The 57,671-nt window shown below is 52.2% G+C and carries 53 protein-coding genes and 3 tRNA genes (2 of these 56 only partly in view); 21 read left to right on the top strand and 35 right to left on the bottom strand.

Annotation, left to right across the window (positions count from 1 at the left end; translation table 11 throughout):
- The 14 genes from G5332_RS03385 to G5332_RS03320 form a co-directional block, all read left to right on the top strand.
- Positions 1 to 281, top strand: partial view of a LacI family DNA-binding transcriptional regulator gene (locus G5332_RS03385; RefSeq protein WP_421171924.1) — the 3' portion only. It extends 733 nt beyond the left edge of the window; 281 of the gene's 1,014 nt are visible here — the last part of the coding sequence; the start codon falls outside the window, past its left edge; it ends in the stop codon at positions 279 to 281.
- A 325-nt stretch (positions 282 to 606) separates the two neighbouring features.
- Positions 607 to 927: a PTS sugar transporter subunit IIB gene (locus G5332_RS03380; RefSeq protein WP_069529424.1), complete on the top strand. Its 321-nt coding sequence runs from the start codon at positions 607 to 609 to the stop codon at positions 925 to 927.
- 185 nt (positions 928 to 1,112) lie between these two features.
- On the top strand, positions 1,113 to 1,481 hold the full coding sequence (gene chbA / locus G5332_RS03375) for a PTS N,N'-diacetylchitobiose transporter subunit IIA (protein WP_421171923.1): 369 nt from the start codon (positions 1,113 to 1,115) through the stop codon (positions 1,479 to 1,481).
- 14 nt (positions 1,482 to 1,495) lie between these two features.
- Complete coding sequence (locus tag G5332_RS03370; protein WP_421171922.1) at positions 1,496 to 2,905, top strand: glycoside hydrolase family 1 protein; 1,410 nt, start codon at positions 1,496 to 1,498, stop codon at positions 2,903 to 2,905.
- Complete coding sequence (locus G5332_RS03365) at positions 2,905 to 4,248, top strand: PTS sugar transporter subunit IIC (protein ID WP_163147472.1); 1,344 nt, start codon at positions 2,905 to 2,907, stop codon at positions 4,246 to 4,248. Before G5332_RS03370 ends, G5332_RS03365 begins: the two co-directional genes overlap by 1 nt.
- Before the next feature lie 226 nt (positions 4,249 to 4,474).
- Positions 4,475 to 5,785 carry a carbohydrate porin gene (locus G5332_RS03360; RefSeq protein ID WP_421171921.1) on the top strand — a complete coding sequence of 437 codons (1,311 nt, stop codon included), beginning with the start codon at positions 4,475 to 4,477 and terminating at the stop codon, positions 5,783 to 5,785.
- A gap of 278 nt (positions 5,786 to 6,063) precedes the next feature.
- Positions 6,064 to 7,410 (top strand): 6-phospho-beta-glucosidase, encoded by a 1,347-nt coding sequence (locus G5332_RS03355; RefSeq protein ID WP_421171920.1) that lies wholly within the window; start codon positions 6,064 to 6,066, stop codon positions 7,408 to 7,410.
- Positions 7,411 to 7,485: 75 nt separating this feature from the next.
- Complete coding sequence (locus G5332_RS03350; RefSeq protein WP_421171919.1) at positions 7,486 to 8,358, top strand: ROK family protein; 873 nt, start codon at positions 7,486 to 7,488, stop codon at positions 8,356 to 8,358.
- A gap of 595 nt (positions 8,359 to 8,953) precedes the next feature.
- Positions 8,954 to 9,448, top strand: a complete 495-nt coding sequence (locus tag G5332_RS03345; protein ID WP_421311110.1) for a hypothetical protein — start codon at positions 8,954 to 8,956, stop codon at positions 9,446 to 9,448.
- A gap of 298 nt (positions 9,449 to 9,746) precedes the next feature.
- A complete protein-coding gene (locus G5332_RS03340; RefSeq protein WP_421249570.1) occupies positions 9,747 to 10,871 on the top strand; it encodes a hypothetical protein in 1,125 nt (374 codons plus the stop codon).
- Between the two features lie 88 nt (positions 10,872 to 10,959).
- On the top strand, positions 10,960 to 12,123 hold the full coding sequence (locus G5332_RS03335; protein ID WP_421249569.1) for a tyrosine-type recombinase/integrase: 1,164 nt from the start codon (positions 10,960 to 10,962) through the stop codon (positions 12,121 to 12,123).
- 349 nt (positions 12,124 to 12,472) lie between these two features.
- Positions 12,473 to 12,925, top strand: a complete 453-nt coding sequence (locus G5332_RS03330) for a hypothetical protein (RefSeq protein ID WP_421171916.1) — start codon at positions 12,473 to 12,475, stop codon at positions 12,923 to 12,925.
- A 68-nt stretch (positions 12,926 to 12,993) separates the two neighbouring features.
- On the top strand, positions 12,994 to 15,864 hold the full coding sequence (locus G5332_RS03325) for a hypothetical protein (protein WP_421311109.1): 2,871 nt from the start codon (positions 12,994 to 12,996) through the stop codon (positions 15,862 to 15,864).
- Positions 15,865 to 16,330: 466 nt separating this feature from the next.
- Positions 16,331 to 16,738 carry a hypothetical protein gene (locus G5332_RS03320; protein ID WP_266136666.1) on the top strand — a complete coding sequence of 136 codons (408 nt, stop codon included), beginning with the start codon at positions 16,331 to 16,333 and terminating at the stop codon, positions 16,736 to 16,738.
- Between the two features lie 98 nt (positions 16,739 to 16,836).
- On the opposite strand, the gene G5332_RS03315 is transcribed toward G5332_RS03320, so the two are convergent.
- From G5332_RS03315 to G5332_RS03200, 24 genes are all read right to left on the bottom strand, one after another.
- The gene (locus G5332_RS03315; protein WP_421249567.1) at positions 16,837 to 17,826 is read right to left on the bottom strand and encodes a DUF4365 domain-containing protein; all 990 of its coding nucleotides are present in this window, start codon (positions 17,824 to 17,826) and stop codon (positions 16,837 to 16,839) included.
- Between the two features lie 111 nt (positions 17,827 to 17,937).
- The gene (locus tag G5332_RS03310) at positions 17,938 to 19,671 is read right to left on the bottom strand and encodes an ATP-binding protein (RefSeq protein WP_421311108.1); all 1,734 of its coding nucleotides are present in this window, start codon (positions 19,669 to 19,671) and stop codon (positions 17,938 to 17,940) included.
- Positions 19,672 to 19,680: 9 nt separating this feature from the next.
- Positions 19,681 to 20,694, bottom strand: a complete 1,014-nt coding sequence (locus tag G5332_RS03305) for an SIR2 family protein (RefSeq protein ID WP_421249566.1) — start codon at positions 20,692 to 20,694, stop codon at positions 19,681 to 19,683.
- A 148-nt stretch (positions 20,695 to 20,842) separates the two neighbouring features.
- Positions 20,843 to 21,742: a hypothetical protein gene (locus tag G5332_RS03300; RefSeq protein ID WP_421249565.1), complete on the bottom strand. Its 900-nt coding sequence runs from the start codon at positions 21,740 to 21,742 to the stop codon at positions 20,843 to 20,845.
- Between the two features lie 295 nt (positions 21,743 to 22,037).
- Positions 22,038 to 22,391, bottom strand: coding sequence for a hypothetical protein (locus tag G5332_RS03295; protein ID WP_266136661.1), 354 nt, complete (start codon positions 22,389 to 22,391; stop codon positions 22,038 to 22,040).
- 122 nt (positions 22,392 to 22,513) lie between these two features.
- Positions 22,514 to 22,891 carry a hypothetical protein gene (locus G5332_RS03290; RefSeq protein WP_421249564.1) on the bottom strand — a complete coding sequence of 126 codons (378 nt, stop codon included), beginning with the start codon at positions 22,889 to 22,891 and terminating at the stop codon, positions 22,514 to 22,516.
- Positions 22,892 to 23,215: 324 nt separating this feature from the next.
- A complete protein-coding gene (locus tag G5332_RS03285; RefSeq protein ID WP_421249563.1) occupies positions 23,216 to 23,689 on the bottom strand; it encodes a hypothetical protein in 474 nt (157 codons plus the stop codon).
- Positions 23,690 to 24,452: 763 nt separating this feature from the next.
- Positions 24,453 to 24,872: a DUF2787 family protein gene (locus tag G5332_RS03280; protein ID WP_421249562.1), complete on the bottom strand. Its 420-nt coding sequence runs from the start codon at positions 24,870 to 24,872 to the stop codon at positions 24,453 to 24,455.
- Between the two features lie 61 nt (positions 24,873 to 24,933).
- On the bottom strand, positions 24,934 to 25,626 hold the full coding sequence (locus tag G5332_RS03275; RefSeq protein ID WP_421249561.1) for a hypothetical protein: 693 nt from the start codon (positions 25,624 to 25,626) through the stop codon (positions 24,934 to 24,936).
- Between the two features lie 123 nt (positions 25,627 to 25,749).
- Entirely contained in the window at positions 25,750 to 26,052 is a 303-nt protein-coding gene (locus G5332_RS03270; protein ID WP_025201450.1) for a YkvA family protein, read from the bottom strand.
- Entirely contained in the window at positions 26,045 to 26,401 is a 357-nt protein-coding gene (locus tag G5332_RS03265) for a hypothetical protein (RefSeq protein WP_421171912.1), read from the bottom strand. The genes G5332_RS03270 and G5332_RS03265 overlap by 8 nt, the downstream gene beginning before the upstream one ends.
- Before the next feature lie 147 nt (positions 26,402 to 26,548).
- Entirely contained in the window at positions 26,549 to 27,325 is a 777-nt protein-coding gene (locus G5332_RS03260; RefSeq protein WP_421311107.1) for a tyrosine-type recombinase/integrase, read from the bottom strand.
- A gap of 15 nt (positions 27,326 to 27,340) precedes the next feature.
- Positions 27,341 to 27,754, bottom strand: coding sequence for an Arm DNA-binding domain-containing protein (locus G5332_RS03255; RefSeq protein ID WP_421311106.1), 414 nt, complete (start codon positions 27,752 to 27,754; stop codon positions 27,341 to 27,343).
- 350 nt (positions 27,755 to 28,104) lie between these two features.
- Positions 28,105 to 28,191: transfer RNA gene (locus tag G5332_RS03250), tRNA-Leu, on the bottom strand.
- A 41-nt stretch (positions 28,192 to 28,232) separates the two neighbouring features.
- Positions 28,233 to 28,306 (bottom strand) — tRNA-Cys (locus G5332_RS03245).
- Between the two features lie 35 nt (positions 28,307 to 28,341).
- Positions 28,342 to 28,417 (bottom strand) — tRNA-Gly (locus tag G5332_RS03240).
- 181 nt (positions 28,418 to 28,598) lie between these two features.
- Positions 28,599 to 29,153, bottom strand: a complete 555-nt coding sequence (gene pgsA / locus G5332_RS03235) for a CDP-diacylglycerol--glycerol-3-phosphate 3-phosphatidyltransferase (protein WP_005337443.1) — start codon at positions 29,151 to 29,153, stop codon at positions 28,599 to 28,601.
- A gap of 199 nt (positions 29,154 to 29,352) precedes the next feature.
- Positions 29,353 to 31,206, bottom strand: a complete 1,854-nt coding sequence (uvrC, locus tag G5332_RS03230) for an excinuclease ABC subunit UvrC (protein ID WP_421249560.1) — start codon at positions 31,204 to 31,206, stop codon at positions 29,353 to 29,355.
- Positions 31,207 to 31,333: 127 nt separating this feature from the next.
- Positions 31,334 to 31,978, bottom strand: coding sequence for a UvrY/SirA/GacA family response regulator transcription factor (gene uvrY, locus G5332_RS03225; RefSeq protein ID WP_005337448.1), 645 nt, complete (start codon positions 31,976 to 31,978; stop codon positions 31,334 to 31,336).
- A 212-nt stretch (positions 31,979 to 32,190) separates the two neighbouring features.
- Positions 32,191 to 32,940: a 3-deoxy-manno-octulosonate cytidylyltransferase gene (gene kdsB / locus G5332_RS03220; RefSeq protein ID WP_128815636.1), complete on the bottom strand. Its 750-nt coding sequence runs from the start codon at positions 32,938 to 32,940 to the stop codon at positions 32,191 to 32,193.
- Positions 32,937 to 33,125 carry a Trm112 family protein gene (locus G5332_RS03215; RefSeq protein ID WP_005347033.1) on the bottom strand — a complete coding sequence of 63 codons (189 nt, stop codon included), beginning with the start codon at positions 33,123 to 33,125 and terminating at the stop codon, positions 32,937 to 32,939. Before G5332_RS03215 ends, kdsB begins: the two co-directional genes overlap by 4 nt.
- Before the next feature lie 123 nt (positions 33,126 to 33,248).
- Positions 33,249 to 34,244, bottom strand: a complete 996-nt coding sequence (lpxK, locus tag G5332_RS03210) for a tetraacyldisaccharide 4'-kinase (RefSeq protein ID WP_421249559.1) — start codon at positions 34,242 to 34,244, stop codon at positions 33,249 to 33,251.
- Positions 34,244 to 36,007 carry a lipid A ABC transporter ATP-binding protein/permease MsbA gene (msbA, locus tag G5332_RS03205; protein WP_157160501.1) on the bottom strand — a complete coding sequence of 588 codons (1,764 nt, stop codon included), beginning with the start codon at positions 36,005 to 36,007 and terminating at the stop codon, positions 34,244 to 34,246. The genes lpxK and msbA overlap by 1 nt, the downstream gene beginning before the upstream one ends.
- Before the next feature lie 104 nt (positions 36,008 to 36,111).
- A complete protein-coding gene (locus G5332_RS03200) occupies positions 36,112 to 38,313 on the bottom strand; it encodes a DNA internalization-related competence protein ComEC/Rec2 (RefSeq protein WP_421249558.1) in 2,202 nt (733 codons plus the stop codon).
- Positions 38,314 to 38,340: 27 nt separating this feature from the next.
- Between G5332_RS03200 and G5332_RS03195 the strand changes: the two genes are divergently transcribed.
- Together G5332_RS03195 and G5332_RS03190 are read left to right on the top strand one after the other, a co-directional pair.
- Positions 38,341 to 38,859, top strand: a complete 519-nt coding sequence (locus G5332_RS03195; protein ID WP_005350890.1) for a DUF2062 domain-containing protein — start codon at positions 38,341 to 38,343, stop codon at positions 38,857 to 38,859.
- The gene (locus G5332_RS03190) at positions 38,853 to 39,356 is read left to right on the top strand and encodes a DUF2062 domain-containing protein (protein ID WP_005359699.1); all 504 of its coding nucleotides are present in this window, start codon (positions 38,853 to 38,855) and stop codon (positions 39,354 to 39,356) included. The genes G5332_RS03195 and G5332_RS03190 overlap by 7 nt, the downstream gene beginning before the upstream one ends.
- A gap of 116 nt (positions 39,357 to 39,472) precedes the next feature.
- Here the strand turns inward: G5332_RS03190 and G5332_RS03185 are convergent, their stop codons facing one another.
- The 9 genes from G5332_RS03185 to glpT all read right to left on the bottom strand — a co-directional run bounded on the left by G5332_RS03185 (position 39,473) and on the right by glpT (position 49,384).
- Positions 39,473 to 40,663, bottom strand: a complete 1,191-nt coding sequence (locus G5332_RS03185) for an amino acid aminotransferase (RefSeq protein ID WP_216978471.1) — start codon at positions 40,661 to 40,663, stop codon at positions 39,473 to 39,475.
- A gap of 145 nt (positions 40,664 to 40,808) precedes the next feature.
- Positions 40,809 to 41,750: a hypothetical protein gene (locus G5332_RS03180; RefSeq protein ID WP_227342417.1), complete on the bottom strand. Its 942-nt coding sequence runs from the start codon at positions 41,748 to 41,750 to the stop codon at positions 40,809 to 40,811.
- Between the two features lie 171 nt (positions 41,751 to 41,921).
- The gene (hdfR, locus tag G5332_RS03175; protein ID WP_005337525.1) at positions 41,922 to 42,794 is read right to left on the bottom strand and encodes an HTH-type transcriptional regulator HdfR; all 873 of its coding nucleotides are present in this window, start codon (positions 42,792 to 42,794) and stop codon (positions 41,922 to 41,924) included.
- On the bottom strand, positions 42,794 to 43,165 hold the full coding sequence (locus G5332_RS03170) for a DUF413 domain-containing protein (protein WP_005350885.1): 372 nt from the start codon (positions 43,163 to 43,165) through the stop codon (positions 42,794 to 42,796). The genes hdfR and G5332_RS03170 overlap by 1 nt, the downstream gene beginning before the upstream one ends.
- Positions 43,166 to 43,463: 298 nt before the next feature.
- The gene (gene eco / locus G5332_RS03165; protein ID WP_005337529.1) at positions 43,464 to 43,946 is read right to left on the bottom strand and encodes a serine protease inhibitor ecotin; all 483 of its coding nucleotides are present in this window, start codon (positions 43,944 to 43,946) and stop codon (positions 43,464 to 43,466) included.
- Positions 43,947 to 44,164: 218 nt separating this feature from the next.
- Positions 44,165 to 45,253, bottom strand: a complete 1,089-nt coding sequence (gene glpQ, locus G5332_RS03160; protein ID WP_005337531.1) for a glycerophosphodiester phosphodiesterase — start codon at positions 45,251 to 45,253, stop codon at positions 44,165 to 44,167.
- A gap of 106 nt (positions 45,254 to 45,359) precedes the next feature.
- The gene (glpD, locus tag G5332_RS03155; protein ID WP_005350869.1) at positions 45,360 to 46,847 is read right to left on the bottom strand and encodes a glycerol-3-phosphate dehydrogenase; all 1,488 of its coding nucleotides are present in this window, start codon (positions 46,845 to 46,847) and stop codon (positions 45,360 to 45,362) included.
- A 317-nt stretch (positions 46,848 to 47,164) separates the two neighbouring features.
- Positions 47,165 to 47,923 carry a DeoR/GlpR family transcriptional regulator gene (locus G5332_RS03150; RefSeq protein ID WP_005347045.1) on the bottom strand — a complete coding sequence of 253 codons (759 nt, stop codon included), beginning with the start codon at positions 47,921 to 47,923 and terminating at the stop codon, positions 47,165 to 47,167.
- A 102-nt stretch (positions 47,924 to 48,025) separates the two neighbouring features.
- Entirely contained in the window at positions 48,026 to 49,384 is a 1,359-nt protein-coding gene (gene glpT, locus G5332_RS03145; RefSeq protein ID WP_005337540.1) for a glycerol-3-phosphate transporter, read from the bottom strand.
- Between the two features lie 489 nt (positions 49,385 to 49,873).
- Between glpT and G5332_RS03140 the strand changes: the two genes are divergently transcribed.
- The 4 genes from G5332_RS03140 (at position 49,874) to G5332_RS03125 (ending at position 54,900) form a co-directional block, all read left to right on the top strand.
- Complete coding sequence (locus tag G5332_RS03140; RefSeq protein WP_005350866.1) at positions 49,874 to 50,722, top strand: MIP/aquaporin family protein; 849 nt, start codon at positions 49,874 to 49,876, stop codon at positions 50,720 to 50,722.
- Between the two features lie 54 nt (positions 50,723 to 50,776).
- The gene (gene glpK / locus G5332_RS03135; RefSeq protein WP_266135069.1) at positions 50,777 to 52,279 is read left to right on the top strand and encodes a glycerol kinase GlpK; all 1,503 of its coding nucleotides are present in this window, start codon (positions 50,777 to 50,779) and stop codon (positions 52,277 to 52,279) included.
- A 217-nt stretch (positions 52,280 to 52,496) separates the two neighbouring features.
- Entirely contained in the window at positions 52,497 to 54,473 is a 1,977-nt protein-coding gene (locus G5332_RS03130) for a methyl-accepting chemotaxis protein (RefSeq protein WP_421236212.1), read from the top strand.
- Positions 54,474 to 54,666: 193 nt separating this feature from the next.
- Complete coding sequence (locus G5332_RS03125) at positions 54,667 to 54,900, top strand: hypothetical protein (protein ID WP_421249557.1); 234 nt, start codon at positions 54,667 to 54,669, stop codon at positions 54,898 to 54,900.
- Positions 54,901 to 55,070: 170 nt separating this feature from the next.
- Here G5332_RS03125 and G5332_RS03120 read toward each other — a convergent pair whose 3' ends face one another.
- Entirely contained in the window at positions 55,071 to 55,973 is a 903-nt protein-coding gene (locus G5332_RS03120; protein ID WP_421249556.1) for a LysR substrate-binding domain-containing protein, read from the bottom strand.
- A 195-nt stretch (positions 55,974 to 56,168) separates the two neighbouring features.
- On the opposite strand from G5332_RS03120, the gene G5332_RS03115 reads away from it, so the two are divergent.
- Positions 56,169 to 56,552 (top strand): DUF6404 family protein, encoded by a 384-nt coding sequence (locus G5332_RS03115; RefSeq protein ID WP_216978466.1) that lies wholly within the window; start codon positions 56,169 to 56,171, stop codon positions 56,550 to 56,552.
- Positions 56,553 to 56,666: 114 nt separating this feature from the next.
- Here the strand turns inward: G5332_RS03115 and G5332_RS03110 are convergent, their stop codons facing one another.
- Positions 56,667 to 57,671, bottom strand: partial view of an AbgT family transporter gene (locus G5332_RS03110; protein ID WP_421249555.1) — the 3' portion only. Its footprint extends 504 nt past the window's final position; the window shows 1,005 of its 1,509 coding nt (coding positions 505-1,509); its start codon lies off the right edge, out of view — the gene reads right to left on this strand; the stop codon is at positions 56,667 to 56,669.

The following is a 57,671-nucleotide window of genomic DNA, read 5'->3' as shown; positions in this document are numbered from 1 at the left end:
CGAGTGACTCGATTGCATTCGGGGCGATGCAGGCATTTCGCGAGGCAGGGCTATTGCTACCTAACGACATGTCCATCGCCAGTATCGACGATGAAGAGATCTCGGCCTATCTATCGCCACCGTTGACCACTTATCGGTTCCCGCTCACTGAGATGGTTCATCATGCCATGGCGATAGCACTCAAGTTGATGGATGGGCAAGAAGTACCTTTCGAGTCTAAAGTGTTTCGGGGGGAATTAAAGATCAGGTCATCCGGGATGACTTGCATCACTTCATCGTGATTCGAATCATACAACATAAAGACCCCATTGGGTCTTTATGTGTACCTCCAACGTCTAAAAACCTCACATGAGTCCGCTCAATCCCTCGCTTATCTATGGCCGCAGTAGACCAGAGTCTTTCGGCGCTAAAGCCAATAATACTAGGCCCTCAGGCGAACTTTTGCCTAGCTTCTGACACGTTCTACGAATGCAGTGAACTGTTATTTCTTGTGAGTTGCAGCACAAAAATGGAACCGGTTTCTGTAACCGGTTCCATTTTTCTTTATAGTCATCATCAAGGTGATTAAACACCACATTCTAACTTAAGTATGTTGAGGACTATGTAATGAATAAAAAAATCTATCTGTTTTGTGCCGCTGGCATGTCTACATCTTTACTAGTCAATAAAATGCGTGAGCAAGCCGCCAAACATTCTGTGCCGGTTGATATTGAAGCTTTTCCTGAATCTCAATCCAATGAAAAAGGTATTGAAGCTGACGTTATTCTACTGGGCCCTCAGGTCGGTTATATGTGTCAAGATATCTCAGCGCGTTTCCCTCATAAGCCAGTCGCTGTGATTGATACTGGTATGTATGGCCGAGTAGATGGCCTAAGCGTATTGAAAGTTGCTATAGCTGAAATTAAAAAAGCAGCCAAGCCTGCCTAAGCTATAGTACTTAGACTTAAACAAAGCTATACCAAATTATTTTATCAATGAACCTGCCAGATATAATTAGGCGGGGTTCATTGGTGCGCGCCACCGTTTTTATTAAGGTGACAAGGTTAACTTTCATAAACTGACTTGGCTATTGGTTAACAAATTTATTTATATTTAAATGATCAGGGGCATCTATGAATTTCGACGATCTAAACCTAGACGATATAAAAGAAGACGGTTCAGAGGTTCAGCAAATGGATCTTGAAGAGCAGGTAATGGGCATCATTATCAATTCTGGTGAAGCTCGTAGCTGTTCTTACAAAGCCTTGGCATTTGCCAAGCAAGGGGATTTTGCTCAGGCCGATGCCAAAATGGAAGAGGCTCGTCACGCAGCGAATGCCGCCCATTTGGTACAGACACAGTTGATTGAAGCTGATATGGGAGAGGGTAAGACCCCGATGACACTGATCATGGTCCATGCCCAAGATCACCTGATGACATCCATGTTGGCCCGTGAGTTGGTCAAAGAGTTGATCGATCTTCACAAGAAAATTTCCAATTAAGCGGAGCATTATCAATGAAGTTTGCACATGACTTTCTGATGGGCGCAGCCAGCGCATCTTACCAAGTAGAAGGAGCCTGGAATGAAGATGGCAAAGGCATGACTAACTGGGATGAATTTTCCAAGATCCCGGGGAAAACCTTCGAAGGCACCAATGGTGATATCGCGGTTGACCACTATCATCGCTATAAAGAAGATGTTGCCTTGATGGCTGAGATGGGTCTGGAGTCCTATCGCTTCTCCATTTCATGGGCTCGTATTTTCCCAAATGGTGATGGCGAGATTAATCCAAAAGGGATTGAGTTTTACAACAACTTAATCGACGAGTGTCTGAAATATGGCATTGTGCCCTTTATCACACTTTATCACTGGGATCTGCCACTGCCCCTAGAAAAAGAGGGGGGATGGTTAAGCCAGCGTACCGTCAATGCATTTGTTAACTATGCAAGAGTGTGCTTCGAAGCCTTTGGTGATCGTGTAAAACACTTCATCACCATCAATGAGACGATTGTATTTTGCTCTCTAGGTTATATGGCTGGCGCTCACCCACCAGGAATCAAGAATGATCCGAAGAAGTATTTCCAGGCTGTTCACAATGTTTTTTATGCGCATGCCAAGGCGGTACTGCTATATAAATCCATGAATCTATATGGTGAAATTGGTATCAGTAACGTATTTAGTCCAGCTTTTGGCGTTGATGATAGTGAAGATAGCCAAAAAGCGGCATTTCATGCTAATGCGTATGCGACCCATCTCTACTTCGACCCGATTTTGAAGGGTGAGTATCCAGCTTATGTCATGGACGCACTGAAAGTCAGCGGCTTCCATCCAGAGCAGACAGCAGAAGAGTTAGAAACCATCAAGTTGGCCGCTAGTTTAAATGACTTTATGGGGCTCAATTATTATCAGCCGAGTCGGGTTGAATTGATCAAAGGTTCTCTGGAGCAGCGTGAAGCTACCCGTGAAAACTCAACTGGGGCACCGGGAAATCCAAGTTTCGATGGTTTCTTCCGCACCGTGAAGATGGATGATAAACGTTATACCAAATGGGATTGGGAGATTTCGCCAGAGGGATTTGTAGCAGGTTTGAACCTGCTCAAAGAGCGTTATGGTCAAGTCAAGATTTATATTACTGAGAATGGTCTTGGTGATGAAGATCCGATTGTGGAAGATGAAATTTGTGATGTCCCACGCATCAAATATATCAGCGAGCATTTAACTGCGCTGAAACAAGCAATCAGTGATGGTGTGAACGTCAAAGGATACTTTGCTTGGTCTGTTATTGACCTGTTGAGCTGGCTCAATGGCTATAAAAAACAGTATGGCTTTATTTATGTTGATCACAAAAATAACTATCAGCGAAAGAAAAAAATGTCTTTCCACTGGTTCAGTTCGGTGATTAAAAATCGTGGGGAAGATCTATAATGAGTAATTTTAACCAAAAAATACAAGCCGTGATGCCCTATGTCATGGGGTTTGTTAACTCCAAGCCGGTCAAAGCAATCAAGGATGGCTTTCTTTACACCATGCCGTTGACCATTATTGGTTCGGTATTCCTATTACTGGCGTTTATTCCTGTCCCTGGGTATGGCGAATTGATGGCCAGTATCTTTGGTGACAATTGGCAGGGGCCATTGTGGCAAGTAGTAGGTGCCACTTTTGATATTCTGGCACTCATCGGTGTGTTCGGTATCGCTTATAGCTGGGTTCAAAATGAAGGCTATCAGGGGGTTAGTGCAGGCATTTTTGCAATCGTAGCCATGCTGATCCTCAACGATAACTTCATTCTGGCTGCGGATGGTGCCACCTTGGGTGGGGTGATTCCTAAAGCCTATATGGGCGGTAAGGGAATGATCGTGGCCATCTTTGTCGGCATCGCTGTAGGTTGGATTTATAGCTGGTGCATGAAGAAGAACCTGACCATCAAGATGCCGGATGGCGTGCCGCAGGGGGTAGCTAATGCGTTTACCGCCCTGATCCCGGGGGCCTTGATCATCCTGACAGCCTGCTTCACCTGGATTTTCTTTAAGTTCGCGTTCGACAAGACAGTGGTGGTGGTGTTGTACGATCTGCTGCAGATACCATTGCAAGGTTTGTCTGACTCTCTGGGGGGTGTCATCGTTGTTGCCCTGCTGATTTCTTTGCTGTGGTGGTGTGGTGTGCATGGATCCGCCATTGTAATGGGGATCATGGGGCCGATCGTGACGGCGAACGCGCTGCAAAACCAAGAATTGCTCATCAAAGGAGAGCAGTTGATTGCCGGGGAAAACGCCAAGATTGTTACTAACCAGTTCATCGACCAATATGTAACGTTTGGTGGTGCAGGCCTGACCCTTGGTTTGGTTGTATGTATGTTGATGTTTGCAAAGTCCACGCAATATAAAGATTTGGGTAAAATAGCGATCATGCCAGGGTTGTTCAATATTAACGAGCCGGTGATCTTTGCTTTTCCCATCGTATTTAACCCACTGATGATGATCCCGTTCTTGTGTGCACCGATTATTTCTGTACTGATGGTTTATTTTTCCATCTCTGCAGGCCTGGTCGAGCCGTTCACTGCGATTACCGTTCCTTGGACCACTCCGATGATCATCAGTGGATTTATTGTGGGTGGCTGGAAGGCAGCGCTACTGCAAGTATCAGTATTCTTGATGACTATCTTCGTGTACTACCCATTTATGAAAGCGCAGGACAATATCGCTTGCAAAAATGAAAGTGAGTCAAAAGAGACGTTTGAAGAAGATGATGCCTTGTCACTGCAACTGTGACGATATGATGGCAGGGTGTTGATATTGAAAAGCGCCCTGCTATAAACAGAAGTAGATAATAAGTTAACAAACATCCCAACCAGTACAGATATTGATATTTTAACTGTTAATGTGTTGGGTGTGTTTCATACAGTTCTATTTAGCTCATTTCATGGATTGGGTGGCAATACTTTACCTGTTGGTTTTTCATTCTCAGAAATATTCTGTAAATTAACATGGAGTTATAATGAAAAAATTTAGCTTACTATATACCGCCGCAGCTGTGGCTGCGGTAATGAGTTCCGCGTCTGTTTTTGCGAATAGCAATGATGATATTGAAGCGCTGAAGCTTCGCCTTCAGGAGTTGGAAACCAAGGTCAACACAGAAACTAAATATAAAGATGACCAGCAGCCAGCAACATTGACCAGTGAGACAAAAGTACCGGATGGAATTGTATTTTCTGGTTATGCTCGTTACGGCGCACATTATCAAAACTCAGATAAAGAGCGTGTGAGTAGCTTTGGTAGCTTGAGTGGTAATGCTACTGGTCGCTTGGGTAATGAAGGTAATGGTGGCGAGTTTCAGCTTGCCAAAGTCTTTAAAAACGACAGTGGTGCCATCTGGGATTTAGTCTTGATGCTGGATCATTGGTCTGAAGGTTCCTGGGCCGACGACGGTGGTGTCAACGTCAAGAAAATGTACGCCGGTGTGGCTAATGTTTTTGAGTCGCAACCAGACCTGTATCTGTGGGCTGGCCGAGATTTTCATCAGAGACCTCAGACCGATCTGAATGACTATTTCTGGATGACTCATGATAGCCAAGGTGCCGGTTTCAAAAATTTGACCTTAGGTGGGATAAAATTTGATTTTGCCGGTGTCGGCCAAGTTAATAATGACATGGTAGAAGACAACGGTCGTTATGCGCTGACCAGTAAAGTTCATGGCATCAAGTTGGGTGACGTGGATCTTAGCCTTTATGCAAACTACGGTACTACTTCCGAGAAATTAACTGAAGATGACAAAAAAGAGCTGGCAAACTCTGCTTATCAGTTAGCAAGTGAAGCGGTATGGGCAGGCCAAAAGTTTGTTATTCGTTATTCACACAATGCGCTAAACAGTGTGTTTGATTTGGCTGACAATCAAGATGCCTTGCTGTTGAGCCTAGATGGTGCTATCCCCTTGACCGAGCGGGCAAAAATTCAATATTTGACCTCTTATCAAAAACTTGATTTAGACAAGAGTGACGAGAGCCGCAAGAACTACAGCTTTATCCTGCGCCCGACTTACCAGTGGAACGATGTACATTCTACCTGGTTAGAGGGTGGTTATAGTATCGTCGATTATGATGATATCGATGCAACTAACACCTCTTGGAAAACTACTCTATCACAAAATATCGCTATCGGTGGTGAAACCTGGTCTCGCCCGATGTTACGCTTCTACGCCACCGTCGGGAATGCAGATAATGAATATACCGGTCGTGATGACAAGGGTGGGTTGACAACATCTGATGATGACACAGTGACCTTCGGCGCCATGTTTGAAGCATGGTGGTAAAGAGAAGCTAGTGTTTCATGACGGCCTTATGGCCGTCATGCTTTTCGAGTTACAGGTGTTTACCCCTTGAACCCACAATAGTTGTCTGGGCGGCGTAAATAGTAGATATGCCATTTATGCCATACAGCCGTTACAATAAAGCCTATTTAGGTTCCATCAATAATTTCATGATGATTTTATCAAAAATATATTCATTCTCATTTAGATGGAAAAATGTAAGCGGCATCTTCATTTAAAATATGCTGCAAGATCAGCGTGAAGGATTAACGGTATTTTTTATGAATAAAAAACTCAAAGTAGTCACCATTGGTGGTGGTAGTAGCTATACTCCTGAGCTGGTTGAGGGATTCATTAAAAGGTATGCAGAACTCCCTATTGGTGAGCTCTGGTTGGTCGATATTCCTGACGGTGAAAAAAAACAGAATATAATATTTGAGCTGTGCCAACGAATGATTGCCAAGTCAGGCTTGCCGATTACCCTTCATAAGACACTCAATCGCCGTGAGGCCTTGACTGGTGCCGATTTTGTTACCACTCAGTTACGGGTCGGTCTGCTCAAAGCTCGAGAAAAAGATGAGCGCATTCCATTAAGCCATGGTTTGCTTGGCCAGGAAACAAACGGTGCTGGTGGTTTATTTAAGGGGCTAAGAACCATTCCGATCATTTTTGATATTATCAAGGATGTTGAAGAAATTTGTCCAGATGCATGGATTATTAACTTTACTAATCCGGCGGGGATGGTCACTGAAGCTGTCGCGCGTCATACCAATTTCAAAAAATTCATTGGGGTATGCAATGTCCCCATTGGCATGAAAATGTTTGTGCAAAAATCGCTACAGTTAACAGATGCTGATGAATTATCTCTTGAGCTGTTCGGTTTGAATCACTTCGTTTTTATAAAGGATGCTTTCGTTAATGGCGAATCTCGTTTTAATGAGCTATTTGAATATGTAATCGATGGCGCACAAAAGGAATCCGCTTCAGTAAAAAACATATTTAGCATTCCCTTTGAGGCTGATTTTTTGCGCGGCTTACGGTTATTACCTTGTCCCTATCATCGTTATTACTTTAAAGAAAAAGAAATGCTAAGTATTGAGATGGGCGAGTATTACAAAGGGGAAACTAGGGCACAGGTAGTACAACGGGTAGAAAAAGACTTGTTCAAGCTGTATCAGGACCCGAATCTTAATTATAAGCCAAAAGAACTTGAAATGCGTGGTGGCGCATATTATTCAGATGCTGCCTGTGAAGTCATCAGCGCCATTTATAATGACAGTCACAGCGAGCACTATGTGATTGTCCCCCATCATGGTCAGATAAAAAACATCCCTGCTGAATGGACAGTCGAGATGACCTGTCGGATCGGTCGTGATGGTGCTAAACCTGATCCACGCTTTAGTAAGTTTGACGAAAAAGTGCTAGGTTTAATCCATGGCATTAAAGCGTTTGAAATTGCCGCAGCCAATGCAGCAGTGAGTGGTAGCCTCAATGATTTGCTGGTTGCCATGAATATCAATCCGCTGGTACATTCTGATGATGATGCAAGAAAGGTGGCAACCGAGTTGCTATTGGCACATAAAAAACATTTGCCACAATTTGCTGAGACTATTTCTGAACTGGAATAAGACTGTCAATCTCACTTAGCATTAACTGGTTGCTGCGAGAACGGCAACCAGTTGTTAATTTTATAGGGGACGTCCATGTCTAATTATATATCTTTTGATATTGGCGGCACCGCCGTTAAATATGGTGTAATAGATGATACTGGAGTTATTTATGAAAAGGGTTCATTCTCGACCCCTGATAATTTTCATGGGTTACTAGATGCAATGAAGATGGTCTTATCGACCTATCAACATCAATATTCACCAGTTGCTATTGCTCTAAGTATTCCTGGAGCAGTTAATGAAGTCTCTGGTTTTATTGGTGGTATTACAGCACTGAGATATATCCATGGATTTAATATTAAGGCTAAGTTCTCAGAGGTCTTTGGTTTGCCCGTTGGAATGGCCAATGATGCTAACTGTGCCGTGTTATCGGAAGGTTGGATTGGTGCAGCGAAGGACGTTAAATCATATGCCTGTGTTGTGATTGGCACCGGCGTTGGTGGTGGCGTGGTGATCAATGATCATTTAGTGAGTGGCGCGACTCAGCATGGTGGTGAGTTTGGCTACTGGATTATGGATCCATTTAGTCGAACCAACTGGAGTGATCTTGGCTCAACACGAATATTATTGCGCAAAGCGGCATGGGCGCTGGGAGTTGATACTATTGATGGCGAGGATTTTTTTGCCTTAGTAGCAAATGGGAATCCATTGATGATTTCTTTACTTGATGAGTTTTGTTTTATCAATGCATTGGGCATTTATAACATCAAGCATGCAATTGATCCGGATCTCATCTTGATCGGTGGTGGAATTAGCAGCCAGCCTAAAGTGATTGATGGCATTAATAATCAATTAAAAATATTATTGAGTCGTGGTGGTAACATGGAATTTGAGGTTGTTGCATGCCAGCATAGAAATGATGCCAATCTAATTGGTGCAGTTTATAATATGCTACTCAAAGATTAGTTTTTACAACCAAATTTTGAATTAACTATATTTTAGTGCCAATTATTTAGTAGCTGAAAATTTCATTAGATTGAGTTTTTTGGGCATATGTAAAGGTAAATCTTCACAATGGTAGGGGCATTATTTGTTGAAACAACAGCGGCCTCTATCAGAAGCAGATAACTTATGCGGATGGTACTCATAGCCAGGAATGTGGCACGGACGGCGTAAACTGGGGAGTCTGTCAGTAGCCCGGCACCATAGAGCAGAAAACACAGAGGCCAGGGCTAGTCAGCACAGGCCTCTTTTCGCACAGCTTAGTTAAAACTGAACAATCCTGACTAATGCCGAGACGCATCCTCTGATTTGGCTTCAATCGCCCACATGAAGAACCATAATCCTGCGCAACACGCGTGAAATGCGCATTGCAGCCTACACGTAACCACATGATTTATCGACGAAGAAGTAATAGGTGTAACAGCGCCATTGAGGATACACTGAATCGCCCATGTGCTCTAGAAACACCCCATACATCATGGTCACGGGTCTAGAAATCTACCGGGCTCAGCTGATCATGGTCATGTAGTGGTAAACGTTATATGAATATGGAGAAGATGTGGAAACGTTAGCCCGGAGATTAGCCGCGATTGATGAGTTGGAAACTTGGAAGCTACATTGTCATGGGTATAGTGCTCAAGATAAACAGTCGGCTTTTGAGTGTGCCCAACCTCTCTGGGTGAAGCGCAAGGTCTCAGAGGGTACTCTATATCTACATCCGGATGTTATTGCTGAACTTAGAGGGCAACATTGGGTCCCAAATGACCTGCAGAAACGCATGATATGGGCAAGCGTGTTAGCCTCCGCTGAAGGAACCACCAGCAGGGAGCGTTTTAAAACAATCAAAACATGCATACTAAAAAAGTATGGTCGTGATTGGTGGGAAGATGTTTACCGCCGTCAAAAGCACGCATTTGCGGCCAAAGAGCGTATCCGTAAGCAATCTGCATCCAATGGGCCTGTTGTTAATATGCTCATAGCAAATACACTCTTGTTCGGTGAAGCTGCCAGAGATCAAGTTAAGGCTGCGTTGAGTATGATACCTAAGGACTAAAAGCATTAGCCCCCTACATTCCGATCCCTTGAAACACTCACCCAGAGATGTCTGAGACAGCTTGCCACGTGACAAATATCACAATTAATGAGTTTGACCTCTGGTATGATAACGTGATATTCAATTCAACCTACAAGACATGGTTCCGTAATTGGTTTCTGTGATAAAAAGACGTTAATTAAATGAGTCATATATCGCCTCGGGAATTACCATGGCAACATGAAAATAAAACTCCGCTTCCCCTCATGTTTTTGATTACTTATAAATACCAATATTCATTATGATTTCAGGGTACCTTATGCAGCACAAACACCTAATTGATGATAATGACTCAGATATAGCATACATTCTTGAAACACATCCAGACCTTACGCCAGACATCTTATTTGAAGAAATCGATGGCAAGTTCACTCTTAGAAAACAGTCTATAAAAAATTATGTCTATAGTGAATTTTCACGAATGAATGAACTTTTTAATTTAGAATTGCTGAGTAAGTACATTTATTATCTTCATGCCGAATGCGTCAAAAAATCGAAAGTACAGGGTAAAGTTTATGATGCTCTAGTAGCATTTGGATGGAGTTTCATTGGGGAGGAAGACATTACCGAAAATCTATCTGGTGAAGTAAGACAACTGTATTCTGCATTGCAGATTGAATTTGAGAAATGTGGCTCAATTTATAGTGAGACAACCGATGACTCATCATTTTACGGTGAAGATAATGCAATAAAAGAATATGCAACGAAACTTTCCGATTCGATGATAGCTTTCTTGGATAAAGTGGACATCCCCTCAAATATAAACATAAAAAACAATACTAAAAAACGGAATATTATCAAGGCACACTTTGCGAGAGCCTGGCTCGTTGAGCCGGCCATTAAGATGCTAAAGAAAATCGATAAGGATACATCAGATCCCTATTTGATAGACTTAGTTGGCTTTATGTGCATGGCTTTTGGCACTGCAGCATTTTTTGTTTTGTCGAAAACAGACGAAACATTGTCTGACCGTAGGTCGAAGATAAAATCTCCAGACGAATACTCCATTACAAACCAAAGGAAATCAGAATTTCAAGGAACCACAATAACTGACCTTGCAGTACGGAAGCTCGCAAGAAACCTATACATCAAGTTAGTCATATATTATTTAGAAAGAAATTGGGTTCACGTCTCCGCACTATACAGTACACCAGAGAAACCCTTTGCATACACTATAGAAAACCTATTGCTTGTTTTGATAAGTATTTGTGATGATGTTTTTATTTGTGATGGTGCCACGCCAATCGACCTCTCTTCTAGACCGAAACTCGACGAGCTTGAAACCCGGCATGAAAATATAGTGATGCGGCACTTACTTAATAAGATTATCGGAAAAGATGGACCGCTCCTGCCTGAGCCGACAAATAATGAGAATGCTATTTAACAAAAATGGCATTTCCTGAATGCATGTGATGTCAATGATGTAACCATCCTCGATGGCCTAGCATCCTCCTTTTTCTGAAGGAGGATCTATGTCCATTACTACTCTGAAACTGACAAAACGAGCTCTTGAGACCTTACCACCGCCAGCCAATGGCAAGCAGCAGGTATATCGTGATGCTGACGTAAGGCAGCTATACGTGTACCGGTACGCTCTATCTACGTCTTTCGTCTTCGACACAACTCATCGTTACAAACGGGTCTTCGAGACCATTGGTACCTATCCGCAGATCTCCATACAAGAGGCCAGGGACGAGGTGCATGCGAGGCTCCATAAACTTGCCCGCAATACGTATCCCCTGGGACAAAACAAAACCCTCCAAGAGATCTTTGAAACCGCCTATCTCGACGATATGCAGCTGCATAAGCGCAATACGCAGTCAGAGCTGTCCAAGGTCAGAAAACACATCCTGCCGGAGTTTGGAAGCCGTCGTCTAAAAACACTGGATCGCCAAACCGTTTTGGCCTTCCAAAGGCGACTTGCTGAACACCTCAAGCCCGCCACTGTGAACAAGATCTTGTCTGCCCTGTCGAGGATGCTGACCTTGGCCGTGGAGCACGGATACCTCTCTGTCTCACCGATGAATGGGTTACGGCAACTCAAGGAAAATAATGAACGCAAGCGGATCCTGAGCCTTGATGAACGCTCACGTTTTATCGATGCATGTTATGCCCAAAACTCGGAAGCAAGTCGGTCGTTTTTACTGTCTCTCTACACAGGGATGCGAATTGGGGAGGTGTGCTCCATAGAACAAGCCCACTTGCACCTCGATGAGGCTTACCTGATCCTGCCTACGACCAAGAATGGATTACCTCACCAAGTGGCCCTGACGTCTCATGCCATCAGGCTCATCGAAACACAGCAACTACTGGTCAACAAACAGAGGTTCCTTTTCCCCTCCTCCCAATCGTCTTCAGGGTACATGAGCTACCCACGGCATGCCTTTCAGCGGATTTGTGCTACAGCAGGGATCAGTGACCTTTGCATTCATGACCTCCGCCGAACCTTTGCCACGGAACTGATGCTACAGACGGGTGACATTGCCATGGTTGCACAGGCCCTGAACCACTCATCACTACAGATGGCGATGCGATATCAGCAACGCACCACGACCCATTTACTCCCTCATATCAATGCCACTCAACAGCAATGGCTCTCTGAAGACATACCACTGCCCGCAGCGTGTTCCAGTTGAGTTGCGCGGAACATCATTAAGACCCATTCGTAACCAAGATACACAAAATTCCGCAATGCATGTGTTGTCAATGCTTTGGGGGGTCAACTTCTGAATACTGCAATCCAGTCGAACGAACAGCACAAACGAGAGGTAGCGATGGACGATGTACATATGTTGACACGAAGTGAACTAGCTCAACGGTGGCGTGTAAGCAAAAGTTTTGTGGACAAGCAGATGGTCATCGCCCCTGAGACGTTACCCCCGTTCGTCACCATCGGTCGGCAGACCCGCTTCCCCATCCAGGAAGTCATCCGCTGGGAAAGTGAACGACTTTCTCGGCTTACTAACTGATAAGAAGGTAAACATTATGGCAATGCAAAGCACTACCCAAGCTCAAACCAACAAAACTTCTTCGTTCGTGCGTTGTGGCACCAACTTGTTAAAACTCAGCGCCCTCACACGGAGCCTGATACTGCCGTCACAGGGTGACGATGACACCTATTACCTCAGTCTCTGGCAACGTAATAACCCACAGCAGGCGGTGGCTGTTATGAAGTTCGATACGGAAGAAGAGGCGCTGACGGAGATGACCCAATTGTGTAAACAAGTTCAGCGCCAAACCAAAAGCAACCTGCTCGTGCTCGCCAACGGCTTCGTCGACATTGAATGGGTTGATCGTGTGGTTTCCATCGATAAGAACGAGGCGTTGCTCATCGGCCTGTTCAATGAATCTCCGCAGGTACAACCCCATTGGCTTGTGTTCAAGACCGAAGAAGAACGCAGCGCTTGCTTAGACACCATCACAGCCCGGCTGATCTAAGACATCCAGCCAAGCAACTGTAACAGAAGGGCCAGAGGGCCCTTTTTCAATTTCTAAGGCCAGACAAAATGAACAACTCGGCTATCCCCCTCGGTCTGTACGACATGGATTATGACCACGTCATGCGTGAAGGCAAAGTAATCACCAAGCCTGCCGATACCAGCACGCCCTCATCTACTGATGAGGCAATCGACCCGTTTGCTACGGCGACATCGCCGTTGGAGGCTGCTCTCGCTTCTATCTGGGAGCCCCCCTTACTCAACAACGGCAAACTGGTTAGCGCAGACGGGTCCTCGATTGCTGACGACACGCAAATCCCCGACTACCTGTTGTCAGCACAGGAGAATTCTACCAACAAGGCGCTGCGGTTACGCACCCAGCATTATCTCAAGCCTGGAGAGACAGTGGTTCCCGCAAAAGGGGCTAGACTTCATATCGGCATAGACAGCGAATACGTTTACAATCCCGCGACAAAGCGTAACGACATTCTCTCCTACCAGTTCTTTGCTATGACAGAGAAAGGAGAACATTCAGATATCATTTACCCCGCATCCAATCGGATATCTGATCGCCTGTGTTTCGATAAATTCCTCGGCCACATCGTAGTGGTATGTAAGGAAAAAGGGATACTCACGGAGTGGCCCAAGCACGTCTTTGTGTATGCTCATTTCCTAAGAGCAGACCTTGCCTCATTTGGCGACTTCTGGCGGTTCAAAACCCAGCTTAATGGCATTCGCCGAACAGTGGCGTCCATAAACAATGCCTATGGCATCGATCTTGAGAACATCTTGCACCGTCAAGCCAAACCAGCCCCGTTGATTTTGCGAGACAAGCAGCGTAAAGCACATCGAACCTTTGTTAACTTTGTCGATACTATGCTGCACACCCCTGGTGGTGCTGGTCTTGCCGCCGTTGGTGAACTCATTGGCTTACCAAAGTTGTCCCTCCCTGCAGGTCACTCCATTGATCGCATGGATGAGCTACTCGCTGGCAACAAGGCAGCCTTTGAAGCTTATGCCCTGCGCGATGCCGAAATTGCAGTCAAATATGGCCTACAACTCCATGCATTCGCTAAGACACTGGAGCTTTCATCCCTGCCAAAGACGATTGGCAGCTGTGCCACATCGGTGTTCCTGAAACATCTGCGCGAAACAGGTCAAGACCGGGACCTGCTATTTGGAACCCATGAGGTGGTGCAAACTGGATGGAGTAAAAATGCATCCAGACCTGTGACCAAGAAGGCTCGGGAAATGGCACCTGAAGCAAAGCTATTCGAGGGTTTTGCCATCGATTGCTACCACGGTGGACGGAATGAATGCTTTTGGGATGGCCCGACCCCACTATCGCTCTTCAACGATTTTGACCTCAGCGGAGCCTATACCACAGGGCTCGTTGACCTTTTTCCCCTTGATTATGAGCGAGGGCGAATGACCACCAACACAGCCGACTTCTGTGGCCATGTCTTTGGTCTTGCTCGCGTTAAATATAGATTTCCAGACGGGACACGTTACCCCAGCCTACCGGTGCGTACTGAAATTGGTCTGTTGTTTCCCCTCACTGGTGAATCTTTCTGTACCGCACCAGAGATCGAGGTCGCACTCCGTATGGGTTGCCAGATTGAGATATATCAGGGTGTCATCATCCCTTGGGCAGATACGCCACTGCGCCTGTTTGAGCCTTTTGTCTCGCAGGTTCGGGAAAAACGCCAATCGTATGTGAAGAAATCCTTCGAAGAGCTGCTTTGGAAAGAAATCGGTAACTCTCTCTATGGCAAGCTGGCACAAGGTTTGAGGGGCAAGTCAGCCTTCGATACATCCAGTGGATTGAGCAAACCCATTGAGCGCTCCGCCATCACCAACGCATTCTTTGCCGCGCATACGACCGGCCTGATCCGTGCCGTACTCGGAGAAGTCTTGGCCTCCATCCCCGCTCACCGAACAGTGGTGAGCGTCACGACGGATGGCTTCCTCACCGATGCAACCTATGACGAACTTGTGCTGACTGGCCCGATATGCCGCCGCTTTCAGGAACTGGGCGAACGACTGGATGGCCCTGGCTTTCGGATGCTGGAGCAAAAACACCAGGTTAAACAGGTCATCGCGATGAAGACTCGTGGTCAACTTACTCCCGAAGGCGTTGAGGGTCAGCCTCAGATCCTGGCCAAGGCTGGGGTTAAGCCCCCCTGCTCTAAGGACCAGCATCAGGCGTACATGCTTGACCTTTATCTGAATCGTACCCCCGGCCAAAAAGTCGAGAGTGACCATTTAATATCTACGGCTGAAATGTGGATCAATGAACGCGATCTCGTCTCCGTGAGCAGGTCAAAGACCCTGAATCTTGAGTTCGACTTCAAGCGGCAACCCATGCTGCCATCAATGCAGCACGTGCTGGGCACCGAGCATATTTGTTTTGATACACGCCCCTGGCCGACGGTAGCTGCCGCTATGGAGCAACGTGTGGTATTCGATAACTGGCGGCGGACGAACTGCCTGAAGACTCTCGATGACTGGGAGAACTGGGAGGATTACTTCGTCTGCAAGACGTCGATAAAAGGATTGCCAATGCGTATGACGGATGAGGGTTCGCTCGGCATCCTCAAGCGGGTTTTTCTGCGTGCTTATACCCAGTCCGCCTTCGGCATGACGAAAACGATGGGGTACGATGAGTTGGCCGAATGGCTGATGGTCAATGGCTGCCCAACCAGCGTGGATGACTGTAAGTCAGCCAAACGCGCCAAGCTGGTCGGGCAGTGTGTGCCAGTAACGACGCGCACCGTCCGCCTGATGAGGGCGATCTTGCAAGAGTGCCCAGGGATAGAGCTGGGGGCGCTGTTCAAGCCCGAGGACATGCCACAGCTCCAAAGCAGGTTGAATAACCCCAAGACCGAGATAGCGCAAATCACGCAGGATGCGCCGAGTCATGACGTGATAACCGACTGATTGATATAGCAATATCTGGTTAGTGTAATAAGGCGATTGGGGAAGCAACATAATGGTTGCTTCCCCTTCTCTTTTTAACTGGCTCTGTGATGATGACATGCGCTCCAGAAGACGAACCACCTGAGCCGCTTTAGACGACCGATAGCCTATCAGTGTGACCCGTGGGCATGAATGGCAGCAACGCAGGGTAAAACGGCGAGATGGATGGTTAAAACCGCTTCTCGAGGCAATCGCCTAACGCCCTGCTATGGGACTACCCCAGACTCAACTACAACGACCATAATCACTTCGACTCATTAGGCATTGGAAATGCCATGCGTTAACAGCCCACTGTGTGTTGAACGCCACTGCACTATTCACAATTTAAACCGTAACACATTGTTTTTCATTGAAATATTTTATTTTGCATAAAACTTTCATGCAAGTATACTTTGGACTATTGATTGTAAGGCTTGGAGAACTACCAATGGCAGATCCGTTTAACCCATCAGATACAAGTAACCCAACAAATACAGGCTACCAAGTTAATGTTGAAAACCATCAACAACAAGAAATTAAAGTAAGTAGAACGACTCAAGCTCTTGCTCGTGAAACTGTTGATATCTTAACACAGACAAAAGAATCACTAATTCGTGATATGTCTTCGCAAGTGATACCAACAGACCAAATACCCAGTTATTTTGTAAAATTAAACGATGTTCAGGGACAAATTGAGCAGCTAGCCAAACAACTTCACGAAAATGTGAGTGAAGAACTAACTGAACGAGATATAAAACACTTAGCTAAGAAAGCTAAAGAAATTGGTCAAGAAAGAGCTGGAAAGCTTTTTGGTATGAAACAACCGGAAGTATCAAGAACTCTTAGCGGGAAATAAAATTAATATGGTACAGTTTAAAACTTTCTAAGCCATAACGCCGTGCTCTACAGTAAATCTTAAGCACGGCGGAAATGTTTTCCAGCAGTATTATATTGTTAGCACTTTGAAATTAAATATTCAAAGCCGCCATCCTTTCTATATCGCTCATATTGATTATATCCAACATTTATAATTTCATCATGACCTGAAACCTGAGGAATTGGAAAATCGTAAACTAGCTTTAGATAAGTAAGAGACTTGTGCTTCCAATAGTACTTGCTGTCAAATACACGACCTTCATAATTCCGTAACACATCCAGTAAATGTGGCATTAATACTTTTAATGGCCTTTGAGCAACATAGTTGGCTACATCTTCTCCGCCTGCATTTTCTGTGACTCTCTTCCAGTAAGAAAAAGAATAAATATACCTCCTCTCTTCTTCTTTTAAGTCTCCGTATGCAATAGTGGAGGACCAAAGCAAAACTTTACTGACTTCCAAGAATGTCTCGAATATATCTAATTGGTCAACGGGCATATGGAAGTCATAATGAAATACATCCGCATAGAGATCAAAGAAATGCTTTAAATTTTTTAGTGCCATTCTGTGGCTGTAAATTTCATCCATCAAGGATGGTGAGTGTGCATATAGTTTAGTAAATAATGATGGGATGATTGCGTGATGCTTGTCATCGTGTTGCACAAATTCGATTGTTTTAGTTTTATTAGAACCGTCTATAAGTTTTATCACCTGCCAGAAAAGAGGCTTTGATATGTATATATTTTCCGTTTTAAGGTCGACAACATATGCAATAACATGTGTTTTATGACTCAACTCCGCCCAATAATTTAATGTACTCTGTTTAATGCCACCTACTGTAGGTACTGAGTCTGTTTTCCTAATAGTTAAATAGTCTGAAGACTTTACCTGTGCTTTTATATATTTCCCTGTTACTTTATCATCTTCAACCAACTCAATCTCAAAGTCGATGCCATAGTCATTGTCGGTTAAATTTCTAAATATCCCTAAATCCCTTAACTTATAAAGTAGAATAGCGTAAGAATCGGATTCTGCTTTGTGTTGTTTAATTCTCTTTGGGAAATCCATCTATCATTGATTCTCTAGTTTGTTTTTTTGTAATGCTAGCGATCAGCGGCGCACTTTAGCGCGACCGCTGCGGGCTGGAACGAATTGTTAATACGAGTTCAGATTGAAACTCTATTGAATACTCTGCTTGCGCCAATTTTCGATGGCTATCGACAACCGTTTCTCCTTGACTGGATTTTGCCATTCATCCCAGAAATTCACCGTACCGCTATTCGGTTTATTTTTGGGCTCATCGATCCTGATTCGGCTCGGAAGTAAGCTCGCATCACCGACAACCAAAGCCTCGCCGGTGTCAAGTGTGGGAAGTATATCACTGAACCCGCCAAGACTATCAGGAAGCAATCTCTTGATAACCCCCTGGTCCTCAGCGTTTGTCAACCTCATGGATACAAAGTTGCTGCATTGGCTAAGCATCGTCTTATTCACCTCGGAGGGACGCTGGCTTATCACCACAAGGCTAACGCCGTATTTACGGCCTTCTTTAGCAATTCGCTCGAAAATATCCAGTGAGATATCATCGGCAGAATCTGCCATATTGCGCTGAGGCATGTAGAGGTGCGCTTCATCGCAGAGGAGTGCGATAGGGTGGCGTAACTCAGAGGGAGTCCACTGCTGGACGGAGAAAGTGACCCGTGCGACGAGGGAAACGATCAATGGCAGGACGTCTGATGGAACCTCTGAAAAATCGATAATCTTGCTCCCGGCCTTACCATTCTCACCAGTGCTGCCCAGAACGGCATTGGTGAACTTCTCAAGCCAGCCAAAATCCAGAATATCTCCGCCGCCATTGAACATGAAGCCAAGGCGTCTATCGGAGATTTTGTTCTCAAGCCGGGAAATCATGCGGGCAAGCTTACCGAAGAAATCGCCTTGTTTTTCTGTGCCAGCCTTGGCGCCGGGAACCATTTCTACGTTGATTTCATTCAACCGCCCAATAAGGACATCTAGAGAAAATGGAACCGGGCTGTCGACAGTGAAATGCTTCAACACTTCCTGCTGATCGTTATCTTCTAGGTACTTTTGCTTCGCCTGGTTGATTTCACGAGCCATAATCATGGCTTGGTTAGGCGCGTTTTGGTCACTGCGATCAACGAACATGGACACGAGCGCTTCATATGAAAGCAACCAATAAGGTAGGTAAAGCACATCATCATCAATAGTACGCTTTGCCTCAACATCCGCCGGTCCGGCGACCTTGAAGTGTTGAAGACCATCACCGACTAGAGGCGCATATTCTCCATGAAGGTCTAGGACAATGGCATTCGCCGTTGAGAGTCCCGACATCTGCTCGATGATCTTTGCGGTCGTCCAGGACTTACCCGAACCAGTGCTACCACCGATGAATGCGTGACGTTGGAAGAATTTATTGCCATTTAGATAGGCAACTGCATGCTCGTCCAGCGTGTATTTCCCAAGTGTCAATGAGTTGCCACCTGCTGCTACATTGGAAAGCGTCCGCATGAAGCCTGTGAGGTTTTCGCCTTCCAGCGAAAAGCAATTAGCATCGATTTCAGGAACACTTTCGAGGGTGCGACGAAATACGTTTTCCCTCACTCCGTCACGATCCAGCATGGTGCCAATCAGGGTGATACGGCACAAATTGAGCTCCGAGTTCTGGTCGTTGATTCCATCATTGATAATACTTTCGATGACGCGCTTGCGGGTCACCTGCGTGATGAGGCCAATGAGGTGCTGCCCAGGGCGACTGCTTTGGAGGACAGCGAGATGATTAACTTGTAATCTTTTGAGTTGGTCAACGTTTTCCACTTCCACGATCACGTTTGTTGTGTCTACAGAAGCCACCTTTCCAAGGGCTTCTTCGTCCTTAAAGTTAAAAATAGACATGTCTCATTCCTACATAATTAGTGACATATATCCTTCGAAACTCCAGATATTTTGATCAACGACCACTGGAGACTTACTCAGGGAAGAGTAGACAATCGACTGATTGTCAGTTTCGCCTCGTTCTATTGCCAAATAATTTTGTGCATTGCCATTTATAATGAGTTTTCTGGCGGCAGCAGAAAGAGCATAAGTAATAATTGTAATCGGCGTTTTCTGACGCAGGCATTTCGCTACAAGCTTTGGCTGAATATGTTCATCATTGAAGCCGTAGCCAATACACAGATACGAATTGGCATGTTTTATGGCCTCATCAGCGTTGTTTATAATTGAACGAAAAGGCTCTAAATGTGTTTTTTGATATTTATGCGCCCCTGGCGTAACGATCTGCGCTTCGTAATTTTCTGGTATAGAATGGATGTTAACAAGAGCAACAGTATCTTCGAGAGGGGACTGAAACCAGTCTAGAGAGCCGTGTACTTTCCATATATTAACCCGGCGGGAAGCAGTTATTTCAGTTGGGGTTGATAGTTGACGAAAGTAACCATGTGTGAAGCCGGTGTAGTGATGTATTCTGCCTTGATCACAAGCATACTCTGCCAAACGATCATAATTTGTAGTGATGATGTTTATCATCTTGAGACTGCTTTTGAACATATGCTCAAGTAAGCGACTCAAGGGGAACATGGCATTGTTTTGAAGAGAGTTTTGAAAAATATAAATATCTTCCTGGTTAATGAGTGTCCAAGTTGCTTTAATAATTCTTGCGGTCAGCGTGTCGGAAAGAGTGACTTTATGCAATGCAGTCTCGAGGTCTATCCCTTCTTGTAAAACCCGACAGAATTCACTCCAAGCAACGATCTCTGCATCGGACAAATCAGAAATATCTGTGTGCATGACCAAATGATTCGCAAGAGCCACCATTCCAGACATTCCGTGTGCGGCCGAGGCACCACTGCCCAGAATAATAGCAGGAGCCTTACCATAAAAATCCTGAGCTTGTTTTTTGTAGTCTAACTGGGACATATTGCTCTTCTCTTCCTCTATATTCTATGCATTCATTTTTGTTAAATTAATTTTTCATGAATAACCGCACTTCTCACTGTAGAGCTCCGTGCTCATCGGATTTCTTGGTGCAAGATGTAAAAAAATGTGAATGCAGTACTTTGTTTGCTTATAGCCCTACAGATCGCACTAGTTCATTATTTGACCTATAGAATACCTCTTCAGAGGAAGTGCCTGATTTAAAAATCGGTACACTAAAACACCTCTCGTAAAGCCCCACAGTTTCCTCTTTGAGATGAAGAACGGGAACACGCCAATGAAACATTACTGAGATGCAATGCTCACCATATTTGTCGAAATGCCTTTTAACTTCAGGTGAAGATTCGTTATCAGATTTTTTCAAAATGGCAGGTACAGCATTTATATCATCAGTAACCAAAAAATTTAAGTTTGGGTTTATAAGAGCGGTCAAATCAATAGCTGCTACTCCTTTTTGATTTCTACAATCATTCTCGATAAAACGCTTCATAGATTGCTTGAGAGCATTTTCTATGTTTTTCCCCACAGTCTCTTCTTTTGCTGGCCTTTTGCATTCTACAAAAATGGAGTCCTCAGCATTGTGGGCATTAAAATCAGCAATAGTGTTAAAGTTGAGGTCGTACCCAGCACGTTTGAAATATCTAGCCATATATAGTTCAAACGAAAAATTTCTCGCAGAGCTAGGCTTGGCAATGCTTAACTCATCACTATACAACTCAACCCCTGAAAGGGATTTTTTCAAACTTTCATACACTTCCTTGCACTCAATTTCTTCTAGTTTATCTTTTATTTCAATCACCTCATAAGCTTCATAAATAGCACTGGCGTAATTTTTGTTGGTGACTATTTCCAGAATAGTCTCATTCCCCCAGTTATGAATAAGAGATTCATAATGTGTTTGATATCTTTTTAACCGACTAGGCCCTATGTTAAAGCCTTTAGAATCAAGCCAGTTTAATGCTTCTACATATTTTTTAAGAGTAGTAGAGAGTTTTTCCTTTGTTAAGACGGAATTCGTAATCACAGACATATGTTTTCCTGAATGAGGTTCTTCGAGTAGAAGATAACAGATATACCCAACGGTGTTTTGCCGTGTACCTGCATTAGTGGATGCCACATAGCATGAGCATCCAAAATAAGACTTCATACCTATAAATCAACGACATCAAGGCATTGCCTCGTTGCTTTGTCTAATGTGGCAATCCACGCTACAGCCCCAGGCTGCCGCTACCAGATTGCTCAGGCATCAGGTTGCGGCAAACACTAATTTGCGTAAGAGTCCTGCCATATCACCACCACATTGGACCTAGCGACGGGTTATGCGTTTACCCCAAGATTTCAACTTTTTCTCGCGCCAGTGGTAAGTGAATATTTTTTATTACACCGTTTTCAAATTCAACTGTAGCGCTATGGCCAAAGTGGTTATTGGCATTGGTGGTTCTAACAAGACCTTTTATTTCCCCGATACCAAAAAGAAAGTGCTTTATTCGTGTACCTACATCGTAGGATGCCTCTCCTTCTAGAACGAGTTCAACACCAGTGAGTTGGCTCGAAATCGGGTCGCTTTTTCCAAAATCAATTTCTCTTGCCTGCCGTTTCGCCGATATTTCATCTTCGGCTACGATGTTTACCTCAAAAGTTTGCTCGACCCTAATTTTTGCACTGTAGTACTTTGGCATACCGATACTCCTTACATTATATTTTACGTATAACACCACATTCAGGGGCTTGCTCCGCTGCAATGCCCTGTTAGCCGTTTGGAGGATTGTTTGAGCTTTAGCTTGAACGCCTTATTAGCTTTTTATGGTGTAGTATATGACTTACTTTCTAATAAACCATTTGGTGATAAAGTTAAACTAAAGCGTTTAAACAAACCGAAAAATACATTGTACGGCATATCAATTTCAACTACGTTTAGAGTAAGAGCATCACCTTCAACTCTCATTTTTTCTTGGATATTCTCATAACCTGAAACATCAGAATGTAGGAATCTGACTGTTAGTGTATTTTGTCTAACATTATGCACAGACGAAAAAACCTGAATTCCAAATACATAGTCTTCTTTAGTGATTTTTTGGTTATTTCTTAAGTAATCAGTTGCATACTGATTATCATCACGATCTGCATGAACAATCCCATCAAGATCTTTATATTGAACACCTGGTTCAAAAATTGTCATAAGTAGTACCTCTTGGATTTATTGATTGATGCAACGAAAAGAAAGCTAACAACTATACTCACTGGCGTTATGCTGCATATTTGCGTTGGTGGATGTCACATAGCATGAGCATCCCACATTCGACTTCATATCCATAAATTACGCATCATCAATGCATTAAACAAACTCGTTGCTCTAACCGATCTGACGCTCACAGCTGATTTCTACCTACCCAATTTTGAGACCTCTCGAATCGCCAGACGCACCCGCTCTAGGCTGTCGCTACCAGATTGCTCAGACCTCGGGAAGTAACAATAAGCACAAGACCTGTGAGAAAAAAATGGGCTAGACTCCCAGCGCCTTTTTTGCATTTGAAGCTATCACGGACGAACAAGCCTCAGCTTCTTCTCTGAGCATGCCAAGCTTTTCGGAATCCACTGAACTCGTTTCAATTCGAAATAACTTATTTGCAAAGTTCAATACGGCTTTGTACGAGTCATTCTCGAGAAAAATGACACTCGAATGTGCATGAGCTTGTAATTTAAACATTGCTTCATTAAACTGCAATTTTTGTGCTTCGAATGAAGCTTCGTCGTGATTTACATCATCGAGTTCAACATCAAGCACCATGTCTGCATAGATTATAATTCGACTAAGATAGTCTGAAATATCTGAATAACATTGTAATTTTTTATCCCACCATTTTTCAGACTTGAACTTACGCAAAGCAAATTTAACTGATAAAAATGACACTGGTATTGCTATAACCACTGATGAGACAAGTTCTAATACTACCTTTCCGATTTCATCCAAACTCATAGATTTCCTTTTTAGCTCTAACAGCTATATTCAACGGCGCTTTGCCGCATATCTGCATTGATGGGCCCGTATAGCATGAGTATCAAAGATACGACTTCGCACCATAAACCCCCGCATCAATCCTACACTCGAGCCCGTCTTCCTACCCAATGTGGCGAACGCAGCAGATTTTCTACCTAACCAACATTGAGATCCATGCGGCTCGCAACACGCTACCGCCCCAGGCTGTCGCTACCAGATTGCTCAGACCTCAGGTTGTGACAGACACTAATTAATGATGCGTAAGAGTCCCACCTTATCACCTCATTGAGTTGATGAACATTTGCGGTCATCACACTATGAGCGGTTGCGCGAACTTTCTTGGTTGTCGACCGTTCAGGGGGCAGAGACACTTTGGGACTGACTGCGCAATCAATCCCTGTTGCATAAGAGGATAACCACATAACCAACTGATAATTAATGTAAATCATGCTTGGTGGAATAACGCTATTGGGGATACACACATATCTGTCTTTCTCCCTCCTCGCTGATGACAAAAAAACAAGCCACCCAGCCACGGGCCGGGGATACTTGTTTTGGGGGATAGGTGGTGAAAGGGACACCTGAAACAGCCGAGGGATGGACTAACCTACTGAGCCGCTGACCGGTTTCGAGTTGGGTTAGTCCATGGCTCCTTGCCCCGCATGGAAAGGTAAACATGACAACGCCACTGCCAGTACCAAACCGCCGCAGGTTCCTGTTCCTCTCCTGTCCGGTGCGACGGTTACGCAGCCACTGAGACGGTAAACACGCCCATCTGGTAGTAACTGACGAAGTTCGACTCCCACATCGTATAGAGCTCCATGGCCGACGCTGGTCCCATCTGGCCGTAACGGAGCAGGTAGTATTCTTCGCACAAAAAGTTGAAGTCGATCTCCTTGACCAACTCAGCCATCTCCTCCGGCCCCTGATAACTAAAGTCCGTCACGTAATCGAATTGCCACCGGTCTTTACGCTTTAGCAGCCGAATTTCCACCGGATGAAACCCGCCACGAACCGGGCCGTAATCCGGATCTCGGAAGTTGAAGACCAGACTGGATTTTCCCTTCAGCACTGTTCCAGATCTAACCAGTTCCTGATCCAGAATACTCATCAATGCCTGACTGACAGGCAGGGCAAAGCCATCCGCAAATGGGATCGTCATAATCACCTCAGTTTGGTTGTTTGGGGGGCTCACCCTTGGACAGGTGAGCACTATGCAGGGGTTATTCGAAGGTAGGAGCTAAGGTACAGAGCTCATTGGTTAGCGACCCCAAGCGCTCAAGGTAATCAGGCACCAGTTCGTGCAGCATCGGATTGCCGTCAGCCTTCTGGATCAACTTCAGCCCGTCCGAGCGCAGAATGGCTGATAAGAATCCGGCGTTATTGGCGCTGCCCCCTTTAAACAGTCGCTTCATGACGCTGGATTTAAACGGCTTGTCTGCGGGCAAGGAGCGCAAGATGCCGTCAATCTCTGACAACGCAATCCACTCCTTGCTATGCAGCCCCCTACCCTGATTGCCGGTGATTTTCAGGAACAACTCGCCGGTCTCCTCATGGCAACCGAGAGCGTAGAAGATCAAGCCTTCTGACCTGGCACTGAGTTTCTCTGCGGTATAACGGATCAACGTATGTATGGGGTCTGTGACGCTGGGGAGATCATTGTTTGATTCAATGACCGGCTCAGTATTCACAGCTCCATCAACGCCTGTAGGGATATGGAGTGGGTCGGGGCTGCCAGGCACGGACTCTGCGGTGTCGCCGGGTCCAGGCCTGGCCTTGTCGGCGTCAGCCGCAAGGGCTGGCGAGAGAGGCTCGGCGCAGCCGCTTGCTCCGGATGTGAGTGGGCTCTCTTCGGCTGGCGTGGCGCTGGCAGGTTTAGGGGTCTCTTCAACACGGTATTTACGGGGTCTTGCCATGATAATGTCCTTACAAATGGATTAGATGATCGGCGATTCATAATCCCCGGATCATCGGTAAAAGGGTCATAGATAAAGGGTCATAGAAAACGCGATAGCGTGACAGGACCGACTCCATCACTGTCACAGTGATCTCATTCGGTCTTTCGCGGATTGACGGTGGTGCGACTTAACCGGCAGTGCGGCTAATGCCGAGGTGATGACCGATAAGTCATCCAGATAACCGGCAAATGGAATGGGATCTGGTACCACGTCGAACGGGTTTACCAGATAAGCCAACGCACCGATGATGAGCGCATAGCACCAGACCGGCAGATCGCCATCCGTGAGCAGGACATACAAGAGCACGGCCTTCTCCAGCAGCTCCTTAATCCCCTTGATCTCTTTTAACTTGCGCATGATGTCGCTATGGCTGGGATTACTCATGGTGCATCCCCTCCAGGGTGGTGATCAGCGGTGCATCTGAGTGGATCAGCAGGTAAATCCCAGCACCCTCATCGTTGAGAATGGCCAGCAACAAACGCCAATCTTCGGATATGGCGAACTCTTGCTCCGGGTAACGCAAACCGAACATCACCTGATTCTGGGTATGCTGTGGCATGGCTTGGAACTCACTCACCGAGTCCGTCATCTCGATAATGACCAGACTACAACCGGTCGTGTCCCAGAATGCTCTTGCCTCCTCTACTGATGAAAAGGGTTCGATAATTTGCTCCATGACCGAGACATGGAGTGCCGGGTAGGCCGCGAGCAATGTCTCCTCCGGCCATTCCATACAAGTTTTCATCGTGTTTCTCTCCAACAAAAAGGCCCTTAAGCTCAGATGAACTTAAGGGCCTGGGAACTGTGAAATGTGGACCAACAGCCGATGTGACAGCGCTGTCTGGTTATTAATATCTGTTTATAAACAATACCTTTTCGGTCATTCCGCTTGGATCATCGACGAGAGACCTTCACTGATATTGCGGCTGCGCTCAGAAGTCAGCTTTGCATACCGCTGGGAGGATTGAATGCTGGCGTGGGCCAATTGCGCCTTGACGTCATACAGGCTGTATTGCCCGGAAGAGACCAAGGCGCTGGCGACCGAATGGCGAGCCGTATGGAAGCAAACCTCATCAAGGTTTTCGATACCGGCTTTCTGCAACACCCGCTCATAGGCGCACCTTGGTTCACCGATGGGCTTACCCTGGCAGCGAATATGCTGGCTCGCGAACACATAGGGATTACCGGCTATTCTGGGGAGCTTCTCCAGAATATCGATAGCCAACGCACTCAGGTAAATGATCCGGCTCTTGCCATTCTTGGTCAGGGGTACGAACAGCGTCTTATCCTCCCAGTTCACATGTTCCCATTTAGCGAGTAACACCTCTGACTTTCTTGCCCCCGTCAGGTAGAGCATCGCGATGAAGCTGCCTGCGGCTTGATTGCGATCCTGCAATGCCACCTCAATGACCCGTTTCATCTCTTCAATCGATAGGAAACGCGTCCTGGCATTGTCCTCCTTCAACAGCTTGATCTTGGCCGCCTCGTTGGTGTCCAGAATGCCCCAGCGCACCGCATAGCTGCCCATGGTCTTTAACTGGGCCAGAACCCGGTTGGCGGTACTCGGTGCGTAGGCCGTCTGCTGAGGGTTGTTGGGGTGAACCATCTCCGATTGCAACTGCAGGACATCCATCGCCTTGAGTTGCCGGTAACGCATGGCACCAAAGCGTGGTTATATGTTGTGTTTGAACCGCTGAATGTCGCTGTTGATCGACCGTTTGCCGATGGTCTTGAGGTGCGGCAAAAAGGTCTGCCAGAAGAACTCCGAAAGGGTGGGCTCGGTTTTGTAGCTATCCCGCTCTGCTACCGGGTCAATGCCTTCTGCCAACATCGCCTTGTACTTGCGGGCAATGGTCCTGGCCTGGCTCACGTCGATATCGCCGAATCGTCCCAAAGCGATGCTGCGCTTCTTGCCCTGGAGGGTATAGCGCAGTAGGAAACGCTTACTGCCCTGGCTTTTTCCTGACAAGAGTTTTAAGCCGATGACCTCTGTATCGGAGAACTCCAGTTCAGTAGCGCCAGCCTCTCGTTGTTGTGCGGGCAAAGCCTTGATGGCTGCATTGGTAAAGCGAAATTTGGTCTGCATAGATACCTCCGATGATGGGTTAGATCATGGGATTAATATCTGTTTCAAAGGGGATTCAATGCGGGTTTGGGAGGGGTTAAGAGGAAGGGGTAACGGTGAGCGGCACTTGTCTCAGCACCAGAGACAGACCCCGGAAAGACCCAGAGCGCAGGCTAACCACGTGTCCTTGGCTATGTTGGGGCGAAGCGCAGGTTGTTCGCAACGAGTAGCAGGAAGTAGTAAGTCGCTTAGACAAGAAATGAACAAGAAAGGAAAAGTTGGAGAGAAATCTTGGAGAGAGTTAAAAACAAAAACGACGCAATAAAGCGTCGTATCTGTTTAATCTGAAAGGCTTTTTTCTTTAATCTTAATGGTGCCCGAGGCCGGAATCGAACCGGCACGACGCGAACGTCGAGGGATTTTAAATCCCTTGTGTCTACCGATTTCACCACTCGGGCACCGCAATCGGTGTCAAGCTCGCGTGGCGGGCTTGTCAATATGGAGGCACGTTCCGGAGTCGAACCGGACTAAACGGATTTGCAATCCGCTGCATAACCGCTTTGCTAACGCGCCATGCAAAAGAGAGTTGGCTCTCTATTGTCTGAATTTGGAGCGGGAAACGAGACTCGAACTCGCGACCCCGACCTTGGCAAGGTCGTGCTCTACCAACTGAGCTATTCCCGCATTGGTCTGGCTGACTGCCTGACTACGAGGACGCATTCTAGCGATGTTCCTCGCCCAGTCAACCAGAAATATTTAATTACCTGATCGTTCGGGCATTTTTTGCCCTTTTTGAACGGTTTTAGCGCCTTTGGCCGTTTCCTGCCTCAAATCAGCGGAAACCTCACCTTGCGGTGCGGGTGACTCACAGGTTGGCGTGGTGGGTCAAATCGCCCCAGGCGGCCTTCATGTACTGGAACATCGACCAGAAGGTGAGCACGGTGGCGACATAGAGCATCACATAGGCGAGCCACACCATCCAGACGTTGTATTGCCAGATAAGACCGGTGAGCGACACCATCTGGATCATGGTCTTCCACTTGCCAATCCAGCTGACCGCCACCGAGGAGCGTTTGCCTAGCTCGGCCATCCACTCACGCAGGGCGGAGATGATGATCTCGCGGCCAATCATGGTCATGGCGGGGATGGTCACCCAGATGGTGTTGTAGTGTTCGACGATAACCACCAGTGCGGCGGCGACCATGATCTTGTCGGCAACCGGGTCGAGGAAGGCGCCAAAGGCGGTGGACTGATTGAGCTTGCGAGCCAGATAGCCATCAAACCAGTCGGTGGCAGCGGCCAGAATAAAGACGATGGCGGCAGCCAGATAGGACCATTGATAAGGCAGATAGAACAGGATGACGAAGACGGGAATGAGCAAAATCCGGAAAAACGTCAACAGGTTAGGTATGTTTGTCATTATTTTCAGCCACTTCTTGTACGTCGCTACATAGTGCGCCAAAGCCGATTTGCGATGCAACCGCACTGGCGCCCGTCTTGGTCTTTTTAATCCATCAATCTTCTCAAAATGCGGGGGCCATTATGGCATTTACGGCCCCCCCGCGTCACGGCTCTTGTGCATCAAGGAGTTAGCGATTTTGCCATGCTGCTAACCCTGCTCAGGCGCTGTGCAAGCCATCGTGGATGGTCTGGGCCAGCTCCTGACTGATGCCGGGTACCTTGGCCAGTTCATCCACGCTCGCCTTTTTGACCTCCTGCAGGCCGCCCAGATATTTGAGCAGTGCCTGCCGCCGTTTCGGCCCCACCCCCGGAATATCCTCCAGACTACTGCTGGTGCGGGCCTTGGCCCGTCTGGCCCGGTGGCCGGTAATGGCAAAACGGTGGGATTCATCGCGAATATGCTGAATAAGGTGCAAAGCGGGCATATCTGCCGGCAAATGCAGCTCTTCGTGGCTCTCCCCCATGATGAGAGTTTCCAACCCCGCCTTGCGGGTGACCCCCTTGGCAATCCCCACCAGCAGCGGATATTTGCCGCCGAGAAACTCCAGCTGACGGGCCAGGATCTCTTCGGCGCGGCGCAACTGGCCGAGGCCACCGTCAATAAACAGCACATCAGGCACCTTGTCCGGCTCCTGCTGCTTGCCAAAGCGGCGCTCCAGCGCCTGCTCCATCGCCGCGTAGTCATCACCGCCAGTGATACCGTCGATATTAAAACGACGATATTCCGATGAGAGCGGCCCCTCCCGGTTGAACACCACGCAAGAGGCCACGGTGCGCTCCCCCATGGTGTGGGAGATATCGAAACACTCCATGCGGGCGATGGGGCGCTCCAGCTCCAGCAGCTCTTCCAGCTGATCATAGCGAGCGGTGATGGTGCTCTTGTGAGCCAGCCGCGAGCGCAGCGCCGTCTCGGCGTTGATGGAGGCGAGCTTGATAAAGCGGGCCCGTTCGGCGCGGGTACGGCTCACCACCCGCACCTTGTAGCCAGCTGTCTGGCTCAGGGTTTCGGCGATGACGCTTTCATCCTCAAGGGCCACATCAAGCAGCACCTCGCTCGGGATCTGCCGTCCCCCCTGCCCCGACAGATAGAACTGCAGCAGGAAGGATTGCACCACCTCATCGAGCGGGGTGTCAGCCGGCACTTTCGGGAAGTAGCTGCGCGAACCCAGCACCTTGCCCTGACGGATAAAGAGCACGTGGATGCAAGCAGCACCTTGCTGGAAGGCGACCCCCACCACATCCAGCTCGTCCAGCACGTTGCCGCTCACCGACTGCTGTTCGGTGACCCGGCGCAGCGCCAGGATCTGATCCCGATAGCGAGCTGCCTCTTCAAAGCGCAGATCGCCGCTGGCGGACTCCATCTTGCCCACCAGTTCGCCAATCACCTGCTGGTTCTTGCCCGCCAGAAACAGTTTGGCCAGCTCCACCTGCTGGGTATATTCGGCCTCGCTCACCAATCCAGCCACGCAAGGGCCGGCGCAACGCTTGAGCTGATAGAGCAGGCAGGGACGGGTGCGGTTGGCATAGACCGCATCCTCGCACTGACGCACCGGAAAAATCTTCTGCATCAGGTGCAAGCTCTCACGCACCGCGCTGCCAGAGGGGTACGGGCCGAAGTACTCCCCCTTCACCTTGCGAGCACCGCGATGGACGCCGATGCGCGGATGCTGGTGCGCGGTGATGATGATCCAGGGGTAGGATTTGTCGTCTCGCAGCAATACGTTGTAGCGGGGCTGGTACTGCTTGATGAGGTTGTGCTCGAGGATCAGCGCCTCGGTCTCGGTGTGGGTAACGGTGACCTGAATATCGGCGATCTGTCGCACCAGGGTGCGGGTCTTGATGCTGTCGACGTTGGTGCGAAAGTAGGAAGCGAGCCGCTTTTTCAAATCCTTGGCCTTGCCCACATAGATCACGGTGCCACCGCTGTCATACATGCGGTAGACGCCACTTTGATGGGTGACGGCGCTCAGAAACGCCTTGCTGTCGAAGAGATGTTCGGGAGAGAGGGTCATCAGCTACTCGGCTCACACAAAGGCAAAAATTGACGGGCAGAGCATACTGCCCCCGCCGCCTGAAAAGCAAAGGGGCAGAAAAGCAAAAAGGCGGCACGCGCCGCCTTTGTGACCACACGCCACCCGATTAGAGGGTATCGGCATCCAGCATGCCATAGCGAATGGCCAGATGGGTCAGTTCCACGTCACCGTTAATCCCCAGTTTGCTGAAGAGACGATAGCGGTAGCTGTTGACCGTCTTCGGGCTCAGGTTGAGCTGCTCGGAGATATCAGTCACCTTCTGCCCCTTGGTGATCATCATCATGATCTGCAGCTCGCGCTCGGAGAGGGACTTGAAGGGATTCTCGTCAGCGGAGGCAAACTGGCTGAGGGCCATCTGCTGGGCAATCTCCGGGGAGATGTAGCGCTGACCGGAGTGCACCAGCCGGATCGCCTGGATCATCTCGTCAGGAGCAGCCCCCTTGGTCAGGTAACCGGCGGCGCCTGCCTGCATCACCTTGGTGGGGAACGGATTTTCTGAATGAATGGTCAGCACTATGATGCGCACATCGGGGCGGATCCGCAGAATTTTGCGGGTCGCTTCCAGACCACCAATACCCGGCATGTTCATGTCCATCAGGATCACGTCCGGATGGTGTTGGCGACAGAAAGTGACTGCGGTCTCGCCGCTCTGTGCCTCGCCCACCACCTTGATCCCGCGCACATCTTCAAGAATGCGTCTTATCCCTGTACGCACCAGCTCATGATCATCGACCAGGAATACATTTATCACCCAAACACCCCGTTTTATCTCGTTTTAGCCGCCCGGTTAGGGTTAACAGGGCGTCTTGCATCATAACCAAACTCGTCGCTTTGGCAAACCATGCACGCCAAAAGTTTGAGAAAACCCATGTTTAGCGTTTAAAATCAAATAATTATATAAAATTTCAAAACAAAAAACGGTGCCTTGCGACACCGTTCTTCATGACGTTAGTGCTGTGGCCATCACTTGGCCAAAAAGGCGCGCACCTTCTCCAGATCGGCCTGGGTATCCACCCCGACAGGCGGCGCTTCAAGGGCCTGGGCGACGTGGATCTTCTCCCCGTACCAGAGCACCCGCAGCTGCTCCAGCGCCTCGACCTGCTCCAGCACGCTCGGTGCCCAGTCTACGTAACGCTGGATAAAGCCGGCGCGATAGGCATAGATACCGATATGACGCTGGTAGTGGTCACCAATCTGCTCATGGCTCTTGGCAAAGCGATCCCGATCCCAAGGAATGCTGGCGCGACTGAAGTAGAGGGCGTAGCCATCCTTGTCAGTCACCACTTTCACTGCGTTCGGGTTGAACGCCTCTTCCGCATCCTTGATCGGCACCGACAAGGTCGCCATCGGCGCCGTGGCAGCGGCCAGATTGTCCGCCACCTGACGAATGATGGCGGGCGGAATGAGCGGCTCATCCCCCTGCACATTGACGATGATGGTATCGGCGGCAAAGCCGTAGTGACGGCACACCTCGGCCAGACGCTCGGTGCCGGACTGGTGATCCGGTGAGGTCATGCACACCTCGACGCCGGTGCTCAACAATGCCTGCTGTACCCGGGCATCGTCAGTGGCGACGATCACCCGATCGGCACCCGATTGCAGGGCTTTCTCCACCACGTGCTGCACCATGGGCTTGCCATGGATATCCGCCAGCGGCTTGCCCGGCAGACGGGTTGACGCATAGCGGGCAGGAATAACGACAACGAAACTCATGACGGCAGCTCATCGCTATTGAGCGGACGGGCACGATTCTCCAGCAGCACCGGGATCCCCTCCTCCAGCGGATAGGCCAGCTTGTCGAAGCGGCAGACCAACTCATGAACTGCTTTGTTGTAATGCAGCTTACCCTTGCAGACCGGGCAGGCGATGATGTCGAGCAACTTGATGTCCAAAGCCAAAACGATACTCCTTCAACGATGTCGCGCTGGCGGCTTCATCACGCCAGCGATGGATGTCGAGCAACCAGATATTCCATACGGGACCGCTATTGGTCCACTTCTCCCTCGCTCAAGCAAGGGAGATTAATCTTGCGCCTTAGTCGCACCCTTTGCCTTCGCCCCCAGCTTGTGCAGCAGGGCATCGAGCAGGGAGGCTGGCAACTCGGCACTGACCGGCAGATACCACCAGTTATCGAGGGCAAACGGGCGGCACTTGACCGCATCCTTCTCGGTCATCAGCAGCGGCTTGCTGGCAAAGCGCCCCACCAGATCATCCCGATCGAAGGGGTGATGATCGCCGTAGGCGGCCTGCTGATCCAGCTGATAGCCGAGCCCTTCTAGGGTGGCAAAGAAGCGGGGTGGATGACCGATCCCCGCCAGCGCATCAACCGGCCCCGACAAGGGGGCGGCAAGCGGTGCATCGTCGCGCACCCGTCGCGGGGTGTCGGCGACCAGTTGCATGGGGTACTCCCCCTTGCCCGGCTCGCCGCCGTTGCAGATGATGGCGTCCACCCGTTTGAGCCGAGTGATCGGCTCGCGCAGCGGCCCCATCGGCAGCAAGCAGGCGTTGCCGAAACGGCGCGCTCCGTCCACCACCACCAGCTCGATGTCGCGGGCCAGCGCATAGTGCTGCAGACCATCGTCGGTGATGATGATATCCACCTCACCGCTCTGCTCCAGCAGTCGTACCGCGTCGGCCCGTTTCGGGGCAACCACCACGGGGCAGCCGCAGCGCCGGGCAATCAGCACCGGCTCATCTCCGGCCTGCGCCGTGGTGCTGGTCTCATCCAGCCGATAGGGGTAATGGGGCGCCTTGCCGCCATAACCACGGCTCACCACCCCGGGGCGATAGCCGCGGGCTTGCAACTGCTCCACCAGCCAGACCACCACTGGCGTCTTGCCGTTGCCCCCCACCGAAATATTGCCCACAACAATGACCGGCAAGGAGGAGCGATACCCCTTGCGCCAGCCATGACGATAGGCGTAGCGGCGGGTGCCGCTGATGATGGCGAACAGCAGGGCAAAAGGGGCCAGCAACCAGCGCCAGCCACTTTTGCGATACCAGAGCCGTTCCAGCATCAGGCCTTGCTTCCCGCGTTGCCAAACTGAATAGCGCGCAGCTGGGCATAGGTGCCGCGCTGCTCCATCAATGCTTCGTGGTTCCCGCGCTCGACGATATGGCCTTCGTCGATCACCAGGATCTCGTCCGCCTTCTCGATGGTGGAGAGACGGTGGGCGATCACCAGCGAGGTACGCGCTTTGCAAAGCTCGTCGATAGCCGCCTGAATGTGGCGCTCGGATTCGGTATCGAGGGCCGAGGTGGCCTCATCCAGCAGCAGAACCGGCGCATCGCGCAGCAGGGCGCGCGCAATGGCAACACGCTGACGCTGACCACCGGAGAGGGATGCACCGTTCTCGCCAACCACAGTGTCATACCCGTTGCTCATCTTGCTGACGAATTCGTCGGCATGAGCGATGCGGGCAGCCTGCACGATCTGGTCGCGGCTGTATTTGTCTTCCGCGGCGTAGGCGATGTTGTTGGCCACCGAGTCGTTGAACAGGTGGACATGCTGGGAGACCAGCGCGTACTGCTTGCGCAGCTCGCTCAACTTGTATTCGCGGATGTTGATGCCATCCAGCAGGATCTCGCCCTGATCGATGTCGTAGAAGCGGGTCAGCAGGCTGGCAATGGTACTCTTGCCAGAGCCGGAACGGCCCACCAGCGCCACCGACTTACCCGCCTCCACCTTGAAGCTGACGTTGTGCAGCGCCGGGGTGTCCTTGGTCGGGTAGGTGAAAGTGACGTTGCGAAACTCGATCTCGCCGCGAGCACGCTCCAGAGTACGGGTGCCGGTATCCTGCTCAGGCTCGCTGTCGAGCAGGCCAAACAGGCTGTGGCAGGCAGTGATGGCGCGCTGAAACTGGTTGTTGACGTCGGTCAGGCTTTTCAGCGGCTTGAGCAGCATCATCATGGAGGTGATCATGACGGTAAACGTACCGGCAGTCAGCTCGCTGCGCACACTGTCGATGGTAGCTACATAGAGGAAGGCAGCCAGCGCGATGGAGGCAACCATCTGCACCACAGGGCTGCCGATGGCATCGGCAGCGACCATCTTCATGGTTTGCTGGCGCATGTTGTTGCTGACCTGGAAGAAGCGTTTCTCTTCCACCTTCTGGCCACCAAACATCAACACCTCTTTGTGCCCTTTGAGCATCTGCTCGGTGGAGGTGGTGATATCCCCTACCGCCTGCTGGATGTGACGGCTGATCTGGCGGAAACGGCGGCTGATAAGGCCGATGATGACCCCCACCAGCGGGCCAACCACCAGGAAAATCACCGACAGCTGCCAGGAGTGCCAGAACATCAGGCCGAGCAGACCGACCACGGTCGCCCCTTCCCGCACCAGGGTCACCAGCGTGGTGCTCGCCGCCGAGGAGACCTGACTGGCGTCATAGGTCACCTTGGAGAGCAGATGACCGGTGTTCTGACGGTCGAAGAAGCTCATCGGCATCGCCACCATGTGATTGAACACCTGCTGTTGCAGACGCATCACGACGTGGTTGCCGACCCAGGCCATGCAGTAGTTGGAGAGAAAGTTGGCGACACCGCGCAGGGCCACGATGCCGAGGACGAAGAAGGGCATCCATTTCAAAACGGTGCTGTCGTTGCCATTGATGCCCTGATCGATCAGCGGCTTGATGGAGTAGACAAAGGTGGTATCCACGGCGGCGTAGCCCAGCATCCCGATGATGCCACCGACCAGGCCCAGCTTGCGATCACGGACATAACCGAGCAGGCGCTTGAATACTGGCCAGCTCTCTTGTGAGGTTTCTTGTTGCATGAATAGCCGTTAGTAATGGAAATGACGGGCTATTCTAGCCAAAGCGCAGGCTTACACCAAGCGCCGCCACCTATATCGCATTCCTACACGGCAGAAATGGCCGATTATTGCTCAAACCACACTCGCGGTCGCCACCACTCGCCACTGCGCCGGTACCAAGGCCCCAGATCTCGCTCGGCGGTGACGCTCAAGCCCTCTGCGGTGGGTTCGACCAGCATCGCCCCTTGCTGACCGGTGATCCACTGGCGGGCATCCCGATAGCGGGCTACTACATCGGGACGGGGAAAGCCCCACTGATTCATAAAACCGGCGCTGTGGATCACATCCTTTGCCGCCACCGCCGCGACAAACGAGGGTGTGGAGGAGGTGCGACTGCCATGATGGGGGCTCACCAGCAAGGTGCTGGCCAACCCCTCCCCCTCCAGCGCCACCAGTCGTTGTTCGGCCTGCCGTTCGATATCGGCGCTCAGCAATATGCTGCGCTCGCCATCGCTGATGCGTACCACGCAGCCATCGTTGTTACGCCCACCGCCTGGGTATTCGGGCCAGAGCACCACAAACGAGAGCCCCTGCCAGCGCCACTGTTGCCCACGCTGGCACAGGGTGGTTCCCTCACTGAAGGGGTAAGAGGAGAACTCGTGACGCACCGGCATGGCGCTGAGCAGTCGCTTGCGATTGCCGGCATGGTCCCGATCCTTGTGGCTGATGATGAGGCGATCGATGACCCGGATCCCCAGATGGCTTAGCTGGGGCAGGATCACCGCGTCCGCCATGTTGTAGCCTCCGGGATAACGATCGCCGGTGTCATAGAGGATGGCACGCTCCCCCTTGCTGATCAGCACCGCCAGCCCCTGTCCCACATCCAGCACCCGCAGTTGCCAGCGGGCGGGAGCTGGCCAGCACGCCAACACCAGCGCAAGGGTGCCCGGTAACCAGAGCCAGCGTGCCGGGCGCCACTTTGCGGCGAACCAGAGCAGCAACAGCAGGGTGCAGAGCGGCAGCCACCAGCTGGGTAGTGGCCACCACAGTTGCAGTTGATCGGCCAGCCAATTCAGGATCGTCAGCACCCACCCGAGCCCCAGATCCGCCAGCCAGAACAGGACATAGGCAAGCGAGGTGGAGAGCGGCGCCAGCAGCACACTGATCAGGGCCAGCGGGATGATGGCGATACAAAAGAGCGGTACCGCCAACAGGTTGATCACCATGGCAAGAGGCGCTATCCCCTCGAACAATGCCAGTTGCAGCGGCAGCAGACCAAGCAGCAGCCAGAGCTGGATCTGCCAGAGCCCCGGCTTGTCGTGTACATATCCCACCAGCAGCAAGATGGCCACCGCCAGAAACGAGAGCCAGAAGCCGGCCGAATAGAGGGCGAAGGGATCCCAGAGGGTCAATACCACAAAGGCCCACAGCCAGATGCGCCAGGCCGGCCACTCTCGCCGGCTCCAGCGCAATACACTCCACACCAGCACCATGATCAGGGCCCGCTCGGTGGCCACCGCAAACCCGGCCAACGCGCTGTAGACGGCGGCAAACAGCAGGGAGGTGATGATGGCGCCACGCAGGCCAAACAGCCTGCCCAACCACCACCCGAGCACCGCCACCAGCGCAATGTGTTGCCCTGAAATGGCGATGATATGGGTCAGACCACTGCCGCGAAACAGCTCCCACTGGGCATCCGTGATGCCGCTCTGCTCGCCAAAAGCGAGCGCCGCCAGCAAGGGGGCATAGTCAAGTGGACGCCAACTCTCGGTCGCTGCCCCCAACCAACGTTCACGCCAACCCGCAGGTGCCTGTTGAATATCTATCACCCGACGCAGATTGCCAGTGGCGGTGATCCCCTTGCCCAGCAGCAGACGCCGCCCATCCAGCCCCGCCTCGTTGGCCAGACCGTGAGCCGGTTTCAACGAGGTCACCAGGGTGATCCGGCTGCCTACCGTCATGGCGGGCAATGCCTGATAGGCATTGACCCGGATCAGGGGCTCAGGTGTCACCGGTTGTTCGTCGAGGATGCTCACCCGCAGCAGCAGCCGGACAAATTTATCCCCCTCGGGCTCTGCACTTTGCAGCTCTGCGGTTATCATGTGGCTCGTCTGATCGCCCAGCCGCTCCAGCCAGGCCAGCCGATAGGCAAGATTGGCCTGCATCCAGAGGATGCCGAGCAGGAGAAACAGCCACCGCCAGGCACGGCAATATGCAAGGGGGATCAGCAGGGACAGCAACAGGCCCCCCCATGCGAGTGAAGGTAACCATGGCCAGAGCAGTGAGGAGCTTGCCCCCAGGGCAAACGACAACAGACGCAGATCCATGGAGCAAGTATTTAGCAAGGTTTCAATATGCCCAAACGACTCATTAAACGCTGGATGCCCGATCAGCAAACCCTGAAAGAACACAAGCACCTGCGGCTGTTCGGCAAACTGCTGCTCGATGCCAACCTCTGGCACCTCAACCGTCGCTCTGCAGCCGGGGCATTTGCGGTGGGCCTCTTCATGGCCTGGGTGCCGCTCCCCTGCCAGATGCTGCTGGCCGCCGGTGGCGCCATCCTGTGCCGGGTCAATCTGCCGCTCTCGGTGGCGCTGGTCTGGCTCTCCAACCCCTTTACCATGCCGCCCCTGCTCTATGGTGCCTATCTGGTAGGTTGCCAGCTGCTGGGACATTCGGCGCAGCAGATAGAGATTGAATTCACCTGGGAGTGGCTGGTCTCGGTACTGGGCACAGTGGCACCGCCGCTGTTGCTGGGCTCGCTCATCCTGGCCCTGCTCAGTTCTCTTATCGGTTACACCCTGATCCGCACCTTCTGGCGGATCAGCACGGTGCGCCAGTGGCAAAAACGCAAGATGGCCCGCCCATGCTGAGTCGCTGGTTTGCCCGCTTCAAGCTAGATCCCGATACCCTGCGCCAACAGAAGTGGTTTGCCCTGTTTGGTGAGCGACTGCTTGCCCCAGCCCTCTGGCAAGGGGGCACTCGCGCCCTGAGTGGCGCGGTGGCGGCCGGGATCTTCGCCTGCTGGTTCCCAATCCCGATGCACTCGCTCATCGCAGTCGGTCTGGCGCTGGCATTCAGCCTCAACCTGCCACTGGCGCTGCTGGCGGTCTGGTTCAACAATCCGCTGACCCTGCCGTTCATGTATCTCTACGCCTATCGCACCGGTTGTCTGGTACTGCACCAGACGCCGGAGCCTTTCCACCTCAGCTGGACCCTCCACTGGCTGGAGCAGGAGGCTGCCACCCTGGTGCCCCCCTTCCTGCTCGGCAGCCTGCTGCTGGCGGTACTCACCGCCCTGAGTGGCGGCGCCCTGACCGCGCTGCTGCTGCAACTGCGCAAACTGTGGCAAGGTGCCCGCCACCAGTGAGCTCCCCTTCCCATCGTTTGACGATCAGCCGTTGGCGATCAAAAAAGCCCGTCACCAAGGTGACGGGCTTTTTCATGGCATAGTGCCGCATAGTGCCAGAGCACAAGGCAATGCGATTACAGCACCTTGGCAATGGCCTCGCACAGGGGATCTATATTGGCGCGGGTAATACCGGCTACGCTGATCCGGCCTGAGCCGACGATGTAGATGGCAAATTCGCTCTTGAGGCGCTCCACCTGATCCTTGGTGAGACCGGAGAAGGAGAACATGCCGTTCTGCTCGCGGATAAAGCTGAAATCCTGGCTCACACCGAGGGCAGCCAGCTTCTCGACCAGCAGCTCACGCATCTCGCGAATCCGCACCCGCATGGCGGCCACTTCTTCGACCCACTCGGCATAGAGAGCCGGATCGCTCACCACGGCGGTGACCACAGCGGCGCCATGTGACGGCGGGTTGGAGTAGTTGGCACGGATCACTGTCTTGACCTGGGTGAAGGCCACATCGGCGATCTCCTTGGTCGCGCTGACCAGCGTGAAGGCACCGACCCGCTCGTTGTAGAGGCCGAAGTTCTTGGAGAAAGAGCTCGCCACCAGCAGCTCGTCATGGCATTCGGCGAAGATACGCAGGCCTTCGGCATCCTCTTCGATACCACGGGCAAAACCCTGATAGGCGAAGTCAAACAGCGGCAACCAGCCGGCGGCAGCACTTTGTTTGGCCAGCGCGCGCCACTGTTCTGCAGTGGGATCGATACCGGTCGGGTTGTGGCAGCAACCGTGCAGCAGCACCAGCTCACCCGGCTGCACTTCGGCCAGCGAAGCCTGCATGGCGGCAAAGTCGAGCCCCTTGGTGGCGGCGTCGTAGTACTTGTACCACTTGACGGTCAGGCCCGCGGCCTGGAATACGCTGACGTGGTTGGCCCAAGTGGGATCGGAGATCCAGATGGTCTTGGCCAGACCGTTGCGCACCACAAATTCGGCCGCGATACGCAGGGCACCGGTACCGCCCGGCGCTTGGGCGGTCTTGGCACGACCGCTGGCAACCAGCGCAGAATGCTGCCCGAACAGCAGTTGCTGCACGATACGGCCATATTCGATATTGCCTTCAATACCGAGGTAGTTCTTGGTCTTCTCGTCGGTCAGCAGCTTCTGCTCGGCTTTCTTGACGCAGTGAAGAATGGGGGTGGCACCGGACTCGTCCTTGTAGATCCCTACGCCCAGATTGATCTTGTGGCTGCGAGAGTCAGCACGGAAGGCTTCGGTCAGGCCCAGGATCGGATCCGCTGGGGCGGCAACAACCTTTTCAAACATGGTATTCCCTGTATTCCGTTGAGTTCGTTGGGTGGCAAAGCGGCTTGATAAACAAAAGCGCTCATCTGGCGAGCGCTTCGTCAACTCTTTATATCACCGCGTTCAATGGGGGAAAACCGCTTTTTGGCTCGCTTTCGGGCCAATTTCAACCAACGGCATGCCACGCTGGTGCCAGCGCGCACACCTCGGCCGACAAGCCACCATTGGACTCAACCAAACCGCTACAAACTGCTAACAATGGCTTGGGAATCCGGCTCGGCTCCCAGTGCCGAGCCTCAGTCAAAGGCTGGGCATATGCGCTGAGGATGGGGGCCAGATCACGAGGCAGCCACCAGCTGGCCGGACGACCCAAGCGCTGGGCCAGCGCCTGCAGCCGATCCACCCCGGCAGGGTCGAGGGCGGTGAGATGACTCCACAGCACATTGGGGGGCAAGGCGGCCACCACCTGCTGCAAGGCAAGAGGAGCCGATGGGGGGGCCCACACCAGCAAGGTGCCGGGTTCAAGAGGCAGCTCGGCAAAGGCGCCGACGCTGTCTGTGGTGATCACCCGCTCGATACTCCCCTCCCCCCACAGGATCTTGCCAAGACCCGCCAGGGTGCGCTCGGGCAAGGCCACCTCCCCCAGCGCCTGCAACCAGGGGGCTGCGTCGATCAGGGTACCGCCGCTGAAAAAGAGGCTGAACGGCTGGGCTGCGCGCAAGCGCAACAGCTGATCGGCACAGAGCCGGATCCCCTTGTCCTCGAAATCGATCTGCTCGTTGGGGGTGAAGTTCACCTCGCTCTTGCGATAGAGCGCCGCCAACACCCGCTCGTTGACCTGCTCCCCCAATTGCCAGCCCTGAGCATGTAACCACTCCTCGGGCTCGGGGGGAGCGGTGGCGATCTCGGCCAGCATCAGCTCGCGGGTGAGATAGCGCCGTCCGGCCGGGGTGAGCTCATAGCTGTGGCTGCCATGGGCGAGCAGCAGCTGATTATCCTTGAGCAGGCCCACCAGCGGTTGCCACTGGCGGCCACGGATCACCACAGGTGAGTGGCTCAGCAACTGCTGCGCCAGCGCCCGCCATTCGGGGTGACTAAAGTCGATCAATTACAATCCATCCCTGTCAGTGCTCAATCGGATAAACAGCCTGAAAAGGTACCGTTACAGGCCGATGACGCCAAGCCTCCCACGCCAATTACGTGACCTCGCTCCCTGCAATTTTCCCCAAACAGAAGAGCCCACCGTGGGGTGGGCTCTTCCTTGGATAACACTCGACGCTTATTCGACGTTGAGGCGCAACTCGGCATCGTGCCAACCCAGTGGCAGGGTCAGCAACTGATCGATCAGCTCCCGGCGATCGGATTTCTCCAGATAGGCGAGATAGAGCGGACGGCTCAGCGGCTGGCCCCCCTCCACCAGATGGAGCGCCCCCTTCTCGAGGAAGGGGCTGACCATCCGCCGTGGCAGGTAGGCAGCACCACCGTTGGCCAGCACGAACTGCAACGCCATGCTGGCGGAGCTGGAGTGCAGCACCGGGGTCTTTTGCAGGCTCTGCAACCGGCTGGGTTGCGGCTCGAAGCTGGTGCCCCAGTCGAGGTGGATGTGCGGCATCTGCATCAGGTTGTCGGCATTGGCGGCCGGATCCCGGCTCACCAGCTCGAACACCAGCTCACCGATGGGATGCAGGGCAATCTCGTCGATCTTGGTGGGCTCGGAGAGCAGGGCCAGATCGAGGGAGCGCTCCAGCAACTGGCGGCAGAGGTGCTCGCGGGAGGCTGTTTCCAGCCGCACCGCCAAACCGGGCGCCAGCGCATAGATGTGATTGAGCCAGTCGTTGAAATCGAGCTCCCAGAACACAGCGGGCGCGCCGATGGCCAACTGCTGGCTGAATCCCGGCGAGAGTGCCACATCCTGCTTGGCACGACCAAGGGTGTGCAAGATGGCGTCTGCGTAGGGCAGCAGACGCTCACCGGAGGCGGTCAGACGGATATTGTTGCGATGACGGGCAAACAGACTGACACCCAGTTGCTGCTCTAGCTGGCGGATCCGGAAACTCACCGCCGACTGGGTCAGGTAGAGATTTTCAGCAGCCCGGCCAAAGTGCCGAGTCTTGCTCACCTCGATAAAGGTCCGAAGCAGCTCGGTATCCATTAATCGATGGACTCGTCACTGCCACCGCCGCTGCCACCACCGACATCAAAGCTGCCGCCACCGCTGCTCTCTTCGCTGGCGCCGCCAACGACAGTGCAGAGGCGATGAACGCGCTTGGGACCGATCACCTTGAGGTATTTGAACCACACCTTGGCATGGGGGTTGGCACCGGCTTCGCCGGATTTGACCTGCTCGACGAAGGCGGACTCGACATCGTCACGGGGTGCAAGGTTGCCCTGGTAGAGTGCCAGCATGGCGGTACCATACTTTTCCAGACTGTCCGCTTCGGCCACAGTGAATTCGCCACTGCGACGCAGGCCACGGGGAAAATGTTTGAAGTCGTTGAAACGCTTGTCTGATTCGAAGCTCATAGTGCTCTTTTTTCTGGTTAGTTTGACCTTTGCGGGCAAGTATCATCAGGCCATCGCCGAGTGCAAAATCAATTTTCTCACTATGTTAATAAATATCTTTTATCGATGTCACTTTGCCCCATCGCTGACGCCGATTTTGTGGCATAACACACAAAAAACGTTGATAAATAATAAACTTATGTAAACGTGCAGCCAATTTACACGTCACTTTCTGGACTGTGCAGGCAAAAATAAAGCGCCATACGGCGCTTTATTTATCACATCAGGTGAACCAGCTGAACCTTTGGTTCAAACATGCTTACTCAATCATGGCCGGTTGGGCCAGGTTGTCGGCACGCCACAGACGGTAGCGCACTTCATACTCCTGCGGCACGTAGATCACGAACGGCAGTTTTGAGTTGTAGTTCACGAAGAAGCCCTGACCGTAGATCTGGACGAAGGTCTCTTTTTGCTGGTTATCCGGGCACATCATCAGGGTGCTGATGGGGTCGGAGACTTTGCCCAGTTTCAGATAGTTGTAGCCCCAGCCTTTAACGCTGTGCTGTTCCAGGTTGCCTGCAAAACGCGGTACGTTGCAATCAACCATCATCTTTTTGCCGACCTGCAGCTCGACCATCATATCGGCTTCTTTCTCGACTTCAGGCAGGCGGATCACCACACGTTCCTGATTCACGTCAGCGGCTGGGAACATGCTGATATCAAATTTTTTCGGCTCGGCGGCGAAGGCATGGCCACCCAGCAACAAGGCGCCCAGCAGGCTAAAACGCAATACGGTTTTCATCTGTACCTCATGGGGTTGGTTCAACGCCGCTAGACTAACCGCTCTGCCGATTTCATGCCAGCGATCTGCTACGTAAAAACTGCGTAAAATGATGCAGATCCGGCACACCATGACGTGATCTGGCTATTTTCTGACAGGGCGCACACTCCCGTTGCGGGAACCTGAAACAAAAAGCGAGGCCAATTAGCCTCGCTTTGCATTCAAATGGCGCCAGAGTGCTATTTGGCCGCCTCTTGATGGGCCTTGATGACGGCCACCGCCTTGTCGGGGAAGTCGCTGAACACCCCATCCACATCGGCCTGATAGAGGAAGATGTTAAGGAGATCGGTGAAGTCCTTGGCATAGGCCGGGATCTGCCCCTCATCCTGACGGAAGGTATAGGGGTGAACTTTCAGGCCCGCCGCGTGGGCTTCTTTTACCATGCCGGTGAAGACCGGCTTGCCCAAAGTGCCCGGCTCGGTGACGATCATCGGTTTCCACGGGCCAATCCCTTCGGCATAGCTGGCGATGGTTTTCATCGCTCCCGGCTTGAACATCCAGTCATAGTTGTAGGGGGTCGCCTTGCCCTTGGCGTCGTAGACCATGGTCTCGTTCCAGTCGGTCTCGGCCATCAGCTGCACCAGTTTCAGATCCATACCCATGGCGGGCATCAGCTCGCTGTTGATGCGCTTGAGCTCATCGGCATCGAAGCACTGCAGATAGACCTTGTCATCCTTCCCGGTGTAGCCGTACTCCTTGAGCACCTTCAGCACTGCTTTGGAGATATCCTTACCTTCGTGACGGAACAGCCAGGGCGCTTTGATCTCCGGATAGATCCCGATGTTCTTGCCGGTGCTCTTGTTGAGCCCCTGGATCATCTCGATCTCCTCCTGGAAGGTATGGATCTTGAAGTCTGACTTCCAGAGCGGGAAGCGGGCCGGATAGACCGGCACCTGCTTGCCATCCACCAGCTGGAACGGCTCGGTCATGCGCAGGGAACGCACCTCGTCCAGGGTGAAATCCACCACATAATAACGACCGTCCGGACGGGCACGGCCGGGGAAGCGCGCCGCCACATCGGTGATGCCATCAAGGAAGTGATCGTGCATCACCACCAGCTGGTCATCCTTGGTCATTACCAGATCCTGCTCCAGATAGTCGGCCCCCATACCATAAGCCAGCGCCTTGGACTCCAGGGTATGCTCGGGCAGGTAGCCGGAAGCGCCACGGTGGGCGATCACCACCTTGCCTTCATCGGCAGCCAACACGGGTAATGAGAGGGATGCCCCAAGGCTCAAGGCGATGAGGGAAACGGCGAGTTTTTTCATATGTGATGCTCTTTATTATTGTGTGTAGGTAATTGTTCTATCAGAGGTTTGTTGCACATTTACGGTGGAAAGCGGTGGGCAGCAGCGCACTGCCCACCGTCACTCATCAGCTCGCCTTGCGCAGAGCCTGATGGTATTGGTCGAGCCAGATCTGCAGCATCTGCTGCTCTGACTCGTTCAGGCGCAGCCCCAGCTTGCTGCGGCGCCAGAGGATATCGTCCAGTGAACAGGCCCACTCCCGCTCGATGAGATAGCGCACTTCAGACTCGTACAGGCCGCCACCGAAGTGAATGCCGCGATCCTCTTTCAGCCAGAGACGGGCATGGGCACCATAGGCCTCGGCAATGCGCAGGGCGCTGCGATCATCGAGCCAGTCAAACTCCAGCGCAAAGGCGCGGGCCAGCTCGCGTACCGAGCAGTCAAACTCGCCGCCGGGCAGACGGCTGGTCGCAGTCCAGTCATCCCCCATCTGGCTGAACCAGGGCTTGAGCTTGTTGCAGGCGGCCTGCGCCAGCTTGCGATAGGTGGTGAGCTTGCCGCCAAACACCGACAAGAGCGGCGCACCGTCAGACTCACCAGAAAGTTCGAGGGTGTAGTCGCGGGTCACCGCCTGCGGTGAATCTGACTCGTCGTCACAGAGCGGGCGCACCCCGGCGTAAGTCCAGATCACATCTTTCGGGGCAATTTGGCGAGTGAAGTGGGCGTTGACCACCTTGCACAGGTAGGTAATTTCGGCCTCGCTGATCTTCGCTTCCCGCGGGCTGCCGTGGTGCTCCACATCGGTGGTGCCGATAAGGGAGTAGTCCTGCTGATAAGGGATGACGAAGACAATGCGGTTGTCTTCGTTTTGCAGGATATAGGCCTCTTCGCGCTCGTGGATGCGCGGCACTATCATGTGGCTGCCTTTAATAAGGCGAATGCCGCGGGGAGATTTCTCGTGCAGGCTCTCGTCGTAGAAGGTCTTGACCCAGGGGCCCGCCGCATTGACCAGACCACGACAGGTGACGGTGAACTGCTCGCCCCCTTCCCGCTCCAAAGTAAGCGTCCAGTGTTTGGAACCGCGCACCGCCTTGATGCAACGGGTGCGGGTCTGCACGTCGGCCCCCTTGTCACGGGCCATCATGGCATTGAGCACCACCAGCCGGGCATCGTCGACCCAGGCATCCGAGTATTCAAACCCCTTATTGATCCCTGCGGTCAAGCCATCTTGCGGCAGGAAGCGCACACCACAGCTCCCTTTGAGCTTGTCGCGCTTGGCAAGATTGTCATAGAGGAACAGACCGGCGCGGATCATCCAGGCCGGACGCAGGTGCGGGCGGTGCGGCAGGCGAAAACGCATGGGACGAGCGATGTGAGGCGCCATACCGAGCAGCACCTCCCGCTCCGCCAATGCCTCTTTCACCAGCCGGAATTCGTAATGCTCGAGATAGCGCAAACCGCCGTGGATCAGCTTGCTGGAGTTGGACGAGGTGGCAGAGGCGAGATCTTGCGCCTCAAACAGGGCAACCTTCAGACCCCGTCCTGCCGCATCGGCTGCGATGCCGACCCCGTTGATGCCGCCACCGACGACGACCAGATCATAATGTTCGCTCATGTTCACCTACTTTCATTTTTATGATTGCCATAACGGCAATGTTTGATTTCGCTCATTTTAGAACATGAAAATACAACAAACGAACATTTTATGATGAAAGTGTGATCGCCACAGCCCGCCAGAGGTGGCAAAGGGGACAGGTCAGCGGAGCAAATGGCGTCGGGCCAACATCGGCGGGTTAATAGCCAAAAAAACCAGATTGAATAGTGGTTTTGGCAATACCTATAAAGGGGTGAGATGAGTGCTGGAATGGGAGACAAAAAAAGAAAGGAGGCCGCCCTGACGGGCGACCGGCACAGCCTTGGCGTGTTTCGCCGTCAGCAGATGTGGCAGGCGATCTGGTGTTGCGCCATCAATCGCGTCAGCTTTTCCGGTGGCTCCTGATCGGTAAAGAGGGCGTGGATCTGGCTGAGATTGCCCAGATTGACCATGGCATTGCGACCGAACTTGGTGTGGTCGGCGGCCAGGAACACCTGACGGGAGTGAGCGATGATGGCCTGGGCAATCTTCACCTCGTGATAGTCGAAATCGAGCAGGGAGCCGTCGTTGTCGATCCCCGAAATCCCGATGACGCCATAGTCCATGCGAAACTGACCGATAAAGTCGCGGGTCGCCTCCCCCACGATGCCGCCATCGCGGTTGCGGATCTCGCCGCCGGCAATGATGACGGTGAAGTCATCCTTGGCCGTCAAAATGCTGGCCACGTTGAGGTTGTTGGTGACGATGCGCAGCTCACGGTGATCGAGCAGGGCGCGGGCAATAGCTTCGGTGGTGGTGCCTATGTCGATAAAGAGCGATGAGCCGTCGGGAATATTGGCCGCGACCTCACGGGCGATGCGCTCTTTCTCCTTGAGTTGCATCACTTTACGGGCGCTGTAGGCGGTATTGACGGTACTCGAATGCAGGGAGGCACCGCCGTGATGGCGCCGGATCTTGTTCTGTTCGGCGAGATCGTTCAGATCCCGGCGAATGGTCTGGGGGCTGACGTCAAAGTGGGTCACCAGATCGTCGGTCGAGACAAATCCCTGCCGCGTCAGGACGTCCAGGATCTCCAGATGTCGTTGGGTTTGCTTCACGCTTGCACTCCGATGATGAGACAAAAAAAGGCCCCGGCAGATGCGGGGCCTTTTGGCAGTTTACCTGATCCCCTTTGGGATCAATAAGCTGAGGATCACGTTTTATGCCTTATGGGCAGCCGCTTTCTTGGCCGCAACGGCAATGTTCTCGTGCTTGAGGGTCATCGCCAGCAGAATGATAGAGAGCACGCAGGAGACGGTCAGTACCATGAAGCCGCCATCCCAACCGAAGTGGTCAACGGTATAACCCAGCATGGCGTTGGCTGCCACGGCGCCGCCCAGATAACCGAACAGACCGGTGAAACCAGCCGCAGTACCGGCTGCTTTCTTCGGTGCCAGTTCAAGAGCATAGAGGCCGATCAGCATGACAGGGCCGTAGATCAGGAAGCCGATAGCCACCAGCGCCATCATGTCGATGGTCGGGTTGCCGGCCGGGTTGAACCAGTAAACCAGCACAGCCAGGGTCACCAGCACCATGAACAGGATACCGGCCGGTGCACGGCGGCCCTGGAACATCTTGTCAGAGATCCAGCCACACAGCAGGGTGCCCGGAATACCGGCCCACTCGTAGAGGAAGTAAGCCCAGGAGGAGTTGTCGACGGTGAAGTGCTTGGCCTCTTTCAGGTAGGTTGGCGCCCAGTCCAGCACACCGTAACGAATGAGGTAAACGAAAGCGTTGGCGATCGCGATGTACCACAGCAGTTTGTTGTGCAGCACGTACTTGACGAAGATCTCCTTGGCGGAGAACTCCTGCTCGTGGCTCTCGTTGTAATCCTTCGGATAGTCGTTCTTGTACTCCTCGATAGGAGGCAGACCGACCGATTGCGGGGTATCACGCATCACGAAGAAGGCGATCACCGCGATGGCGGCCGCAGCTGCCGCAGGCACATAGAAGGCACTGCGCCAGTCGTTGAACCAGCCCATCCCGAGGATAAACAGCGGGCCAATCATGCCGCCGCCCACGTTGTGCGCCACGTTCCAGACCGCAACCACTTCACCGCGCTCTTTCTGTGACCACCAGTGCACCATGGTGCGACCGCAGGGCGGCCAGCCCATGCCCTGTGCCCAACCGTTCAGGAACAACAGCACAAACATGATGGCAATACTGGAGGTGGCCCAGTGCATGGTACCCATCATGAACATGATGGCAGCCGAGAGCAGCAGACCGGCGGAGAGGAAGTAACGGGCGTTGGAACGGTCAGAGACGTTCCCCATCAGGAACTTGGACAAACCGTAAGCGATGGAGACCCCGGAGAGCGCGAAACCGAGATCACCACGGGAGAAGCCCTGCTCGATCAGATAGGGCATCGCCAGACTGAAGTTTTTCCGTACCAGGTAGTAGCCGGCGTAACCGAAGAAGATCCCGAAAAACACCTGCCAACGCATGCGTTTGTAGAAGGGGTCGACCTTGTCAGCCGGGAGCCTGTCGATGTGCGCCGCAGGCCTGAAGAGACTAAGCATGTTCTGCTTCCTTATTGTTGTTATGGGCGGTTGAGGATGCCCTGACCATTCCAACGAATCATGTGAGTCCACTAATTCGTAAGCGAGCCTATTGTGCTCATATGCGCTCATTTAATCTGTGATGCATGCTCAAATATTGCAGTTTTATTACAAATAAAAGCTCCAAATGAGAAATCACTCAGCAAGCGCCAGCCCTTGTGTGGCAAGGGTTGCGGGCTACCCCCTAAGTGGTAAATGGCGGTTATCAAGATGCTTTACGTCACATTTTCTTAGCAATGAGTGGGATCTTGTCCACATTTCCTATGGAGGGGGGATGGTGAAATTATTGGGAAGGGTTATTTTCTGTCACGACCGATAACGAGCGCAAACGAGCATAACGTTTGCGCAAGACGCAAAAACAACAAGGAAACGTTTTCGGCGGCAACGGATAGACACAAAAAGATAAAACGGAACATCAAACCTCTACGGGTGGATATAAGGAACAAAAGTATGAGCATACAAAGACCCAATACCCTGCTTGGCGAGTGCATCGCCGAGTTTATCGGAACCGGCCTGCTGATATTTTTCGGCGTCGGATGTGTGGCGGCACTGGTGCTGGCAGGCGCCAACTTCGGGCAGTGGGAAATCTCCATTACCTGGGGTCTGGGTGTGGCCATTGCCATCTATGTGACCGGCGGCATTTCAGGTGCCCACCTGAACCCGGCTGTAACCCTGGCGCTGATGACCTTCTGCGGGTTCGACAAGCGCAAGGTGGTGCCCTACATCATCGCCCAGATGGCCGGTGCCTTCTGCTTCGCAGCCCTTGTCTACTTCCTTTATGGTAACCTTTTCACCCAGTGGGAAGTGACCCATAACGTGGTGCGCGGCAGCGTCGAGAGCCTCGGCACCGCCGGGATCTTCTCCACCTATCCCAATGCCCTGCTGACCAATATGCAAGCTTTTGCCGTCGAGCTGGTGATCACCGCCGTCCTGATGCTGGGCATCATGGCGCTGGGTGACAACAACAATGGTGCCCCCAAAGGTTTCGCAGCCGCTCTGCTGATCGGTATCCTGATCGCGGTGATCGGTGCCTCCCTTGGCCCGTTAACCGGTTTTGCCATGAACCCGGCCCGTGACTTTGGTCCGAAACTGTTCGCGTTCTTTGCTGGCTGGGGTGATGTTGCCCTGACCGGTGGTCGTGACAACCCCTACTTCTGGGTTCCGATCCTTGGCCCCATCGTTGGCGCCCAGATTGGTACCGCTCTGTATGTCAAAGTGCTGGCTCCCTGCGTCCCGGGCAACCGTGTCGTCACCACCGAGCAAGCGACCCAAACCGCCAAAGAAGAGGCTGCCGCATAAGAGCGGCCCCCTCCAACGTATAAAAACGTGGAAAATAGAAACGTGGAGAACATCATGTCTGCTGAAAAGAAATATGTCGTCGCTCTGGACCAGGGAACCACCTCTTCCCGTGCCATCGTGTTTGATCAGGATGCCAATATTGTCGGTACCTCCCAGCGCGAATTCACCCAGCACTACCCGAAAGCGGGCTGGGTAGAGCACGACCCGATGGAGATCTGGGCGACCCAATCCTCCGTCTTTACCGAAGTGCTGGCCAAGACCGGCCTTCGCAGCGAAGAGATCGCCGCCATCGGTATCACCAACCAGCGTGAAACCACAGTGGTATGGGAAAAGGCCACCGGCAAGCCCATCTACAACGCCATCGTCTGGCAGTGCCGCCGCACCGCCGCCATCTGCGAAGAGCTGAAAGCACGCGGTCTGGAAGAGTATGTTCGCGAGAACACCGGCCTGGTGCTGGATGCCTACTTCTCCGGTACCAAGGTGAAGTGGATCCTCGACAACGTGGAAGGTGCCCGCGAGAAGGCGATGAACGGCGAGCTGCTGTTCGGCACCATCGACACCTGGCTGGTCTGGAAGATGACCAATGGCGAAGTGCACGTCACCGACCCGACCAACGCCTCCCGTACCATGCTCTACAACATCCGCGAGCTGAAGTGGGATCAGAAGATGCTGGACGAGCTGGGCATCCCCATGTCCATGCTGCCGGAAGTGAAACCCTCTTCCGAAGTGTACGGCTACACCACCCGTGGTGGCGGCTCCCGCATCCCCATCGCCGGTATAGCCGGTGACCAGCAGTCTGCCCTGTTTGGCCAGCTCTGCTTTGAAAAAGGGATGGCCAAGAACACCTACGGCACCGGCTGCTTCATGCTGATGAACACCGGCACCGAGCCGGTTCGCTCCAGCAACGGCCTGCTGACTACCGTTGCCATCGGCCCGAAAGGGGAAGTGAACTACGCGCTGGAAGGTGCGGTGTTTATGGGCGGCGCCACCATCCAGTGGCTGCGTGACGAGCTGAAGATCATTCACGATGCCCGCGATACCGACTACTTCGCCTCCAAGGTGGGTGACACCAACGGCGTCTATCTGGTACCGGCCTTCGTCGGCCTAGGCGCGCCCTACTGGGATCCCTATGCTCGCGGCACCATGGTCGGCCTGACCCGTGGCGCCAACCGCAACCACATCATCCGTGCCGCGCTGGAATCCATCGCCTATCAGAGCCGCGATGTGCTGGATGCCATGCAGCAAGACTCCGGCATCAAGCTGGCTGCGCTGAAAGTAGACGGCGGCGCCGTGGCCAACGACTTCCTGATGCAGTTCCAGGCTGACATGATGCACACCCCTGTGGTGCGTCCGACCCGCATCGAGACCACCGCCATGGGCGCCGCCTTCCTAGCGGGTCTGGCAGTCGGCTTCTGGAAGAGCTCCGACGAGCTGGAAGACAAGTTCAGCGTGGACCGCGAGTTCATCCCGCAGATGGACAGAGACGATCGCGCCAAGCGCTACAACGGCTGGAAAAAAGCGGTTGAGCGTTCACGCCGTTGGGCTGAAGAGGATTGATCGGGCTCCCGACATTCCGTTGAGATAAACACCAAGGAGGCCGACCATCACGTCGGCCTCTTTTTGTCTACCCCTTGCCGGCCCTCCCCTCCCGTTGCTCCCCCTGTTTTTATCTGGTGAATCTTGTTCTCACCAACCGTCACAACACAATTGAGTTCTCTATCTATAATCATCATCTGGGTCGCATATGCGGCCTTTCTTTATGGAGGAGAGAAATATGGAGAGGGCGATACACCGTTTTACACTGCACTCACTCTGGTCAGGGCTCGGGATCCGCACCCGGATCCTCTCCGGCGTAGCGATACTGATGGTTATCGCCATCAGTTGCATCACCCTGATCCTCGAGCAGATATCCCACACGCAGGCACAGCAGCGGGTCGAACGCTATGAGCTGCCAAGCAGTGTGGACCGCATTGCCAACCAGCTGACCGCCCAGCTGACCCAGCACCTGACCGAGGCGCAAGCGCTCGCCAGCAACAGCTTCGTCATCGACTGGCTGACCGCTGGCATGCCAGAAGCTGAGTGGCCCGAGATGGAGCGCTACTTTCAGGCTCTGCAACGACGTCTCGGCGGTAACGTCTTTATTGCCCCTCGCCAGACCAACACCTTGCTCAACTTCAGTGACGGCCCCACCGCCCAGAAAGCGCTGAGCGAGTCAGACCCGAAAGATGAGTGGTTTTACGGTTTTCTCCAGCGCAATCAACCTTACGAACTGAACCTCGACATCTCCGATTTCAACCAGCGTGCCTCCCTCTATATCAATACCGCCGTCACCCACGAGGGCAATACCCTGGCGGTGGCCGGTACCTCCATCGACATGAGCACCCTGAGCAAGCTCATCAGCAGCTATCGGATCGGCAAGAGCGGTCAGGTCTATCTGGCGGACATGGAAGGCAATATCGAGATCCACCCCGCACTGGAGCAAAAAGATGCCGCTCACCATCAACAATCCTTTCTCGATACCGTCAAACGGCTTATCCCCAAGGCTGGGGAACAGGTGGCAGTTGAGGCACTGACGCTGGAGGGAGAAACCTACCTTCTTGCTGTACGCTACATCCCCACCCTCAACCGGCTGCTGATTGGCGAGATCAACAGCGCCGAGTTGGAAGAGGGATTACATGAGTCACGCCAGCTCATCATCATGGTGTCGCTCGCCATCGGCACTCTGGCGATGCTGGCCTCCGCCTGGTTGGCTCACTCCATCAGTCGCCCGATTCGTCAGGCTGCCGATGGCATGCACCACATCACCGCCGATCGGGATCTGGCGACCCGCCTCGACTTCTCCGACGAGTCGGAGCTGGGCCAGATGGCCCAGAGCTTCAACCGGCTGATCCAGAGTCTTAACCAGAGCTTCTCCCGCTTCCAACAATCGGGGAGTGCCCTCTCCGCCCAATCCTCGCAAACCCTTCATCAGGCGCAGGCACTGGCGGGAGAAGCGTGCCAGCAGGCAAGGAGCATCCAAGAACTGACCAATGTAGTCGCTGCCATCGGCAGCAATGCCGAGCAGATCGCCAGCCGTTCCGAGGGGGTCAGCGACGTGACCCGGCGCATCGCTGACCACATGCTCAGTGTCGAACAGGATGTGATCCAGAGTGCCGATCGTCTCGATACTTTGCGCAGCAGCATCGGCACCTCGTCCGCGCTGCTTGAAGAGGTGGTCAGGGACAGCAACAACATCACCCAGATCATGAACCTCATCCGCGATGTCTCGAACCAGACCAACCTGCTGGCCCTCAATGCCGCTATCGAGGCTGCCCGGGCAGGGGATATGGGGCGGGGCTTTGCGGTGGTGGCCGACGAGGTGCGCCAACTGGCGGTGCGCACCCAGACCGCCACCAAGGATGTGCAGGATCTTATCTTGCGTCTGCAGGAGGGTACCCGGCAGGCCAGCAGCTCGATGGCAGGCTCCCACACCCTGAGCGAAGAGGGCTATAGCCGGATGCATCAAGCCAGAGAGGTGCTGGTCGATGCCACCAGCCAAATTAACCAGACAGCAAGGGAACTCAACGAAATCAGCGCGCTGGCACAAGCTCAGGATCAACAGATGGGGCAAGCCAGAGCTGCGCTTGACGAGCTCGCCATGGTGGCCGAGCATCAGCGTGAACACGCAGAGGAGAGCAATGCCGCCAGCCGCGAACTGTTCGAATTGGCCAAAGCCATCGACGAGCAGATCCGCCAATACCGGATTGGCTAGGCCCGGCGCTTCCCCCTCCTCTTCTCAATAACCAAGACGCCACCTCAGGGTGGCGTTTTCATTTTGCAAATCATTTTGCCTGCGCTCTCGAAACGGGAATGACGAGCAAGAGCACAACACATTGATTATTAACATGAAAAAATGTGGAACAGCCATTGCTTAGTGATATCAGACTCAACAGAGGGATATCGCCATGAAACCCACCACCACTCAAGCGCCCGTAGCTCACGTCGCCACTCAAAAAGAGACCCTGACCCCCCGCGAAGGCACCTTCCTGATGATGGTGGCCCAACTGGTGGTGCTCACCAGCATCGTACTGGCCGCCACCGTCGGCGGCCTCTCCTGGCAGTGGACCCTGCTGCTGGCCATTCCGCCGGTGATCGGCGGCGCCTTGCTCAGCAGGGTATGGGGCAAACTACCCCGCTAACTGCGCTTCACCTCACACACCTTCCCGAACCGGTAGCCAACTCTCAAGTCGGCCGTCTGTGTATCTGCCGCCTGGCTAATGCTGATTGACCGCAACGAAGGCGCACTTGTTCTTCAATCAGCAAACCGCAGCGACGAACCGTTCAAACAAACCGCACAAACCAACCTGCACTAAAGGGTATGGTTGCCCAGCTGCTCTTTGAGAAAATCGAGCCAGACCCGCAGCCGGATATCCCGCTGGGCATCGGAGTAGAAGACCGCATTGATGGGGCGCGAGGCGCCACTGTTGCTGCGGGCCAGCACCTCCACCAGCGCGCCGCTCTCCCGATCCGGCCCGGTCATGAAATCCGACAGACAGACGATCCCCTGCCCCGCCAGCGCCAGCTGACGCAAGGTTTCACCGCTGCTGGCACGCAGGCTGGGGGTGATGGCAAAACGATCCCCCTGCTCGGCACTGAGCAGCGGCCAGTGGTTGAGGTGATCGGGATGCAAAAAGCCGAGCAGCTCGTGACCGCTCAGCAGATCCGCCGGTTGGCGCGGGGTGCCGCGCTCGCTCAAATAAGCGGGAGAGGCCAGCAGCCGCAGCCGCGAACGGCCCAGCGGCAGCGCGCGCAGGGAGGAGTCGGTCAGCTCGCCGATGCGGATAGCCATGTCCACCCGCCGCTCCATCAGATTGATAAAGCCCTCCGAGCTGTGCAGCTGTAGCTCGATGGCGGGGTAGCGGTGGCGAAACTCGCCGATGATCGGCACCAGCCGGTGCAGAATAAAGGGGGTAGCGGCATCGACTCTCAACACCCCTTCGGGTTGTTCCCGGCGCATCAGCAGATGCCCCTCCGCCTCGCTCATCTCGGTCAGGATCTTCACCGCCCGCTGATAGAACCAGCTCCCCTCCTCGGTCAGGCTGACACGGCGGGTGGTGCGATTGAGCAACACGGTGGAGAGCTTCTCCTCCAGCCGCTTGATGCCACGGCTCACCACCGAGTTATCCATGCCGAGGTTCTCCGCCGCTTGGCGAAAACTGCCCGCCTCCACCACCGCCACAAACAGGGTCAGTTCATCAGAATGGGTCTTCATTGCTGTTATCCGGACAAGAGTAATGAGTCTTTATAGGCGTAGCTGCTGTGGATTGGCAAGCGTGCGGTGAGGCCAGTTCTTTTTTTCTACAGAGAAAGAACGTGACCACGAGCCCACATCATGCTCGCGATTTGTCAGTACAATGCAGCCTAAAAAGCACCGTATGGCACCTTTAATTTCACAAGGATGAATAACATGACATTTGAAGAACGGCTGGCCGCCGCCCATCAGGAGCTGGCTAACAAGGGGGTATGGCATGCCAACTACAATCCCCCCTTGTTCTGGTTGTTGCGCCAACTGGGTTGGTCTGTCAAACCGCCTCAGTACGAGGGCTGGCTAACCAACTTTCTGGTATTTGGCATCGGCCTTGGCCTGATCTGGAGCATTCTGTTGTGGTTTTTCAGCTGGCAACCCTTAGAGATAGACCCACTATTTGCCCTACGCCAGACAGCCCTGTTTGCCGGATTAACAGGCATCATCATGGCGAGTCTCTTCAGGCTACGCTCCAGGCAGCTTAAACTGACCCCTTGGGAAAGATTGCCATCCTCGGCAACAGATATCACAAAGCAACCGGATTGATAATCCGTTGGCATTGTTATGAAGCAGGAGTTCTGGGCACATTATTGCCTTTGCCCGTCAGAAATCAGGTTGAAAAGAGCCCCTCATTGGAATGAGGGGCATGACAATCTCCTGCTACATCCCCATGGGCCACTGCAATACATATACCCAGAACAGCAAGAGGGCCGTCCATGCAAACAAGAACGCCATGCTAAACGGCAACATTAATGACATTAATGTGCCTAACTTGGCATTTTTGTCATAGTCTTGCGCCGTCGCCAATATAAGCCCCAAGTAGCCAAACAGTGGACTAATGATATTGGTTACCGAGTCACCGATTCTGAATGCAGCTTGGGTCACCTCCAAAGGTATATCTACGTAGAACAGTGATGGTATAAGCACTGGCGCCATAAGGCTCCACTGGACAACAGGTGAACCCATAAAGAGATTGAGGAACGCACAGAGAATAACAACCAGTAGCAAAATGAATGCAGGATGCAATGACAGATCTGCAACCATGTTGCTCATCGACATGGCCAACACGCCTGAAAGTTGGCTTAACTTGAATATATATATCAGCTGGGATGCCACAAAAATAATCAGCAAAAATAATCCTAGCTGACTTAAACTCTTTTGGCATGCCTTGATGAGATCTTGCTCACCCCGAAAACTACCAGATAGATAACCGTAAGTTAAACCACTCAAGCCAAAAGTAATAGAAATAACTATTGGTAGACCACTAATGATCTCGCTGCGAGCGAGTTGCTGCCCTTCATTGGGTGCCAGCCAATTCCCCGGCACTGCCGCCGATAAAACAAAGAAGATGATCGCAGAAAGAAATACGCTACCAGAAGCCAGCATGGCCCTGTCATTTTTCTTATTGCAGGGAATATCATGGCTAATTAGATGACTATCAGTAGCATCATTATCAATTAGCCGATGCTGCCGTTTTTCTACTACCATGATAGAAATAAAAGACCCCACTGCGACTAATAGAAGGACACTGGCACTCATAAAAAAGTAATTCGCCAATGGGCTAACACTGTATTCAGGATCGATGAGCTTGGCTGCCGATGTAGTGATACCAGCAATCACCACATCATAGGTTGTAATGAATATAGTTGCATGCGTCCCTCCCGC

Source organism: Aeromonas sp. 603757, from assembly GCF_049171255.1.
Lineage (GTDB): Bacteria > Pseudomonadota > Gammaproteobacteria > Enterobacterales > Aeromonadaceae > Aeromonas > Aeromonas veronii_A.
Note: the sequence above shows the minus strand (reverse complement) of the source record. Positions and strands in the feature narration are given on the sequence as shown.

What these genes read in the sequence shown, in the direction of transcription:
- G5332_RS03380 (WP_069529424.1), top strand. Translation starts at nt 607, where the DNA reads ATGAATAAAAAAATCTATCTGTTTTGTGCCGCTGGCATGTCTACATCT.
- chbA (WP_421171923.1), top strand. Translation starts at nt 1,113, where the DNA reads ATGAATTTCGACGATCTAAACCTAGACGATATAAAAGAAGACGGTTCA.
- G5332_RS03370 (WP_421171922.1), top strand. Translation starts at nt 1,496, where the DNA reads ATGAAGTTTGCACATGACTTTCTGATGGGCGCAGCCAGCGCATCTTAC.
- G5332_RS03365 (WP_163147472.1), top strand. Translation starts at nt 2,905, where the DNA reads ATGAGTAATTTTAACCAAAAAATACAAGCCGTGATGCCCTATGTCATG.
- G5332_RS03360 (WP_421171921.1), top strand. Translation starts at nt 4,475, where the DNA reads ATGAAAAAATTTAGCTTACTATATACCGCCGCAGCTGTGGCTGCGGTA.
- G5332_RS03355 (WP_421171920.1), top strand. Translation starts at nt 6,064, where the DNA reads ATGAATAAAAAACTCAAAGTAGTCACCATTGGTGGTGGTAGTAGCTAT.
- G5332_RS03350 (WP_421171919.1), top strand. Translation starts at nt 7,486, where the DNA reads ATGTCTAATTATATATCTTTTGATATTGGCGGCACCGCCGTTAAATAT.
- G5332_RS03340 (WP_421249570.1), top strand. Translation starts at nt 9,747, where the DNA reads ATGCAGCACAAACACCTAATTGATGATAATGACTCAGATATAGCATAC.
- G5332_RS03335 (WP_421249569.1), top strand. Translation starts at nt 10,960, where the DNA reads ATGTCCATTACTACTCTGAAACTGACAAAACGAGCTCTTGAGACCTTA.
- G5332_RS03330 (WP_421171916.1), top strand. Translation starts at nt 12,473, where the DNA reads ATGGCAATGCAAAGCACTACCCAAGCTCAAACCAACAAAACTTCTTCG.
- G5332_RS03325 (WP_421311109.1), top strand. Translation starts at nt 12,994, where the DNA reads ATGAACAACTCGGCTATCCCCCTCGGTCTGTACGACATGGATTATGAC.
- G5332_RS03320 (WP_266136666.1), top strand. Translation starts at nt 16,331, where the DNA reads ATGGCAGATCCGTTTAACCCATCAGATACAAGTAACCCAACAAATACA.
- G5332_RS03315 (WP_421249567.1), bottom strand. Translation starts at nt 17,826, where the DNA reads ATGGATTTCCCAAAGAGAATTAAACAACACAAAGCAGAATCCGATTCT.
- G5332_RS03310 (WP_421311108.1), bottom strand. Translation starts at nt 19,671, where the DNA reads ATGTCTATTTTTAACTTTAAGGACGAAGAAGCCCTTGGAAAGGTGGCT.
- G5332_RS03305 (WP_421249566.1), bottom strand. Translation starts at nt 20,694, where the DNA reads ATGTCCCAGTTAGACTACAAAAAACAAGCTCAGGATTTTTATGGTAAG.
- G5332_RS03300 (WP_421249565.1), bottom strand. Translation starts at nt 21,742, where the DNA reads ATGTCTGTGATTACGAATTCCGTCTTAACAAAGGAAAAACTCTCTACT.
- G5332_RS03295 (WP_266136661.1), bottom strand. Translation starts at nt 22,391, where the DNA reads ATGCCAAAGTACTACAGTGCAAAAATTAGGGTCGAGCAAACTTTTGAG.
- G5332_RS03290 (WP_421249564.1), bottom strand. Translation starts at nt 22,891, where the DNA reads ATGACAATTTTTGAACCAGGTGTTCAATATAAAGATCTTGATGGGATT.
- G5332_RS03285 (WP_421249563.1), bottom strand. Translation starts at nt 23,689, where the DNA reads ATGAGTTTGGATGAAATCGGAAAGGTAGTATTAGAACTTGTCTCATCA.
- G5332_RS03280 (WP_421249562.1), bottom strand. Translation starts at nt 24,872, where the DNA reads ATGACGATCCCATTTGCGGATGGCTTTGCCCTGCCTGTCAGTCAGGCA.
- G5332_RS03275 (WP_421249561.1), bottom strand. Translation starts at nt 25,626, where the DNA reads ATGGCAAGACCCCGTAAATACCGTGTTGAAGAGACCCCTAAACCTGCC.
- G5332_RS03270 (WP_025201450.1), bottom strand. Translation starts at nt 26,052, where the DNA reads ATGAGTAATCCCAGCCATAGCGACATCATGCGCAAGTTAAAAGAGATC.
- G5332_RS03265 (WP_421171912.1), bottom strand. Translation starts at nt 26,401, where the DNA reads ATGGAATGGCCGGAGGAGACATTGCTCGCGGCCTACCCGGCACTCCAT.
- G5332_RS03260 (WP_421311107.1), bottom strand. Translation starts at nt 27,325, where the DNA reads ATGCGTTACCGGCAACTCAAGGCGATGGATGTCCTGCAGTTGCAATCG.
- G5332_RS03255 (WP_421311106.1), bottom strand. Translation starts at nt 27,754, where the DNA reads ATGCAGACCAAATTTCGCTTTACCAATGCAGCCATCAAGGCTTTGCCC.
- pgsA (WP_005337443.1), bottom strand. Translation starts at nt 29,153, where the DNA reads ATGACAAACATACCTAACCTGTTGACGTTTTTCCGGATTTTGCTCATT.
- uvrC (WP_421249560.1), bottom strand. Translation starts at nt 31,206, where the DNA reads ATGACCCTCTCTCCCGAACATCTCTTCGACAGCAAGGCGTTTCTGAGC.
- kdsB (WP_128815636.1), bottom strand. Translation starts at nt 32,940, where the DNA reads ATGAGTTTCGTTGTCGTTATTCCTGCCCGCTATGCGTCAACCCGTCTG.
- lpxK (WP_421249559.1), bottom strand. Translation starts at nt 34,244, where the DNA reads ATGCTGGAACGGCTCTGGTATCGCAAAAGTGGCTGGCGCTGGTTGCTG.
- msbA (WP_157160501.1), bottom strand. Translation starts at nt 36,007, where the DNA reads ATGCAACAAGAAACCTCACAAGAGAGCTGGCCAGTATTCAAGCGCCTG.
- G5332_RS03200 (WP_421249558.1), bottom strand. Translation starts at nt 38,313, where the DNA reads ATGGATCTGCGTCTGTTGTCGTTTGCCCTGGGGGCAAGCTCCTCACTG.
- G5332_RS03195 (WP_005350890.1), top strand. Translation starts at nt 38,341, where the DNA reads ATGCCCAAACGACTCATTAAACGCTGGATGCCCGATCAGCAAACCCTG.
- G5332_RS03190 (WP_005359699.1), top strand. Translation starts at nt 38,853, where the DNA reads ATGCTGAGTCGCTGGTTTGCCCGCTTCAAGCTAGATCCCGATACCCTG.
- G5332_RS03185 (WP_216978471.1), bottom strand. Translation starts at nt 40,663, where the DNA reads ATGTTTGAAAAGGTTGTTGCCGCCCCAGCGGATCCGATCCTGGGCCTG.
- hdfR (WP_005337525.1), bottom strand. Translation starts at nt 42,794, where the DNA reads ATGGATACCGAGCTGCTTCGGACCTTTATCGAGGTGAGCAAGACTCGG.
- G5332_RS03170 (WP_005350885.1), bottom strand. Translation starts at nt 43,165, where the DNA reads ATGAGCTTCGAATCAGACAAGCGTTTCAACGACTTCAAACATTTTCCC.
- eco (WP_005337529.1), bottom strand. Translation starts at nt 43,946, where the DNA reads ATGAAAACCGTATTGCGTTTTAGCCTGCTGGGCGCCTTGTTGCTGGGT.
- glpQ (WP_005337531.1), bottom strand. Translation starts at nt 45,253, where the DNA reads ATGAAAAAACTCGCCGTTTCCCTCATCGCCTTGAGCCTTGGGGCATCC.
- glpD (WP_005350869.1), bottom strand. Translation starts at nt 46,847, where the DNA reads ATGAGCGAACATTATGATCTGGTCGTCGTCGGTGGCGGCATCAACGGG.
- glpT (WP_005337540.1), bottom strand. Translation starts at nt 49,384, where the DNA reads ATGCTTAGTCTCTTCAGGCCTGCGGCGCACATCGACAGGCTCCCGGCT.
- G5332_RS03140 (WP_005350866.1), top strand. Translation starts at nt 49,874, where the DNA reads ATGAGCATACAAAGACCCAATACCCTGCTTGGCGAGTGCATCGCCGAG.
- glpK (WP_266135069.1), top strand. Translation starts at nt 50,777, where the DNA reads ATGTCTGCTGAAAAGAAATATGTCGTCGCTCTGGACCAGGGAACCACC.
- G5332_RS03130 (WP_421236212.1), top strand. Translation starts at nt 52,497, where the DNA reads ATGGAGAGGGCGATACACCGTTTTACACTGCACTCACTCTGGTCAGGG.
- G5332_RS03125 (WP_421249557.1), top strand. Translation starts at nt 54,667, where the DNA reads ATGAAACCCACCACCACTCAAGCGCCCGTAGCTCACGTCGCCACTCAA.
- G5332_RS03120 (WP_421249556.1), bottom strand. Translation starts at nt 55,973, where the DNA reads ATGAAGACCCATTCTGATGAACTGACCCTGTTTGTGGCGGTGGTGGAG.
- G5332_RS03115 (WP_216978466.1), top strand. Translation starts at nt 56,169, where the DNA reads ATGACATTTGAAGAACGGCTGGCCGCCGCCCATCAGGAGCTGGCTAAC.